Raw genomic sequence first — 55,777 nt, 5'->3', positions numbered from 1 at the left:
TCGACTGCTCGCAGGTAAAGACAAAATTGAAGTTGGTACGCAAGATTGCTGCAGAGTTTGGTGTGGACAGCAAGGGGAAGTATTCTGATGTGTATGAAGACCTGGTATATTACCTCCGTTCGATGGAAACCCCGCTTATCATCCTCGATGAAGCAGGCGACCTGCAGTATGAAGCTTTCCTGGAACTGAAGGCCTTATGGAATGCCACTGAGCGCTGCTGCGCCTGGTATATGATGGGGGCAGACGGATTGAAAGAGAAAATCAACCGGTCCATAGAATGTAAGAAGGTGGGCTATACCGAAATGTTGAGCCGTTATGGTGACCGGTACAGCAAGGTGACTCCGGATGATGGAAAGGAGCGCGAACAGTTCTTGAACAACCAGGCACGTATTGTAGCCAAGGTAAATGCTCCTGCGGGGGCTGATATAGCCCAGATTGTACGGAAGACATGCGGTGGTTTGAGAAGAGTCTATACCGAGATTGAGAAACTTAAAATGACAGCGGAATAATGAAGCGTGCGTACAGTCCGAAGGAAATAGCCGCCAAGAAATGGGTTACTCTGCCGTGGGATGAGAAATGGAGCAAACCTTTCGGGTTCCCGGCAGAGAACGCTTCGTGGTTCATCAGCGGTGCCAGTGCCAGTGGGAAAAGCAGCTTTGTGATGCAACTTGGAAAGGAACTGTGCAACTATGGGACGGTGCTGTACATGAGTTACGAAGAGAAAATCAACCAAAGCTTCCAACGGCGTATGGGTTATCTGAAGATGAATGAGGTGCAGGGTAAATTTCGTGTGGTGACAGAAGGCAGTCTGGAGGAAGTGATTGCCAGACTGAAAAAACCGAAAAGCCCGAAGTTTATCATCATCGATTCCTTTCAGGTGGCCGGATGGGATTATCCGCAGGCTGTGGAACTGATGGAAACCTTTCCGAAGAAATGTTTCATCTGGATCAGCCAGGAAAAGAAAAGCCAGCCGATGGGTGGCGGTGCAGTAAGATTGAAATATATCTGTGATATGAAGATTCGGGTGGTCGGTTATAAAGCTTATTGTCAAGGACGCGCCATTGGAGACCCGGGAAGCTATTATGTGGTATGGGAAGACGGAATCATTCAAACAAGTAATAATTTACCAAAATGATTATGGATAATAACGAGAAGGCTTTTGAAAGCTACACCGGAACTGAAGTGTTCCAGATACTGCTGGACGGAAATTCCAGCCGGTCCGTATTGGATGACTGGCTGGAGCGAAACATCCAAAGCGACTTAAAAGTGAGAAGAGCGAAAATGCCCGGTCATGTCGTAATAGAAACGGGTGATGTCTTGTTTGCACGTAATGTGCTGATATGGAATCCAAGTTGTAAAGTAAACATTAAAAAGATTTGAAGTGATGGAAAAGAAAGAAGAAAAGAAAGTGTGCTGCATCTGCGGCAAAGAGTATGAGGGCTACGGATACAATCCGTTCCCGGTGAAAGAAGAAGGCTGCTGCTGCCAATCGTGCAACTACAGTGTGGTCGTTCCGGAACGGTGGGAACGGCACAAGGCTTATCAGCGCGGTGAGGCGACCGGTGCCGGGAAGGTGTACATCAGCGGAGCTATCGCGCATTATGACATGGATGAGCGCAAGGAAGCCTTCAGCCGTGCCGAGGAGGAACTGAAGGCACAAGGCTATGACCCTGTAAACCCTTTCAGGAACGGATTGCCGGATGAAGCTCATTGGAGAGCCCACATGCGGGCCGACATTGCCCTGTTGCTGGCTTGTGACTATATCTATATGCTGAAGGACTGGGAACTGAGCAAGGGAGCCAAACTGGAACTTGACGTGGCCAGTTCGTGTGGCATTAAAGTGTTGTTTGAATAAAATTAGTCGATATGGGAAAAATAAAAATGGAAACCGGTGTTGTGGTGATGAAGTTGACCGCTACGGTATATAGAGGAACAATTCGTGAAATCCAATCCTCACGCATAGGTTTTTGCGGGGAGTACAATAAAGAAATACTTTCTAAAATGGGTGATGAGTTCAAAAAGATATTTGCTAAGCAAATTGAGGCTGAATACAAAGGTAAATCAGTGAAGCCGGATAAGATAATTTATCGTGTCAGTACCAAATCAACGGAATGTGAAATGATTCTTAATGGTAAATGACATGGCACAGGAAGTAACCAATTTCGCCCGGTTCTACACATTGTTCAACAAGCTTCCCTGTACAGGAGACCGGGAAGAATTCAAGAAAAGCATTGTGCTGCAGTACACGTGGAACCGGACGGACAGTCTGAAGGAAATGACAGCCAAGGAGTATGAAGCCTGCTGTACGGCTCTGGAGAAGCTGAGCGGACAAGACGAATGGCGACAGAAGCTGCGTGAGGAGCTGCGGCGGAAACGGAGTCTCTGTCTGAACCTGATGCAGAAGCTGGGCATAGATACATCCGACTGGGCACGAATCAATGACTTCTGCAGTAATCCCCGAATAGTCGGCAAAGCGTTCAGACAGATTACGGTGGACGAACTGGATGAACTGGCGGTAAAGCTTCGGTCCATACAACGGAAAGGCGGCTTGAAGCCCAGGAAAGAAAAGCAAACGATTAACCCCGTGAGCATGGTATCACTCATTCAGATTGACCCTGATGCTCCGGCAAACTGATAGGATATGGAAAATAGAAACACAAAGATTTTAGAGAATCTGAAAAAGGAAATCAACCTGCTTGCCTCTGATATGGAGAAGCAAGATGCAGCCGAGTTTTATAGTGAATTGGCTGACTGGGCATACGCCAACGGAGAGGCTATGCTGATGGAAGACGAACCTGAAATGCAGGATTATGAAAACCAATAACCCCAAAAAACAAGAATCATGGAAGAAATGAAACAAACGACCGTGGTAATGACGGCAGAGGAAAAGGCGGAATTTGAAGCCTTCCAGAGAGAAAAAGCAAAGAAAGCGGCAGAGGAAAAAGCCAAGAATGACCGCGAAATGTACAAACAGATGGTGGATGAGGAGATAGCAAACTCCATTCCGGTACTGCTGGGCATCAGTGAGCAGATCAAGGCAAGCAAGCAGACTGTGATGGACAACTTCAAAACCATTCTGGAAATGAAGGCAGACCTTTTCAAGACCAAGGTGAAGGATGACCAGCGCAGCCATACCTTTACTAACAGTGAAGGCGACAAACGAATCACGCTGGGTGTGTATGTGACCGACGGTTACCGTGACACGGTGGAAGACGGTATAGCCATTGTGAAGGAATACATCGAAGGTCTGGCCAAAGATGAAAAGACCAAGGCACTGGTGAGCATGGTGCTTCGTCTGTTGGCCCGTGATGCCAAGGGAACGCTGAAGGCTTCACGCATCGTGCAGCTTCGCAAAGTGGCCATGGAAACCGGAGATGACCGTTTCATTGAAGGTGTGCGTATCATTGAGGAAGCCTACCAGCCGGAAGTGAGCAAACAGTTTATCCGTGCTGAAATCAAAAACGAAAACGGAATGTGGAAACCTATCCCTCTGGGAATGACAGAATCATAAATAATAGAACTATGATACAAGAAGTGGAGAAATCTCCGAAAGTAGCCCTGTGCCGTGCTTGCTACGGTACAGGTAAAGTAAAGAAAGTTGTAGAATATCCCTCTCGGATCTTTGGAAAGAAGCGAAGCGAAACCGTTGAGGAAGTCTGCAGACAGTGTGAAGGAAGTGGCCGGGTAACGGTAAGCGCAAAAATGACGCTTGACATCCGTCCCTATAAACCTAAAGTAGAACCGTCTATGAACGATTAAACCTATATGGGAAAGCGGCACGGAGTCAGTTATCAGAAGCGTGTAGTAGAAGTAAACAGGATATATGACCATTATGCCAGTCACGGTGTACCGAACCGTGAAATATGGCGGCGGTACATATATCCTGTGTATGCTATTAGTGAGCGTACATTCTACAATATGCTTAAAGCGTCCGCAGACCCTAAAAATGATTTGCCGGACGATACGGTACAATTGAAATTTAACTTTGACTGGGAATGAATGAAAACGTAAAAAAAGTAGTGGCCCGGATACTGAAAGACATTCAGGTGGAAATGAGTGATGAGTTTGACAAGAACTTTGAACGGCAGGCTTTTTTCAGTGAGAAATGGCAGCGACGGAAAAGCCCCATCCGGAATGAAGGTAGAGCCATACTAACAGATACCGGGGCGCTTCGGAAAAGTATCGGAAGTCGGACAACGGAAAACAGCATTACCTTCTTTACCTCTCTGCCCTATGCGGCCATTCATAATGATGGCGGTGAAATAGTGGTGACCAAGCGGATGAAGCGTTTCTTCTGGCATAAGTATTATGAGGCAACCGGAGCGTTCGGTAGAAGAAAAGACGGCAAACTTCGAAAAGACAAACGAAATGTCCGGCTTGATACAGAAGCCGATTTTTGGATGTTCATGGCTTTAAAGAAAGCAGGAAGCACCATCAGGATTCCCCGACGCCGTTTCCTCGGCACATCGCCTGAAGTGGAAAAAGCCGTCCGTGAGATTGTAGAAGAGAACCTAACAGAGTATTTTACCATTGAATATAATATCATAAGAAAATGAGAAAAGAACTTTACCGGATGCTTTGCCGGGAGCTGAAGGCCATTGACCTTATCAAGCACATAGACTTGTGGAACCATAATGTGGAATTCATCGAACAGGAAGAAAACTGGGAGCGTCCGGCTGTCTTTGTGGAATTCTGCCCTATACAGTGGAATGCGATTGTTCCCGGTGTGGAATACCGGGCAGAACCTTTGATTAAACTGCACATCGTGACGGACTGGGAAGGTTCGAGTGCTGAGGGCAGCGAGCTGCAGGAGGATGCGCTGAAGGTGTTTGACCTGTCCGGACTGCTTCATGCACAGCTTGCCGGATTGAGCGGGGAGACCTTTTTGGAGCTGGATCTGGTGGAGAGTGATACCAATCACAACCATGAGGATATTGTGGAAAGTATCGAGGTATATCAGTGTGTGGCCATCAAGCGGCTGCAATAGCCGTCTTTATTAGACAGAAAAAGCCGCGGACGTACAAATTACCGTCTGCGGCTTTTTTGTTCAATACAGGCAAAGTAAACGCAATCAGGCAGCCTCTTTCTTGTAAAGCATCATATCTGTGTAAGAAGAGTTGTAATTCATGTGAGCATTGAATTCCACCTTTGTGCAGTTTTCAAAAGGATTACCTAAATCCCTATTTTTACCTATCCATTCGCACAGCTCCAGAATTGAAGATTTGTTGGATGTGAAATATACGTATGAATGCCCCTTCAGTACATTCAGCACATCCAGATAGTCTGCCATATTCCAGTACATGTTATAGGTCCCTACGTCAGTGGACAGATAGGGCGGATCAACAAGAAATACTACTCCAGGAATATCTTTATACCGGTTGAATACTTCCTTGTAATCGCAAGATACGATTTCCAGCCCTTCGAGATAGTCCGTACATTCCGGGTAGCCGGTCTTGCGTATATTGTTGTATAAAGCTTCCTTCCGCATATCCTGAACAGACAGTTTGTATTTCATGGAAAACAAGATAGAGGAGGAGAGGGTAATGAAATCCACATATCCGGTGCTATTCTCTTCCTGCTCGATGCGGCTGAATATTCGTTCACGCAGTTCTCCTTTAATGATTTTATGACGTGGTACGGAATTCCCTACCATTTCGCGAATGTCAGCAAGCAGCTGATTCGTTTGCGGAATGTGCTTCATGCGGAAGCGGTAGTTATCAAAGTCATTATAGATAACAGTAGAGTGGGGCTTGAGGGATTTGGTAATGTGAGACAACAATCCGGAGCCACCGAACAGGTCAACAAACAATGTTCCATCCGGATATTGCTCCAGCACTTTCATGAATTCCTTGGCTAACATACGCTTTTGCCCGACAAATGGGAGAGGGGCTGACAGATACATCTTTCTCATACGTTCAATTCAAATTTTACATTTTCATTGCCGGCAAGCAGCTGTTCTGTTTTGTCGATGTTGTTTTCGTAAATATGCACATTCCCCAGATTCAGGGTGATGGATTTTAGTGGCAACTCAATCTGTCTTGATATTAGATACAAATGATAAATATCTGCCGGCAGTCCTAAATTCGCATCGCTGCTTCGCTGATAGGCGGTCATGACCAGTTCTCCTTGCTCTATCTGGAACTGAACAAGACTAAGGCATGGAGCCTGGTTGCTTTCTGTTCCTGTAGATCCGAGAAACAATATATAGTTTTTGCTGTTCCTTTTTTCCCTGTTTATGCGTTCGATGAGTGGCGGCAGTTTTTCAAAATAGGTTGGGTAGCTGTTCACAAGGATAGAGCCGCAGTAGTCCCACCAGTTGATTCCGGCCTCCCTGTATTTTTCCACGTTTCGTTCGCCCCTCATAAACAGTTGTAACTCGTTTTTTAACTTCTTCCGCGCTATGGTATGCCCCTCGAATATATCAAGAAGGTCGGCAGGGAGCAGCGTCAGCTGTTCATTCAGTAGGTAGCGGATATTCCCTTTTTTATTGCTTTGCATCTTTCCGGACGAAAGCACCTTGCCTAAGATTTGATAATACTTGTCCATGATATGAATGTTATTTATTGCGATACAAAGGTAGGGTAGGGGAGTTTGCCTTTAGTGGGAGGAAGTCCTGATTACACTGCACACAAATTGCAGTCGGTTTTAAAACGCTTGATCAGGTCATACACCTTTCGCTCACTGATGCCATATCGTAGGGAAAGCGTAGCTACGATATAAGACACTTTTTCACCATTGGTCTGCAACTTGTTATATTCATTATATAGTTCTATATATTGCACGTCATCGGGTCGTATGCCCATGTAATGGCACGTTTTTAAAAGCTCTCTGTTCAATTTTAGTATCTCAATTACTTTCATATCCAGTTAAATTTCGTACATTTGCATTGTCTCACTTATCATTGCGCAGAATAGCGCTTACATAAAAAAGCCTCTTACTGGCGAACGAGGGTATCTGCCCCCGGTCGTGCCGGTAAGAGGTGCTTTATGTTTAAATGGTAAGTGAGACGACTATTTAACAGGCCGGGGGCTTTTTTTTATCCTTCCCCCGAAGGGATTGTCAATCATTCAATCCGATATAAATCCAAGTTGAATACATCTTTCCTTTTCCATCCTTCAGCCAGTGTGTTTTGGATGTGTCTGACCGCTTGAATGTAGAAGTCCTTCAGATTATCCAACTTTTCAAAGGTATGGTATTCGGGCTGTTCATCCGAACCGAATTTGAATGTAACCGGAAGGGTCTCTCCGCCCGTCTGAACGGCCAAATCGTATGCTGCCTTATAGTTGTATTGGTTCTCCGTAGAAAGCCATACAGGGGCGCCATTATAGGCGAATCCGGATAGGATAGCTGCATCAGTCTGGCTGTTATACCATGACATAACCAATGTGCGGATTTCCTCATCAGTAGGCTTGTGTCCGAACTCCTCTTCCATGTAGGAGGCAGAGCCGTTCTCTTTTTCCTGCACATCCCAGCGGATGCGCCATTTGTCTTTAACCGGGTTCGTGCATTCCATCAGCGATACACCGGCACTTCCTTCAACTCTTCTCATGTAAACACGTATTTGGTTCTACCTTTGCCGAATGTCTCTGTCTTGATGGTCGTTTCAAACGGGAAACCATCCGGCATTTCCTTTACTTGTGCGAGAATATTCTTCATTTCCTCGCTGTTGGTGAAGAACTTCTTTGCTTCGCCGTTCACTTCGATGGCCACAATACAGCGGTCTTCTCCCTGCTCGGTCTTGATACCGGTCTCAAAGTCCTTCACTACAATCGGTAAGTTTACCAGTTCCCGGATGCTTACCACCACACCGGGAAATCGCTTCTTGCCGTCCTCCGGCTTGTAAGCGACATTCAAGTCTTTAAAACTTCTCATTTCTTTGCCTGTTAATTTTTTAAACAACTTATTACAGTCGGCGTGCTTCGTCATGCCGTAGAAACTGGCAATCAGTTCTCGCCGTCTTTTTCTCGATTTTACCTCGTGCATCTTCCGGGCAAACTTCTGCTTGATACGTTTCCGCAATCTTACATAGTCGGGACGGATAACATAGCCAAGGAAATCAATGCCTTCTTCTACAGGGAATACCCGTTCATTCGGCTTTATTTCCAAGTCTATTTTTCCCATTTGCCTGTGAATAACATCACGAATCTTCCACAATTCCGCTTTCGTTTTACCGAGTACCAGTCCGTCATCGCAATAGCGATAGTAATAACGAACCCCGTACTTATCCTTCAGATAGTGGTCTAAAAATACAGACAGAAGCAGATTTCCTGCCCCTTGTGAACTGCGCAGTCCGAAGCTTATACCTTCCGGCAGCAGCTTAACAAACCGCTCCAGTAGCACCAACAGCCTTTCGTCCTTGAACACCCTCCGGAAGCACCACATAACAAAGTCCTGCCGCGCATTGTCGTAAAACCTACGGATGTCAAACTTGTATGCGTAAAGTGTGCCTTCCGGGTCTTTTTGCAAATCGGTACGTATGCAGTTCATCAGATCATGAGTACCGCGCCTTTTGATGCTTGCACCGGTTGTCCGGATATAACGTTTTTGCAGGTGGCGGTCCACCACATTCATGATGGCAAACACAGCGATGCGGTCTTTCATGGACAGGATCTGCAAAATACGTTTTTTACCGTATTCTTCAATTTCCCTCTCATGGTAGCCGCCCAGCCGGAATGAACCGTCCGCAATGGAAGCCGTCAGTTCGGCGATAATCTTCTCCCTATGGGCAAGCAGGAATCGTCCCTGCCTTGACCTCTTACGACCGGTTCCGCGAAGTACCGAATCGAATGCCTCCGACATATTGGAGTATTCGATGATTTCCTCGATAATATATCCTTCCCTGCGCATAAGCTATTGGTTAATAAACATGAAAGATAAGGGCCTTCCTTTCCCCGGATCTGACTTCTTCGAACTGATAACAGCCTACCAAACTCCACCCGACGCGTGATTTTTCAGCTTTCCACCCTAATGGGTGCTGTTGCTGTGGCTTGCTTCCCTCGGCACCGCTTCGGGGACACGTCCCCGGTGCTGTACGCCGATTAATTAGATTTCCAGACGCGAGCCGATATTCGCATTCGTATTCGAAGCATCGTTATTCGCATTCGCATTCGACACACCGCCATTCGCGTTCGCATTGTTGTACCCGCGATAGACCACACGGACTATCGGGAAGCTCCACCGGGTACAAAGTTACTGATTTAACAGGCAAAATGAGCTAAAGCATTACACTATCCACCAAAATAGGGCCGACAATATGCCGCCTATGACGGTAAGAGACCAGTCTATCCAGTCCCAAAGTCCGCCTTTCAGTTTGTCTTTCAGTTCCAGACAGGAGGCTGCGACAGCTGCAGCATAGAGCGCTGTCCACGGGGTGAAGGCCAAAATGCCTACCAACAAACCGCCAATAAGGTGTTTGTAGCGGTTGCTTTGTTTGAGAAATTCGATAATTTTGTTCATAACGGGTTGTTTTTAAAAATTGTTTTGTATATTTGCAGTGAGGAATAGCGTTAGATGTTCAGAACGGGATTGTAGTTCCCGGAGCTTGCGTCTTTCGCTATTCTTTCTTTTTTATATGTTTGTATAATTCACCTCCTTCTGAAAGACTGTGCAGCGTGTATTCGTGCCAGTCGTATTCCCGAACTATTATCAGTGCTTTTTCACCTCTTACTTCTATCTCGAAAATGTGCGATTGTATGAGGTGTGGAATACCTTTGTGGTTATCTGCTGTTCCCAGGTATTTGGCTTTGGCAAATACATTCTTTATATCCAGAAGCATGAGGTTCTTTTCATGGTAGAACTTGTATGGCTGGTTGGTCCATTCTTGAAGCGTGCGTTTTGATATGTTTACCGGGAATGGGAATTCATTATTCGTGATAACTGTTCCCTGCAATGGCTTGGCTTGCTTCTTTATCTGTTTGGCATCTGCATTGGCCAATGTTCTTACCAGTTTGCATGCGGCGCACAATTCATTTTCCGGAACGAAGACCAGTTTCATATTTCCGTTGTTCATATCGCAATCCTTACAGCGCTTGATGGTGTATGGATTATAGTCGGGCATCGTCTTTTGTTCCATGCCTGCATTGAACCGGAACATTCCCTTTTTGTCAACTTCCAAAGCTGATTTCCCCCTTGCCATGGCCTCTTCGTGGTCTGTAGGCGGATACTTGGATTTGCGTACCTGGACCACGGAACAGCGGCAGCCCCATCCGTTAGGAGGATAGAATTCTGCCCAGAACGGGTCTGAAGCCGGGAGTGTGATGCCGGCCATTTCTGCATGGGTGGGACGTACCTTTGCATCCCCGGCCGTGCGGTACTGTAGATAATAGCGGTCGCCGTCCTGCATGAACCGTTCCCATTTGGCTGCCATTTCAGCCGAAGCCTGTACAAAGGTGAATTCAGCCCGTAGATAGTTTGAATTGTATGTTTCGTCGATCTTCCGGACATCATTCAAAAAGCGTTCGAACGTCTTTCTATTGCCGTTTTCATCCAACAGGGAGGGAAAGGCTTCATTCAGTTCATGGAAGGTCTTCAAGCCGGAGAATACATAGTTGGAACGCTCCAGCCGCTTGCGCATGGTCTCGGACATTTCCACCTTTCGGAATGAACCGTTCAAGACAGAAGAATGAGCTTCTATAAAATCCTGCGCTTCTTCGGATGCCAGGATACCTATTTCAAGGTTTGCCCCTTCTTGCCGGAACAGCACCTTCATCATGCGGTCAAAGCGTTCCGTGAGCTTGTCGCGCATGAGTTTTGCCTCGTCCTCCATGGAGAGGCATAGTTTCTGTTTGCCCAACAGGTGGGCATACCGCTGGTGCAGCCCCGAATAATCATCGGGGCTCAGTCGAAAAAACGGGACAGCGTTTCAGCCGGTTTGCCGTCTTTCTTTTTTTTCGGTTCTGTCGGGTCCGGCTCTTCTTTCGGTTCCTTCTCCTCGCACGGGATACCGTATTTTTCCTCAAAGTACTGAGGCTTTACCTTGTAGTGTTGCAGTACCATTTCCTCGTAAGCTTTCTGCTGTTCGGGCGTGTAGTCAATGGAGTAGTCCCAATCGAAGCGCAGCCCTTTAACAGGGAACCCGTGGCGCACCATGCGCGGAATGAGCTGGTTGTTCACTATATCCCGAAGCATATCACAGTCGCTTTCCACGAGGTTCTGGAACACTTCAAGGTGCGTTTCCGACTGTGATAGGCTGCTTCCGTCCTCGATGGTCATCGTCTGCCCGATGATAAGCTTTGACAGTTCGGAGTTGGCCCGATCGATACGCTTGTCATAGACATTGAATGCGTCCCCCTTGCCGCTTTCCACAAATTCGATTTCGGTTTCCATTCCTGCCACCATGGAGAGGGCGGTTCCGGCTTCACGCAACATCTTGTCGAGACGGTCAATCTCTTTCTGATCGCGCGAAGTGGTGCGTGCTATACGCATGGGCATTCCGAATATTTCCCCGAAGGTGTCCCAAAAGGCCAGCATGTTCTTTTTGGGAATAGTCTGTGAAGCAGCCTTGAGATACAGCCCGAGGTCGTCGGGCCTACCTGCCTCAATGAGCCAGTCGGAAAAAGGAGGCTGGCGGTAGTCTATACCTGTAGTCCAGTCCTGCCCGAGGTCGGTAATGACACGCCCATACTCAGGAATGACATGTTTGCGCGGAATAAGCTTCACATCCGAATAACAGATGCAGCCGTCGCCGTCAGTGCAAAGGTCGCCCAATTCGATGAGCGAATGTCCCCAGTAGATTGAATCAAGTGCATAGCGCATGAGCTGCTTGAACCAGGACTGGTCAAAGAAGTGAACCGCTTCCTCGTTCTCATCCCCTTTCATATCCACGATTTTGAAAGAACGTGCCATGACAAAACCTCTGCGCTGCTCCACACACCCGGAGAGGTGAAGGTCTATTTCCGCGTCCCGGTAGATGTCGTACAGGCGCTGGCGGCTGGGACTGTCCACATTGATGGCATACTGCCAGGCATCGCGCCAGTTCTTGATGTCCTTCCGGGTGAGTGCATCGGTGGTGCGTTGCAGGTCGATGACCATTTTCTGCACCCGCTTGATGTCTTTCCCCTTGGCCAGATTAAAATTGCCGTATGGCGTTTGCAGTACGTTTTTCGGTTTATTGGAAAACATACCGCTGAAAAAGTCTTTAATATCCATAATCCTACCAGTTATGATGAAGCTGCTTCTGACAGCTGTAAACAAATGAATTTCCGGACGGAAGCCCATCTTCTCCGACAGCCAAAGGCAAATCAGGGACAATTTTTCCGGCCTGTACGCCTTCAAGCCACTTGATGGCCCGTTCATACCGTTCCTTGCGTATCTCGCTTCCCATCTTTTGCGGCATGGCTGCACTCATGTGGTAAAGTGAAATGTCGCAGGTGTACATGACAATGAGGCGGTTCCGATGTTCATCCTGTGCAGAGAAAATGGCCGTACAGTCGTATTTCGGCCGTAGATAACCGGCAATTTCTTCCCGGGCTTCCGCTTCTGCATTGGTACGGTTTTCCGGGCTTACCTGCGAGATAACCTTTAATGCGTTGTCGCCGATGACAACTTTGTAATCTTCTTCTGTAATGAACATGACTTTACTTTCATTTAGTGATGAACAATGCCATTTTTTCTATATCCCGGATAGTGGTTCCCTTGCGGAAACGGTGGCGGTGAATCAGTTCACAGATGTTCCTTTTGGGGACAACTTTCAGTTTGCCACCCATATACAGGACGTAGTACTTTCTTCCGTAGAGCTTGGCGTACTTGCAAGCACGGGCAACGGCACGTTTATAGCGCCATGCAAAAATCATTCTTTTAATCAGCTGTATCATGTTACCATATATTTTTGGCGGTCGGCCTTTTACCGAACACCGGTTGAAAACTCTCCTGCCTTGAATTGCGCTGCAGCATCCAGATGGCTCCCTCGTCGGCATCCGGTGCATCATCGTGAATACGGCTGCCACGCTCCAGTGCCAAGGTCTGTTCGATTCCGGTCTGCATATCCGGCGATTCTTTCAACTTCTCATTGTAGAATACGAAACCGCGTTCCCATAATGGTGACACCGCTTCGATGCGCTGGAGCTTGTCCGGTTTCTTTCGTTTGTCCGGCATGATGGGCAGTTGGTATCCACGCAGATTCCCTTCTGCCTCAAACTCATCCAGAATGACATCCTGCATGAAGTTCGCTTCCATAAAGAACTGGACGGCTGCCGTATCACGTGTACGCTCGTAGAGGTCGTAAAGCCACCGTACCATTCCTGAAACGGTATCCTGCCGGACGTAACAGTCTATAAGGTGCAGTTCCTTCCCAATCTTGCCCCAAAGGCGGCAAGCCTTGTAGTCGTTGGAAGTGGTCGATTTGAAAGAGGGGTCGGTATAGCAGACCAGCATTTCATACTTGGATAGCCTGGGCAGTTTCTTGTAACGAATCCAGTCTGCCCGAAAAATAGTTCCGTCCACGATGGGGTTGTGCATCATCTCCTTTTCCCATGCCCGGTAGCCTACGAAATCCCTGTATTCCTGCGCCTCTTCTTTCGTCCATTTTTCGCGCCATACCGGTTCTCCGTTCTTGTCTATTGCCTTGATGACGGATACATGTACCCCTTTTGTCTTGGTGAGATTGGCCAGCACCGAGTTTTTAGAAATGAGGTTCCCGACCATGATAAAACGCCCCCGGCCCACATCCAGTGCACCAAAAAGGGCTTCTTTCACCCAGTCTGTAATGTCATGCACCCGTTTCTCATTGCGGCACAGTTCGTCGTCATCCAAGTCATCGATGACGATGTAGTCCGGACGTGCTTCCCGGTCTCGCAAACCACGTGGAGACTGTCCGCGTCCGCAAGCCAGGAATTTCACCCCGTTGGCCGCCTTGAACTCCCCATCCTGCCAGGAGGCATTCCCCTGCTGCTTGCCGAAGTCGGCAATGATGCGCTGGTTATGTTCCAGTTCTGCCTGAATATCTCCCAGCAGACGTGTGGCTGAGTCCTCACTTTTGCCGACCACCACCATGAAGTTGATGAGACGTTTGGGCTGGAACATCAGCCACAGCGGAACAAAAATGTCCATGTGTGTGGACTTGGCATGGCCACGCGGCCACATGAATACCGCTTTCAGGTTGGGTGTGCCTTTTACTTTAGCCGCTGCCGCATTGTGGAACGGTGCATTGTGGATGGTGCGTATGACTTCCCCGGTGGTTTTGTCACGCAAGGTGAGAAAGTGGGGGAAGTAATATTCACAGAACGCGGCATAGTTACCCTGCAGACGCAGAATACGCCTGTCCTTTTGTGCCGGTGTCTCGCCCGCGAGCAAAGCCGTATCCGTGATGGACTGCACTCTTTTACAGTGTTCCTTCCACTGTTCGTATGCCTGTTTCTTTTCCGCTGCTGTTGCCATAGCCGTTTTATTTTATGCCCATCTGTTCGGTGATATACAGATCCTGGTACTTGTTGATTGCCCTGACCAGTTCCGGAGTCACTTCCGGGTCGATGGTTGAACGGTATTCAATCCATTTGGAGAATGCCATGAACACTTCAATGACATCCACTACGTTGGCCTTCTTGTCTAACTTTTCAATCACCGCCGAAAGTTTGGCCAGTTTGTCCCCGAGACCAGCTACAAGTGCAGGGTCGTTCGATTCGTTGACTTGAGTAATGAGTGTATCAATGGTGAGCAGGAGTTTGTTCACCAGTTCCGGCCGGGTGACGTTCTTTGCCGCCCTTGCCTCTTTCCATCCGTCAGCCGTGCACCATTTTGAGATGGTGACGCGTGACACGTCCACTTTCTCCGCAATTTCAGTCTGTTCCATGCCGGAAAGGAACAGTGAGCGTGCAAGAGATTTTTTCTTTTCGATTTCTGCCTTTGTCATATAATAAAGAATATAGGGTTAAAGGCAGGCTTCGGAGTCCCTTGCACCTGCCCGATTTATTCGCAAAGTTGTCCGCTTATCAGCTTGCAGCCAAAATAATGTGCAACGGTTTCATAGAAGTGTGCAACCATTGCACACTTTTTTGGCTTCCCGGTAAGTGCTCTGTAATATTGCAGCGCCAATGCATAAAGGCGTGGCATGAGAAAATGAGTAAACGTGTAAGAATTTCAAACGACAGCCTGAACAGCTACGGAAGCCGTGTGTTGACATCGGGCATGAGTGTGGAGCAGTATTGCCGAAACCCGGTACTGCTGTACATGCACCAACGCGGAAACGTGATTGGTTATGTGAAGGACCTTCGGGTAGAGGATGGTGAAGTAACCGGGGAACTGGTGTTTGACGAAGCGACCGACCTCAGTAAAAGATGCAAGAAACAGTTTGAATTCGGCAGTCTGAGAATGGTGAGTGCCGGAATAGACATTCTGGAACTGAGTGACCAGCCCGAACATTTGCTGCAGGGGCAGACCAGCCCGACAATAACCAAAAGCAAGCTGTATGAGGTATCACTGGTGGATGTAGGTTCCAATGATGATGCCATCGTACTGATGAAGGATGGAAAACAAATCACATTGGGAAAGGATGGTGATTGTCCTTTGCCACTAATCAATAACCAAAAAACAACAGAAGAAATGGAACTGAAACTTTTGGCCCTTCAATTGGGGCTGCCGGAAACGGCAACGGAGGCTGATGTTAATCAAGCCTTAAATGAACTGAAAGCAGCCAAGGCAGAGAATGATTCCCTGAAGCAAGAAAACGGGAAGCTGACTTTGGCCCGTATCACTGGTCTTGTAGAAAAGGCAGTGGTGGAAAAGCGTCTGGGAGAAGACAAGAAGATACAGTTTATCGAACTTGGCAAGAAGGTTGGTGTCGATGAACTGAAGAATGTGCTTGATGCCATGCAACCACAGGTGAAGATTTCCACTGTATTGAGCTATCAGGGCGGCAAGCAGCAGGCACAGCCGTCCACCTATGCCAAACTGAGCGATGTCCCGAGTGATGCGCTGCTTGAAATGCGCGAGCATAACCCGGAGGAGTACAAGCGCCTGTACAAGGCTGAATACGGCATGACCTGTGAAATTTGAAAACCTTTAAAATGAAGAAAATGGGAAAAATTGTAATGCTTTTGACGGCACTTCTGTTCAATACGCTGACAGGTGTCGTGTGTGCTTCGGTATTGGGATTCTCTCCGGTGGCCGGAGCTGTGGGAATGAATGCGGTGGCAGCCTTTATGGGAATGGTCCCGCAAAGTACTTCAATACTCCGTGAAGGGGTTTATACGGAAATCTGGACAGGGGAACTTGTTAAGGTGCTCCGTGCCGGACTGGAAGGAACCTGGCTGTCAGGAATCCCCGACCAAAGCAGTATCGTGAATAACGATGTGATTCACCTGGTAGAAGTTGGTGTAGATCCGGATGTCTTGATAAACAATAAAACCTATCCGATTGATGTGCAGGCTTTGGAAGACAAGGATATTGCCATCAAGCTGGACAAATTCCAGACCAAGGCTACGCCGATTACAGACGATGAGCTTTATGCCATCAGCTATGACAAGACCGCCCGTGTGAAAGAGGGACATGCCAACAGTATCAATGATGCGAAGTTTACCAAGGCGGCCCATGCGCTTTGTGCGAACAAAAATACGGAAACTACTCCGGTGCTTAAGACTACCGGCGAGAAAGATCCGGCTACAAACCGTCTGCGCCTTACCGTGAATGACCTTGTGGAAATGAAGCGTGCCCTTGACAACCTGCGCGTACCGTCAGACGGCCGCAGACTGGTGCTTTGCCCCGACCATGTGAATGACCTGCTGCTGACCAGCCAGGCATTCCGTGAACAGTACAATATTGACCGCAACAGCGGCAAGGTAGGTAACCTTTACGGCTTTGAAATCTACGAGTATGGCAACAACCCGCTTTATACTACAGCCGGAGTGAAGAAGGCATTGGGTACAACGGCAGAAGCCGGTGAATTTCCGTGTTCATTTGCCTTCTACAAACAGAGGGTTTTCAAGGCAACAGGTTCTACCAAGATGTATTATTCCGAGTCAAAGAATGACCCGTTGAACCAGCGTAACCTGATTAACTTCCGCCATTACTTCATCTGCATGCCCAAGAAAGAGGATGCCGGAGTGGTAATGATGAGCGGCTATCAAGCATGATGATTATGGCAAAGTTGAAATATCTGGTAATACACTGTACGGCAACCCCGGAGGGGCGTGAGGTATCATCGGCGGACATCCGCAAATGGCATACTTCTCCGGTTGCCCAGGGAGGAAGAGGATGGAAGCAGGTTGGCTATACCGACCTGTTCCACCTGAACGGAGGCGTGGAACGTCTGGTAGAAAACAATGAGGATGCACAGGTGGACCCTTGGGAAGTGACCAACGGAGCCAAAGGATATAACAGTGTAAGCCGTCACATCGTGTATGCCGGAGGCGTGGAAAAAGACGGTAAGACCCCGAAAGACACCCGCACTGGCTGCCAGAAAAAGGCACTGGAGAAGTATGTGAAGGATTTTCATCGGAAATTCCCTGATGTACGCATTATAGGACACAACGAACTGGCAGCGAAAGCCTGTCCGAGCTTCGATGTGCAGGAATGGTTGAAAGAAATAGGTATTAATCAATAATAAAACCGGGTGGTATGGACTTGAGCGAATTTATGAACATTATCCTTGGCGGCGGCCTGGTTGGTACGGTGGCGACCATTGGCTCCTTGCGGGCTACTGTGAGAAAAGCGAAAGCGGAAGCGATGAAGGCCGAGGCCGGTGCAGAGGCCATGCGCATAGATAACGCCGAACATGCCACCCGCATTTTGATGGAAAATATTGTAAAACCTCTAAAAGATGAATTTTGTGAAACAAAGAAAGAACTGGCCCGCAATACGCGCGAGATGGCCCGTCTTAGAAAAGCTATTGATACAGCCGGAAACTGTCCTCATCGTGACGATTGCCCTGTGCTTGACAGGTTGCGCGAGTCACCGAAAGAGCATGAACCGGGAAGTCCGGACGGAATCGGCAAGCGCCGACAGCGCGAGCGGAAGCCGACGGGCGGGACTGGTGATGGCGGGTATACCGGCGAGTTCGGTGAAGCTGTCTATACCTGCGGACAGCCTCCGTAAACTTCCTGAAGGTGCCGTGTACCGTGGCAAGAGCGGACAGGCGAATCTGACCGTAGGCAGCGACGACAGCGGGAACATCGTGGCCGAAGCCTCGTGTGACAGTCTGCAGCAGCTGGTGCTATGGTATGAAGAAGAGCTGGCGCGTATCCGTAGCGAAACCAAGAGCGAAATTTCAAATGACGTTCAAACGGTAGAAAAACGCCCTCCGAACCGGATGCGGACGTTTATCACAGGTGTATTGGCCGGCTTGCTTGTCGGTATGTTATTAACAATGAAACTGAAAAAAAGATGAACAAGAATTTCATGTACGGCATAGGAGCCGTAAAGTATAAGGATTTCACAATCGGGTATATTGAAAAGAACTCGTTTGACCTGGGCGGCAAGAAACCCGAGGCCGCGAAGATCGAGGCCGAACAGGTGCAGGGTGCCCCGGTGCTGGTCATCCCACAGAGTAACGGCGGCATCGCCCCGACGTTCAATGTGATCCAGATGAACTATTCGAACCTGCACAAACTGCTTGGCGGCAGCCTGCATTATAAGAAAGAAGATTTGGAAAAGAAAACTCCGATCGGTTGGACAGCCCCGTCGGAGGTGCTTGTCATGCAGGGACCATGGGAACTCTCCCTCGTGTCCGGACAGAGCGTACTGATTCCCAACGCCACGCTACTTTCCAATCCTGCAGGCAAGCTGACCCTTACAGAAACCTCCAAGATAGAGGTTACGCTCGAAGTGGCGATGCCGGAGGACGGTTCGCAGCCTTACGGCGTGTTCGATACGGAAGCAATACCGGACGAGTGGGGGCAGTACAAGCTGCCGCCGGCGGAAGCCGCGGCTGCAGCATCGCTCCAAAGTGAGGAGGGCTAACGTATGGCTGACCGGCTGGAACAACTGATAGAGATGGAGTGTGCGGATGCGCTGCTGGACAGCGGCGTGTCCGTTCCTCTTAAAAGGTGGAAGCTTCCGTGGCTGAAACGCCCGGTGGAGGTGCGTGTGACGATGAAGCGTCCGAGGCTGTGGGGTCAGATTCTGCTGGCGAGGGAATACCTGAAGATGGGCGTTGCGCCCGGGTGGCAAGCAAAGGACAAGGTCGAGGAACTGGCCTTTGTAGCGGAACATGGTAAGGCTGTGAGCCGTCTGCTGGCCTATACGGTATGCCGGGGATACGTGTCGCGGCACGTGGGCATCGGGGTGACAGCGTGGGTACTGCGGAACTTTGTGGAGTGGCGTTATCTGACGGCCATGTTCCGGACATTCGAGCGTCTGATGGGCACGAAGGATTTTATGCGTATTATCAGCTCGACAGCGCGGGCGAACCCGATGACTCCGAGACTGAGCCAGGCAAGGAAGGGGAGTTAAGAACCCGGTATGAGGGTTCCCATAGCCCTTTCGGCTTCGTGTGGCAGATTGCATCGGCGACCGGCTGGAGCGTGGATTACATCCTTGATGGGGTGAACTACCAGACGCTGATCATGATGCTGAGCGACGCGCCGCGGTATGTGCGGAAAAAGCAAGGCGGCGGAAATGGTGCTCCCAGACCGGAACACAGCGCCGAGGATGAAGCGAACGATATAGTAGGATTTTTTCAAAGCAAACTGGAATGAGCAAACCTGTAGAAGTTGAATTTTTGATGAAGGACAAACTCACGCCCGGCATGAACAAGGCCGAGCGTGAGGCGCTGGAACTGCGTAATACCGTCAGGCTGCTGGAGGCTGAACTGGAAAGGCTGCGCCTTGCCGGGGAGACGGCTGCCCCCAATCTGGACCAGAGTGCCAATATCGCGCAGATCCATGCACTGGAGAAGCAGCTTGAGGAATTGCGCGGCAAACTGAAACTGCTGCAGGAGGAATCGGAATCCGTGCAGGTCACCCCTGCAGATGTACCCAACGCGCAGCGCCAGTTGGGCGGGCTTCACAACAGTATCCAGCAGATCGCCCGTGAAATGCCTTCTTTGGCCATGGGACCGCAGATGTTCTTCCTGGCAATCAGCAACAACCTGCCGATTTTTACGGACGAACTGGCCCGTGCCCGCAAGGAATACGATGAGCTGCAGAAGTCCGGCAAGAAGGGCACACCGGTATGGAAGCAGGTCCTGTCCTCACTTTTTTCCTGGCAGACGGCCATGACCACCGGCATCATGCTGCTGGTAATGTACGGTGATGAAATCTGGGATTGGACGAAAAACCTGTTCAGTGCCAAAAAAGGCGTGGATGAATTCAACATATCACTCAAGGAAATGACCGAGATAGAGAAGGACGGCCGTGCCCAGATGGTGCGTACCCGCTTCGAACTGAAATCGGTCATCGATGAAATAAAGAACTTCACCGGCAGCAAGGAACAGGAAAAGGCGAAGGTGGAGGAACTGAACCGCAAGTACGGGGAATCTTTCGGGTATTATAAAACACTTTCCGAATGGTATGATACCCTTATCCAAAAGAGCGAGGACTATGTACAGGTTCTGCTGCACCAGACCAATGTCCAGAACCTTGTAAAAAAAGCTGCAGAAGCCGATGAAGAGGTGAATAAAATCAAGGCGCAGAAACCGGAAGAGGCGGAAAGCGCCATGGGTTTTTTCGGGAAATGGGGACAATATATCATGCAGTCAAGCATGGCAGAATCCGGGCAGTTCTATGACGCACAGGCTGCCATCAAGAAACATGATCAGGAAGCTTATGACGTACTGTTGAAAAATGCCGAAAACAAACGTGACGGTTATCTGAAAAAAGCGGAGGAAGAGGTAAAGAAAGCCGCAGAAGCAGCCAAAAAAGGAAATATCGGTGGGCATATCGACCCCAAGCAGTCCGGGAAGAATCCGGAAGCGGAAGCCAAGCAACGGCTTGCCACAGAGCGCAGGCTGGCGCAGGATCTTGCCGCCCTGCAGGCTGAAAACCGGAAGGAAGAGATAGACCGCATGCAAGCCGGTACCGAGAAGAAACTGGCACAAATCGAATATGACTATAACGCCCGGAAAGAAGAGATAAACCGGCAGGAAGCCGACTGGAAGCGTGAGAACAAGGAAGCCGGTCTTTCTACCGGAGATAACGGACTTACCCGGGAGCAACAGGATGAACTTGAAAAAGCCCGTGCCTCAAACACCGAGTCAAGGAAAAAAGCGGAGGCGGACGTGTACAGGGAAGAGGCGGAAGCCATGCGTGACTATCTGAAGGAATACGGGACCTTCCAGCAGCAGAAACTGGCCATCGCTGAAGAATATGCCGAGAAAATCCGCAAGGCACAGTCCCAGGGCGAAAGACTGACTTTGGAAAAGCAGCGTGATGCGGCTGTGCACAAAGTGGACATGGAATCCCTTACCCAGAAGATAGACTGGGGAGCAGCGTTCGGGGATTTAACCGGCTTGCTTGCAGACCAGATGAAGAATCTGCTTGGCGAACTTAAGCAGTATGTCAAGACGGATGAGTTCAAAAAATCAGGAGCAGCGGATCAGCAGGTCGTTTACGATGCCATTGAACGTATTCAAAGCATGCTCCCCGGTGGCAACGGCACATTGGATTTTGCCCGGCTGCAAACGCAGATGCACGCTTTGGGGGATGCCGTAACACGTGTGCAAAATGCAGAACTGCAGCAGGAAGCGGCATTCATCCGGTTGAAAGCGGCGCAGGCCGATTACAACAAGGCTCTTGAAAGCGGTAACCAGGCAGAAATAGAACGTACCCAAATTGCTCTTCAAACGGCTCAATCGTCCAGCGTTTCAGCTGACGAAGAATACCTGAACGCCACCTCTGAAATGAAGGCGCTTGCCGGGGAGGTGAAAAGTGCCTCCCGGGACACGGTTGACGGATTGAACATGGTATCCAACGGGTTGCACGGCTTTGCGAGCGGAACCTTGCAGGGATCATTTGAAGGAATCCAGAACATGCTTACCGGTCTTTCAAAACTGAATATCGGAGGCAAGGTCGGCGATGCCATCAGCCGGATGTCCGAAACCCTGTCAAGTGCCGGAGTCATCGGGCAGATCATATCGGCCATTCTCTCCATACTGGATTTGCTGAAAGACGGTATTGGCCCGATTATCTCATCATTGATAGACACCATTTTCAATGCGATAACCGGAATACTCGACAATATCCTCAGCGGAGACCTGTTCAAACAGATAGGCGGTTCCCTTGTGAAAGGTATCGGGGGATTGCTGAACACGGTGTCTTTCGGAGGTTTCAACAAACTGTTCGGCATCGGCGGGAACGCCAAGGAAGTGCAGGCGGCTATAGACCGTCTTACAGACCGGAACGAGCTGCTGCAGACCTCGATAGAGGATCTGACCGACACCATCAAGCAGAGCCAGGGGACGAAGAGTGTGGCGGCTTACCGCGACGCGTACAAGATGCAGCAGGAAACGAATTCGAACTACCTGCAGATGGCTATGGCGCAAGCCGGCTACCACGGAAGTCACCACAGCTGGAACTACTACTGGGGCGGTTTCAACCAGGCACAGATAGACAAACTGAGCGGACAGATCGGCCGCCAGTGGGACGGGAACCTGTGGAGCCTGAGCCCGGAGGAAATGAAGGCACTGCGCAGCAACGTGGATATGTGGACGCAAATCCAGAATACCGGTAAGGGAGGCTATGGCGGGCGACTGACCGAGAAACTGGATGACTACATAGACCAGGCCGGCAAGCTGGAGGAACTGACCGACCAGCTGTATGAAGGGCTGACGGGCATTTCGTTCGACGGTATGTACAGCAGCTTCATCGACAACCTGATGAACATGAAGTACGGTGCCAAGGATGCGGCGGAGGATATATCCGAGTACTTCATGCGGGCGATGCTGAGCAACAAGATCGGTGAGATGTACAGCGACAAACTGAAAGGCTGGTGGGAGAAGTTTGGCAAGGCCATGGAGGACAACGAACTGACCGAGGCGGAACGGAACGCGCTGATGGAAGAGTACATGCAGTATATGGATGAAGCCCTTGCCCTGCGTGACAACCTGGCGGCAGCCACCGGTTATGACAAGACGCAGCAGGGCGGTACGAGCCAAAGTGCGAAAGCGGGCGGCTTTACGGCCATGACGCAGGACCAGGGCACGAAACTGGAGGGCATGTTCACCGGCGGGCTGCAGCACTGGAGCAGCATGGACGACCGGCTGGAAAGCGTGGTGGAGAAGATGGACACGGCTGAAGGGCATCTGGCCCGGATAGCCGAGAACACCGGTGTGAGCGCCGGACACCTGGGCGAACTGAAGGAAGTGATAAAGAAAATGATACGTGACGGACTAAAAGTGAAGTGATATGGGCAATATACTGAGCGGACTGGTGCTGGTGAACGGCACGGACATCTGGACGGAATACGGCGTGTTCCTGGTGGAAGACCGGCGCGGGGGCATGGAGAACCTGACGGCCATCCTGACCCCGAGCAAGGCCAAGAAGGATACGGCTGTGGACATACGGGAAGAGCACGGGGAAAAATACAGCCCCGTGCTGACCCCACGGAATGAAGCGCGTGACGTGACGCTGCATTTTGCGCTTTACAACAAGACCCAGGCAGGCTGGATGAAGCAGTACTTTGCCTTTGTGAATTTCCTGAAGCAAGGGAAGGACGGCTGGCTGGAGATCCGTTTCCCCCAGCTGGATCTGCAGCTGCGGGTGAAGTATGCCGACTGTACGAAGTTCACCCCGCTGACCTATCTGTGGACGGAAGGTGTGCATGCCGGAAAGTTCCGGGTAAAGTTCCGGGAACCGAAACCGATTATATAACCATTCAAACGCTATTAGAATATGCTTCTAACGATATATGATAAAGCCGGAACCAAGCGTGCGGATGTGGCCGTGAACGACAGCTCGACGCAAAGCAAGGAAGTGCAGGGAGACAATGTGCTTTCCCTGTCGTTCAGCTATTATGCCTTCCTGCCCCTGGACGTGAACGACTACACGGACTATCTGGGCGAACGGTACTGGCTGACAGAACGCTACACGCCGAAGCAGGTGAGCGATGGTGAATGGGAGTATAACCTGAAGCTGTACGGTATCGAGAGCCTAATCAAGCGGTTCCTGGTGCTGGAGACGACGGACGGGGACACCAACCCCCTGTTTACCCTGACGGCCACGCCCCGCGAGCATGTGGCGATGGTGGTGAAGGCTATCAATAACGGCATGGGCCACATTACTGACTGGAAGACGGGTACGGTGGAAGGTACGGAGCTGATCACGATAGACTACGAGGGGATGTACTGCGACGAAGCGCTGAAAGCCATCGCGGAAAAGGCAGGCGGCAAGGTGGAATGGTGGGTTGAGGGGCAGACTGTGAACGTGTGCCGCTGCGAACACGGGGAAGAAATCACCCTTGGCTATGGCAAGGGGCTGACCTCCCTGGAAAGAGATACGAGCAACACGGCCAAATTCTATACGCGCCTGTTCCCGGTAGGCTCGACCCGCAACATCGATGCGGAGAAATACGGCAGCCCGCGTCTGATGCTTCCCGGCGGCAGGAAGTACATCGAGCAGGGCGTGGAGGAATATGGCATCTATGACCATTACGAGCAGGATGCTTTCAGCGGCATCTTCCCCCGTCGGGTCGGTACGGTGAGCTCGGTTCGCAGCGAGGAGGTGGCAGACGATGAAGGAAACAAATTCACCGTCTATTATTTCCGGGACGGGGAACTGGACTTTGACCCTAACCTGTACGAGCTGGCCGGAGAAACCAAACGTGTGTCGTTCCAGACGGGCGACCTTGCCGGACTGGGAGAAAGCGATGACCACTACTTTGAGGTGAACTACGACAGCGCGGCACGTGAATTCGAACTGATCACCATCTGGCCCTACGATGACGACACCCAGCTGCCGGGCGGCAAGCTGGTGCCCCGAGCAGGCGACACCTATATCCTGTGGAATATCCGGATGCCGGATGAGTATTACCGGCTGGCCGAAGAGGAGTTTGCGGTTGCGGTGGACGAGTACAACCGGGACCACTGGCTGGACATTGCCGCCTACAAAGCCCCGACAGACCCGGTATACATCGAGGAGCACGGCATAGACCTGTTTGTGGGCAGACGGGTGAAGCTGGAGAGCCGGAAGTATTTCCCGGAAAAAGGCTACCGTCAGAGCCGTATCACCAAGATCAGCCGCAAGGTGAACGAACCCGGGCAGATGGACATCGAGATAAGCGATGCGCTGCAGGTGGGCAAGTTCGACAAGGTGACGGACAGCATCGGTGCGCTGAAAAGCTATACGAAATCAAAGACGGAAGGCGCTGCCCTTCCGGACATCATACGAAGCTGGGACAAGACGCTGCCCACGGACAACAACCTGTTTTCCGCCCGGCGCAGCCAGAAAGAGTTCCTGAGCAAGAACCAGCCGGACACAGCCAAAGAGTCCATCCGCTTCCTGAAGGGTGTGAGCTTTGGCGAGGCTGCTGGCGGCAAGCCCTGCGGCATCGTGGATGGTGAGGGCAATGCCGAATACTTGACTGCCGTGATCCGCGAACTGCTGCGCAGCACGGAGTTTGTGGACGGGCTGACCGGTGAGGGCTGGCAGCTGTGGATTGACCAGCTGACCGGACTGACAAACCTGACGGTGGACAAAGTGACTGCCCGGCAAAGCCTGGTGGCGCTGGAACTGCTGATCGAGAAGGTGCGCAGCGTGTGCGGCCAGCTGGTGGTGTCCGCTGCCAACGGCAAGATCAAGGACGTGGTGAAGCAGGGCGACAACTACCGCATCGTGTTTGAGCAGGAATCGGGCTTTGTGGCCCATGACCTGATGCGCTGTGCGGTTACGGGTGGTAAGAAACTAAAAGCATACTGGGTGGAGGTGGCTTCGGTGATAGCCGGCGGTGTACTGGTCCCGGTAAGCGAGTTTGGCGGGGTGAAGCCGGAGGCAGGCGATGAGTGCGTGCTGATGGGCAACACCGAAACCCCGCTCCGGCAGAACCTTATATCCATTGCGGCCACGGAGGACGGACAGCCCCGTATCGACATTCTGGACGGTGTGAAGGCCAAGAACTTCAACGGCTGCCTTCGTTGCCGGCTGGGTAAGCTGGACGGCATCAGGAGCAGCGCTTTCCCGGCAGACAAACAGCCGAAAGGAAACGGCCTGTATGCCGACAACGTGTGGCTGAAGGGTACGTTCGTGTTGATGACGGGCGAGGACATCCTGACGCGGTTTGAGATAACCGAGGGGAAAATCCATTCAGCCGTGGAAAGCTTGCGCAAGGAAATACGCGAAGAACAGAGTTATCTGGACAACAGCAGTTTTGCCGACGGCATGGACAAATGGAAGACGGGCAGCAAGGCTACGCTGTTCACCCTGGGCGGACGCTGGATCTGGGCGAACGGCGGTCCTTACGGTACGAAGCCGGACGGCCATGCCGAGATACGGACCGACGGCAAGGTGCCTTATGCCTATATCCGGAACAGCTATATCATGCAGAAACTGGAGGACTTCCGGCTGGTACCGGAGTACCGGCAGACGAACAGCCAGGGCGAACGGGTGCCCGGCGTGGTGTATCTGTCGTTCAGCTACCGGGTTATCAAGGCCGGAAGGTTGAAAATAGAATTTGTGAACGCTGATAAGACCGGGTTTGAGAACTTCAACATGTTCGGCCATGAAGAGGACCTGCCCGTTGGCGGTGAGAAGATGTTCACGTTGGACGGACTTTGGAACGGCACTGGCGACTTCAAGCTGTCGTTTACGGGCGTGATTTACATTTCGCTGCTGGTGTTCAGCACCAACAAGGCGGACGCACTGGCCTATAAGTACCGTACACTGTTCGAACAGAGCGACCGGCTGGTAAAGATTTCAGCGGCGGTCTTCGACAAGGACGGTAATGCGCTGAAAGAGACCGGGCTTGTCATAAAGCCTGAAGGTTCCGGTCTGTATGCGCAGGACAATACAGGAAAGATTGCCCTTATCGGGGTGAGCGTGGAGGAAGAGGACGAGTACGGAAATACCGTGAGCAAAATCAAGCTGACAGCCGACCATATACAGCTGGAGGGACTGGTAACGGCCAACGGCAACTTCAAGATACTGGAAGACGGCAGCATTGAAACGACCAACGGTAAGTTTACCGGAGAGATAGACAGCAGCAAAGGGAAAATCGGCGGCTTTGAGATAGGGAACGGCCGTATCGGTTCTGTGGCCGACTCTCACGGGAGCGGTGGCGGTCTTGCCATTTATGATGATTTTTTCCGTGTCGGCGGCAGCAAAGGATATGTGATGTTCGGTGATGATGTGATACCGTCTTCTGCAGGAGGAGCTTTTACCGCTGTCGGTCGTATCGTGAACTCAGCCCCCAATATATACGGGAATTACGGCTTCGACCAAGCGAACTATGGATTGTTTATAGATGTTACCGGCGGTACGAAGAACTACGGTATCAGCAGCAATGCGGCATTACTTGCCCCGGCGTTTATCAATACGAAAGCCAAGCTGCTTACCTTCGGAAGTGGAAACTACACGGTGGATTTCTCACAACACAATATCATTTTGATGTATTACAATGAACCCAACTACAGTAAGGTAGAGGTTACGCTGCCGTCGGAAAGTTCTGTGGCATACAAGTTCGGCATGAGTTACTTGCCTACCGATTTTGCAGCCATTGTCACGTTCAGGGTCAGACCCGGTTCAAAGAATATCATACTAAAAGGTATCTATAACCACAATGAAGATTTGCAAAACTACGAGATGGCATCCGGGGACTCCGTAACGGTACTTATTACAAAAGCGGACGGATTCCGTTACCAGATATTGAATCATTCATCCTAAAAAACAGATATATATGAAAAAGTTAGATTTCAGGAATTTCAGCGTTCCCACCGGAATAACCCGTCAGACGAGGGAGGTTTTCGATGCACGTGAGCAGATAGCCGATTTGCTGTATACGCGTGTCAGTGGCATCAAGGCCCATCGGCTTGCGTTCAAGATTTTCGAGAGTACCGGCGAGACCGAGTTCAGCGATGAGGAAACCGGGATGATACACATGGCGGTGGAACGCTATTGTCTTCCCAATGTGATAGATGCCCTGAACGAAATCCTGGGCGGGTCAGAAACCGATAAAAACGAATGAGTATGGCAGAAATGACACAAGAAGAACTGGTTCAGGAAGTGCTGGACCGTGTACTCCAGAGTTCTACCGGCGTGGAGGACTTGGAGACCGTCACCTCGCTGAGCGGTGTGAAATCACTGCCCGGGGAGAAGGACGGCAAGATGGTGAACGTCCCCCTGGAACTGATAGGGAAGCCTGCGAGCGATGCCGCCGCCCGTGCCGAGGCTGCCGCCAAGAAAGCGGAAGGAGCCGTAGCCGGACTGGAGGAAAAGACCCAGGCCGCCACGGAAGCGGCCACCAAGGCCAACGAAGCGGCAGCCAAGGCAGAAAACGCCGCTGCCAAGGTGGAACAGACTACGGCAGCAGCCATCGGCGGGGCTACCGCACGCTTTTCCTCATGGATGGAAACAGGCAACGTTTTACCTGACAAGAGTACCAAACCGGGCGGCAGCGTAGTGTATGTAGCGGATGCCGGGAAGTTCGCCTACCACATGGACTCCACCCTGTACGGGGACTGGGATGTGGCGGGTGTGCCTCCTGCCGGCATATTCATGAATGCGGACCGGACAGCCATCCTGCCGGACAAGCTCTACCTGCTGGGTGATGCCGTATATACCGGAACAGGCGGCAGCCTGAGACTGCTGGCCTACCGGCATGAGGTGATGAGCGGGGAAGCTTACGAGGCGCTGCAGGACAAGGATGCGAATACGCTGTATCTGATTTATGAGGAGGATTGACGATGATAACCATAGGCGGTAAGGAAATAACGGCTGCGTATGTGGGGAAACGTGCCCTGTCGGCAGTCTATGCCGGGGCAAGACTGGTGTGGTCTGCGATAAGCAGCTGTTTCGGACTTGGATACTGGAAAGGCGACGAGCCGTGGAACGGATCGGACGCATGGAACGGTAGCAGTAAAACTGATAAATGAATGATTATTATAAAAGGACAGTATTATGGCAAAAAGGAAAATAAGCGGAATCATCAACGCGACTGAACATCCGATGAATCTTGAAACACCATGGAATCAGAAACAGCCGGACGGCACCTATCATGCCTATGCAGGCGATGACATCGAAGCGTTCCTGAAGAAGGAACTGTCAAACCGTACCCCTACCGAGGAACTGGTGAGCGGCGAGACGAAACCTCCTACATCCGGAACGGTGTTCGATGCGATGGTGGGTACGGTGACGGACGTGGATGTGCAGGACAGCGAGGACGGCACCCAGTACGTGATGACCGTCAAGCAGAAGGACAACCAGGGCGGCGAGAGCTCGAAGGAAGTGCGCTTTTCCAAGTACACGGACGATGACAAGGTGGTGGTGAACATCGACCTGACGGACAGCGGCGGTGCGGGACTTCCCGCCTCGCAGTATCTGGCACTGGGCAGCGGCTTTGTGGTGAAATACTCCGTAGGTGTGGGCACTGCCGGTGGCGGTACGGTGGACGGCTACAGCGACCTGAAAGCCCGCGTGATCGTGAAACGCGGTTCGACCGTCATCAGTGAGTTCCGGGATGCGGAGTTTGTGGGCGTTACAGCCGGACAGAGCTATACCTTTGACGCTTCGCCCTACCTGAAGGATGCCACTGCCTATACCGTACAGGTGGAAGCGCAGGCAACTTACCAGGACGGCACGCTGATGAAGACGGCCACGGCCAAGGTGACCATGGTGGCCATGGAGCTGGAGACCACCTACTCGGCGGGCAACGGGCTGGCCGACGGGGGATATAAAAATGACGTGAACATCCCCTTTACTGCCAAGGGCACGAGCGGTGAGAAGAACATCTACTACCGCGTGAACGGCGGACAGGCCTTTACCCTCGGTCTTTCGGCCGGCAGCGGTGTGCAGCAGAAGAACGTGACCATCCCCCTGACACAGATGCAGGAGGGTACGAACGTGGTGGAAGCCTACGCGCAGCATGAGAACTCCGGTGTGGTGAGCCGGGTGCATTACATTACGCTGCTGAAGGCAGGCGGAGGTGTGACAGCGTATGCCGGCCTGATGTTCAGCCACCGGGCAGCGGGGTTCCAGCGTGACTGGAAACACCCGGTGCTGGAGGCAGAGCAGTTCACGGCATGGAACTTCACGTATGCCGGCTATGACCGCGATGCGTATACGGCCCGTGTGAAAGTGACCGACCGGGGCAGCGTGGTGAAGGAAGACCTGCTGCAACGCGGTGAGACCGGCAGCTACGGACGGACGAACGTGAACGTGGAACCGTTGGACTACCGTGTGTCATGCGGCGATGCCGTGCTTGAGGTGCAGGTGAACACCACATCGCACCCGGACATTGAAGCCACGCTGGCACCGGATGCCGTGTGTACGTTTGACGCCTTCGGGCGAAGCAACACGGAAAACAACCCGGCAAGCTGGGTGAGCGGTGACAAGCGTATGGAGTTCCGGGACGTGCTGTGGAGCGTGAACGAATATGGTGCCGGTAGCGGCTGGCACAAGGACCGCCTGCTGCTGGCCGGTGGTGCAGGTATGACCCTGACCGCTGACGGCGGTTACCGCCCCTTCAACGAGGCGGACAAGCCCGAGGGATTTGCCATCCGTGACGTGGGCATGACGCTGGAGATAGAATACAGCACGACCAACGTGACGGATACGGATGCCGAGCTGATCACCTGCCTGGGGCAGCTGGACAACGGCAACCGGTACGGGCTGATTGTGACTCCGGAAGAGGCCAAGTTCCTGACCGGTGTGGTGACCGAGGCGATGGATGCCGGACAGGTGCTGCGCTATGAAGACTCGGTGGGTACCAAGTTCCAGCCGGGTACGAATATCCGCATTACCTACGTGTTCTATCCGAACGTGCAGACCAACGAACAGCGCACGCTGATCGGTTTCTATGTGAACGGTGAAGAGTCGGCTGCTTCCAAGTGGCTCGACAAGGTGAATTTTGACATTCAGAGCCAGTTGGAATTTAAGTCGGCAGGTGCCGACTTGAACGTGAAGAGCGTGCGTATCTATAACAAGGCGCTGACCTCGGACGAGGTGCTGAACAACTACATCGTGGACCGCAACCACCTGGAGGATGCCGACGGGGAACCGGGCGTGCGCTCACTGGATGAGGACAACCGCGTGCTGAATGAAGGAGATACGGTGAGCATGGAGAAGCTGATGGGGCTGATGAAGAAGCGCCGGAACTCGATCCTGGTACTGATAGGCACGGGCAGCGTGGGCAGTGAGGTTCCGAGCGAGAGCGACACGCTGAACGTGGTGGATGCACTGGCCCAGCTGAACGACAAGAAGGCCAATAAACTGGTAAGGGAGGTCCGTTTCTATAACGGAGAGGACAGGACGCTTGACTTTATCCTTACCAACGTATATGTCCGTATTCAGGGTACTTCTTCCGTGAACTATGCCAGAAAGAACTTCCGTTTCTACTTCCAGAAGACGGCAAGCGGCTGGACGGTTACATTGAGCTACGGGGAGATTGACGGAAACGGCAGGCAGAAGAATCCGGTGGTAACTACCGGCAAAAAAAATCTCTTCAAGTTACGCAGGAACTCGGTAGGCGCGAAGCTGGCATGTTCCAAATGCGACTTCTCGGACTCGTCCATGACCACCAATACCGGAGGTGCGAAGCTTATCAATGACGGACTGAAAGAGATGGGGCTGCTTACGCCTGCCCAGCGTTACGCCAAAGACCATGGGCTGGAGGATGATTACCGTTCGGCCATCGACGGCCTGCCGTGCGACCTGTTCGTAGCGAAGAGTGCCGACGAAGACCTGACCTATTACGGCCAGTACAACATGAACAACGAGAAGAGCGACAGCTACCCCATCTTCGGGCAGGATGAGACCATCGGCGGCGAGAAATGGGGCGAGGGCGACACGCTGAACTACCTGGAAGCCGACGAGGAAGGACACAAGCAGTACCTGCCCGTCTGCTTCGAGACGCTGAACAACTCCAATCCGCTGTGCCTGTTCCACTGGTTGCCGAGTACCGAACCGGAGCATAAGGATTTCATGGACTACAACTTTGACGGAGGACTGGAATTTAATCATCCGAAAGATACCTTCTGGTCGGACGGAGGCGGTGACGCGGAGGAAGAACCGAACCTGAAAGACCACCTCGGTACCGGTGACAAGTACGACAAGATGTACAAGGCCACCGACCGCATGATGAGTTTCGTCTACCGGTGCGTAAAGGAAACGCCTGCGGGCAGGAACATGGTTTACAGCACGGAATCCCATTCGTTCGAGGGGGTGGACTATGAGGACGACGGCGACAAGTTCCCTACCGCCAAGTGGCAGAGCGATACGTTCAGGAAAGAGGCCGGGAAGTATTTCGACCTTCCCCACCTGATTGCCTACTATCTGTACGTGCAGTTCAACCTCGGCGTGGACCAGCTTGCGAAGAACATGCTTATCCGCACATGGGACGGTGTGAAATGGTCGATTGACTATTATGACGGCGACTGCCAGCTCGGTTCTGACAACAAGTCGTTCCTGACCGGGAAGTATGACGACAACCGCCAGACGAAGCGCGACGGGGCTTATGTGATGCAGGGTCATAACTCGTGGCTGTGGAACCTCATCGTGGCCAATTGCTGGGACATGATTGTGGAGATTATGGTGAGCGGATGGAACGGGGGCGCAAGCTTCATGAGTGCCTTCAGTATCCAGAAAGCCATTGACCATTTCGATACCGAACAGATGAAGAAGTGGTGCTCACGCCTCTATAACAAGTCCGGCATCTTCAAATACATCTACCCGTTCCTGAACGAAATGCCGGTGGGTGCTGACGGTGCCAAACAGACCTATCCGCAAATCTACGGTCTGAAGGGTTCGTTGAAAGCACACCGGAACTACTTCATCCAACGCCGGTATGACCTGAAGCAGGTGGAGTACGGCTATGTATCCACGCTGGGTGCCCAGTTCTACCAGAGTACGGCATCGCTGGACAAGGCTTATAAACTGAAACCGATGCAGTACCGGCTGACCATCCCGTACCGTGTGCAGCTCTCCACCAGCAACGGCGTGCAGGCCGACAGCGGCGTGGTGGATGCGGACGTGCTCCATTCCCTGCAGCTGACCCGTGCCTTCGGTGAGAACGACCCGCTGAAGATTATCGGTGCAGCCAAAATCAAGGAGCTGGTATGGCACGAGGATGCGTTCGCAATCGGCTTCAACTTCGGTCTGCTGACCTCACTGGTAAAACTCGACATGAGCGTGGAGAAAGCCAGCGGTTACCGGAACGGCTCGTTCATGGCTTCGACCAATGGTATGCTGCTTCTGGAAGAAGTGAACATGCGGAACAACCGGCTGGCCCGGAACGGGGACAACGGGAATGTGGCCACTTTGGACTTGAGCTGGCAGGGCCGCCTGAAGAAACTGGACGTGAGGGGTACGGGGCTGACCCGTGTGAAACTGGCCACCGGTGCGCCCGTTGTGCAGTTATGCCTGCCGGACACGATTGAGGAACTGTTCCTGGAATATCTGACCAAGCTGTCCGATAGTGGCCTGATACTGGAAGGGATCAATAATGTGCGGGGCTACCGCTACACCAACTGCCCCGGCATCGACGGGTTCGCTATGCTGGAACGCCTGCACCAGGCCAGACTGAACGGCAGCGGCAAGCTGGAGCGCTTCGTGCTGGAGATAGACCGGGAAGACGACGGAACCCTGCTGAAGAAGTATTACGACTACGGAACGTATACACAGACGGGTGCCGTGGATGACCGGCATTCGGGACTGAGGGGCAAGCTGACCCTGACGAAGTATCTGGCCGATGAGGAACTGGAGAAGTATGCCGCCCGTTATCCGGAACTGACCATCAAGCAGCCGCCCTATACGATGATCGAGTTTGACGACAGCGTGGCCGACGATGCCAATGTTTCGAACCTGGACAACAAGACGGGGTACAAATTCGGCAATACGTACAAAATGAGCGGGCATGTGAATGCCATCCTGTCCAAGCGCCACCGCGTATTGGCCAAGGTGACGAAGATGCCCACGAGCCGGAAGGTGGAGATAGCCGGGCAGCAGGTGGAAGTGAACAACCCGGACGGGGAGATGACCTATTTCCCCCTGCATGACGAAAGCTCGAACTTCTATGCCGATGCGGAGGATATGAACGACTGTACGGTGGCGAAGCTGGACGGCAGCGAGGGAGACTGGATGATGTATGAGCCGTTTTACTGGAGCAAAGGCATCAACGATTATTTGAACAACAAGAAGTACGCCTGCTACAGCAGTTATCCGGAGGACGAAATGCCCCCGGTGCCTGAGGCGACGGTACTGACACTGGATGCCATCAAGGAGACACAGGGCGGCTGGCTGGGTGAACGCAAGATCATGAGCGGCAAGCCCACGCTGATGGAATCCTATACGACGGACAAGGCTTATTCCGTGTGCAAAGTGGACGTGTCGGGTTACAGACGTGTCCGCTTCCCGAGCGTTCCAGGAACAGGGCTTATCGGCAGTGTGTTTGCTGATGCGGAGGGAAACATCCTGAAGAGTATTGTGGTGCCGACCATCGGCTTGAAATTTGAAGCCGGCATGTATCTGATAGCAGACGTTCCGGAACGTGCTACAGCCCTGCATTTCTCCATTCTGAACACGGCAGAGTTTGACTGCGTGGTACTGAGCCACAGCGACAAGATAGAGGACATGGAACCGGATTGGGTGGCCAATGAGGAGCATCTGTGTGCCGTTGTGGGCAGTTCGGTGGTGGGCAGTAAACTGCGTGCCTGCATCACCGGAGCTTCGACCACGGCAAGTATGACCTGGACGGACTTCCACTACTACAGCCAGCAGCGGGGTATGCAGCAGATAGATGCGCTGATGCACAGCCGCATCGCGAACCTGAGCTATGCAAAGTACGGGCGCAGGGATATGCAGGAACAATGCGGTGCCGGTCAGCATAACAATAACCGCACAACAGGCGGAACGGCCGAACACGGGATGACAGACACCATCGGCTACGATGAAGCGTATGTCATTAACAACAAAATCACGAATTCGCTGATTGACGGCCTGGTGCACCAGTATGCCTGGTATAAGAGTCGGGACGAATACGGACAGGCGACTGTGGTGCAGGTGAACAATATCTGCTGCCTGGGCTATGAGGACATCTACGGCAACAAGTATGACATGATGGACGGCGTGGATCTGCCGAACGACAGCGGTAACGTGGGCAAATGGCGCATCTGGATGCCTGACGGCAGTATCCGTATGGTACAGGGCAAGAAGGACAGCGGTCAGTGGATTACAGGCGTGGCGCACGGCAAGTATATGGACATGATTCCGGTGGGTAATCTGAACGGATCATCTTCTACTTACTATACCGACATGTACTGGATAAGCACCGCTACGGTCCGTGTGGTCTATCGCGGGTGCTACAGTGCGCACGCGTATGGCGGTGTGTCGAATGCGAGTGCGTATTACGATGCTTCGTATTCGTATGCGAATATCGGCTCGCGTCTGGCCTTCCGCGGCAAAATCGTCCGGGCGCAAAGCGTGGCAGCGTACAAGGCGATACGCGAGGTGGCGTAAGCGCAAAGCGCCAAAGCGTGGAGCGAAGCGACTAAAACGAAAGAACGGGATTCGGATGGTTTCCGAATTCCATTTAAAAGGTATTCAAATACCGGCGAAGCCGGCCGAATTTTTTTAGAATATTGATAGGGTAGGGGAATACAAAACTGAACTGATTTGAGGGTAAACGACCTCAATTTAACTATGTAAAGATAGTGATTTTTGTTGATATTTGCAAGTTATTTTTCTGTTATTTTTAGCTTAGAATTGACCAGTTCAAATGGAATAAAGAGTGCTTTAAATTATACGCTTCGTTTTGTGAAATGAACTTTTCATTTTGAAACGCGCGAACATTTCGATTTGCGGATTATATATTTTTGAAGTTTGCATTGACAAGGTCTTATCTACCTCCTTATTTGCAACCTCCCTTCGGGCACTAATATATTTAAAACTAACAATATCCTTTATGCTAATCATTTCCTTGTCTAAATCAATAAAATTAGCTTCATTAACCATTAATGTTTTTTTATTAATTTCAATGGTTTTCCGATACAATCTAAAATAATCAGAATGTTTTTGGCACAGAAAATCATATATACTTTTTGGTTTATAAAGTTGATTTTCAACTTGTTTTTTGAGTTCATGAGTAATAAATTCACGCCAATCTTTCCAAATTTGAATATATTTATCAAATGACAATACATATTCAAATCCTAAAACAATAAAATTGTTATCCGGGTCCAAATCCATCATAATCCGGCTAACATTTTCTAAATTACAATTTTCTGTATACTGAATAAATAGCTTCAGTTTAATACCCTTCTCTACATATGCGTCCTCAATAATAGTTTTTTCATTCATTATCATATCATTGAGTTCTTTCTTAAAATCAATATTAAAGTCATCAAAATGGAATTTAGTCTTTTCTGATTGATTTAAGAATTTGTCTAAGACAGACAATATTGAGGTTTTACCAGTATTATTTTTACCTATTACTAATGAAAGTTCATCTTCTAAATCAAGAGAAAATTTTTTCAGTAGTCTAAAGTTCTCAACCTGAATCTTAAATATTTTCATACTGTTAAATTATTTTTGTTGGCACCAGAAATCTCTTACATCAACATTTAACACCTCTGATATTTTTATTAAAGTATCAAGAGATGGCTGTGATTCATTCGTACACCACCGAGAAACCGTAGCCTCATTTTTATTCAATTGTTCAGCAAGCCATTTCCCTGTTCTATTTTGCTCAACAAGCACTATTTTAATTCTATTTATCATTCTCATAGGTCAAATTATTGATATTATTTGCAAAGATAGGAATTGTTCATCTATTTTAATTCATTATGATATAATTTTAGTTACTTATTCACCTTTAATCAGATAACGTAGCTCCGGGTCGTTCTTGATACGGGTTATCTCGTCCTCGACTATCTGCCGGACTTCCTGACGGATGCGGTCGTAGTTGGCTTGTATCTCTTCCTGCATCCGGTCGTTTCCGTCCTTGTCGGTGAAGTCGATTATTTGCGGAAGTTTCACGTAGCGGGCGGTTTCCCGCTTCACCTTTTCATTATCCACCACGATTTCACAGTGGAAAATCTTCTGCTCTATCCGTTCATCGAAATTATCTGCCACCGCACCCACGAACATACCTTGTGTGAGGTTGGATATTTTGCTGGCAGGTATCAGGCTGTCCATTTGGGTGCTTATCGAGGTGGACTTCTCCCGCTGGTTTATCGTCATGCTCTGCCGCTTCTGCAACACCTTTCCGAAGCGTTCAGAAAGGATTTTCGCCGTTTCGCCCACTACCTGACCGCTGAACACGTTACCCACGGTATTTTGTATCACCCGGCTCTCCTTGTCCCCGTAGTCACGGGTAAGCTGGCTGTAATCCTGAAAACCTAACAGAACCGCAACCTTGTTGCTTCGGGCAGTGGCAATCAAATTGTCAAGCCCACGAAAATAAATCGTTGGTAACTCGTCTATTACCACCGAACTTTTAAGCTGACCTTTCTTGTTTATCAGCTTCACTATTCTACTGTTATACAATCCCAGTGCCGCCGAATAGATGTTCTGACGGTCGGGATTGTTGCCGACAACAAGTATTTTAGGCTCTTGCGGGTTGTTTATATCCAGTGAAAAATCATCACCCGTCATTACCCAATACAGTGCCGGGCTTATCATGCGGGAAAGCGGGATTTTGGCACTCGCTATCTGCCCCTGCAACTGTTCGTTAGCTTCTGATTCCCAAGCATCTACGAATGGGGAAAGATAATTCTCCAGTTCGGGATAGCTGCGCAAAATCGTGAACACATCAGCGTATTTCTTGTTCAGCAGTTCAATGGCATGGGGGAACGTGCAATACCTGCCACCCTGATAGATACGCAAATACCAAATAATGGCTGCAAGCAGGATAATCGGACTTTCCACAAAGAAGTCGCCCTGCTTGCTTATCCAACTGCGATTGAGGTTGAGCATTATCGTGTAGCTGGCTTCGTAAGCATCCGCAATGTCCGACATGAAGCTGGCGTTTATCGGGTTGCATCGGTGGCTCTTGCGGGGGTCGTCAAAATTGATAATGTAGAATTTGGGCTTTACCTTGTACCCACCCAAATGGTTAAGTAGATGATTGTAAGCGATTTCAGACAAATCGGGAAACTTGTAGTCATAACAATAGAGTGCAAAACCTTTCTCGATTTGCTGTTTTATGTAGCTATTTACTACGGCATACGACTTGCCGCTGCCCGGTGTTCCCAACACAAGGCTGGCACGGAACGGATTTACAACGTTTATCCAGCCATTATTCCATTTCTTTTTATAGTAGAACCGGGTCGGCAAATTTACCGAATACTCGTTCTCGATAAGCCTTGTTTCCTGCATGAAACTTTCATTTTCGGTATTAAAGACATCATCCATTAAATTGTTCTTCAACAGGCGGGACATCCACGTACCCGCCATGAGCATACAGATATAGCCCGCCGACAGCGTGGCGATATAAAATAGCGTACCTGCCGTGTGTGGCAGGGGAAGTTCCAGCAGCCACCAGTTCAGGAAGAACAGCACGACACCCGCCGCAAGGCTGCAATGTATCTTCGTCCATGTTATCTTTTCCTCTTTCACGCCCTTAGTGCCGATACACGACAGGGCGAGGAACACCACCGAAAATAGTTTTGTCCATAAGATAGACGAGAACAGCCCGGTAGTGCGCTGGAAGTTCCACAGTATCTTGTCTATCACCTCAAAGGTCACTCCCCACTCTTTCAGGGTGGAGTAACAGAACCAGTATACGTTTATTCCCACGAATAAAATGCTGACAGCCCGCATAAAGTCCATGACCCTTGCAAGCCCCCTCAAATCATCTTCTTGTTGCATAATCGTATGTTTTTAAGTTAGTCGATACGCCTTGTACGTTTCTTTTTCTTCTTCTTTCTCTTTTGGTGGACGGTGTCTTGCGGCTCGCCACCAGCGGATGAACCACTGCCCAGCAAGCCGCCGAAAGCACCCAGCACGGAAGCCACGCCCGAAACAATGTCGGCTTTCGGCGTGAAGCCCGGCTGTTCCTGATGTGCGGATTGTTCCCGCTGTATATCCGTTTTTCTTTTATCGGAATACAGGTCGTTGAACACGTTCGCCGAATACTCCTTGCCCAAGCGTGAACCGTTCAGCACCACCCGGCTGTCGTGGTCGATGAACGTAACGCCATAGATGCGCCCGCTGTCGTTCTGACGGAATACCACATCAATGCCCTGCTTCTTTAGCTGCTGTTCCAGTTCCTTGCGGCTGCGGGCGGTCTGCATGGTGGCGGCTACAATCTTCCGGGTGCGTTCTTTCAGTTTCTTGTCCTTAATCACCTCGCCCGATTTCTCCATTCTGCGCTGTACCGCTTCATAGCCCACCGATTTGCCGATGCGGGAAGCCTTTACCGGGTTGCCCACCTTTTCGCCCTTGTCATTCATGGCGGAATAGACTATGCCCTGATAGGGCTTGCCGTTTATCTCCCCCTTGACTTCTTCGGCACATATATTATAGGTAGCAAGCAAAACCTTGTACTCCCCGAACGACTGGAAGCGGTAGCCGTAACAAGCCGCTTTCACGGCATTGCCGATTTGGTGCTTCACGTCCCCGGCGGTGTAGTCCACCTTTTTAAGTTCCGGGCGTTCGGCGCGTTCCTTTCGTTCTGCCGGGTGAAGCCCGTATTTCTTTTCCAGTTCACGGGTTATCTGCTTGCTGCGCCGATGCTCGAACCTGTCGTTCAGCGGTCTGCCGTTCTCGTCCACCCGCAACCCTACGATGTGGATATGGTGGCGGTCGATGTCTGTATGCTTGTACACCAAATAAGGCTGGTCGCCATAACCCAACTTCCGCATATACTCCCGTGCGATGTCGGAAAGCTGCTGGTCGGTCAGCACGTCTTCCGGGTGCGGGTTTATGGAAATATGAAGTATCGGCTTCTTGGTGGATAGCTGGACGGGCATCTGCATTTCAAAGCTGCGCATACACTCGCTGATAGAGAAATTCCCGTCCTCACTTAACAGCATCCGGTTGGAAAAAAGCACCTTTGCTTCTTCGCTATCCACCTTGTTTTGGTTGTATGCCAGTGCGCCGAACATATTACCGCCCGTGCTTATTTTGGCAACCATAGTTCCTTACATTCATTGGTTAATGCAATGACTTGGCGGTTCAGTGCCGCCAGTTCGGTGGTCGCTTTCTCCAGTTTATAGAGGAATGCCAGTGCCTTTTTCTCCGAAAAGTTGCTGTGCAACGCCTTTACCACTTGGTTGTAATTGACCGCTACGGCTCTGAATTGTGCATAAAATTCAGTCAGCCGGGCGCAGTATTCTACCGCTGACTTCTCCACTTTCACCACCCGGAACGGCTCGCCGAACAGCCGGGCGGCGATGAAACGGGATTTGCTCGTAACGCCCGACTGCTCCCACTGCGAGAGGAAGCGGGCGTTCTCCCGGTCGTTCAGGTAAAGGACATGGCGGTGCTTCGCCGGGTCTGCGAGGGCGGGACGACCGCCCTTGTTGGTTCTTCTTGTTTCCATACTTCTTTTGAATTAATAAATTACGACTTCGGAGTGATTTTTACCCCCCCCCACAAGGGGCAAGGCGTTTTCAGGCACGGAAAACGGTTTTGTAGCATACAAAACACACCTTGCTATTTTCTGACGAAAATCGAAATCCGTCACGGACGGATTGGGGTTAGCGTGAAACGGAAAGCCCAGCCATTAACCTGCCCGTTTTTACATCCCCGCCTCCTGCGGTTCGTTACTCTGCTGCAAAGTAACGGTGATTTATAATGCTGTAAAATAGGTGGTTGGTGGACAAAATGGGACATCGCAGGACAAATCGGGACACATCTAAAAACGGACGTTTTTTCTCCTTTTATTTGCAGAAGATTTCAAGATTGAAAGAAATATTTCAGTCAGGAAAGAATGATTGAAAACTTGATTTCAAGAAAACAAGATTGCAGGATTTCAGTATTTCAAGAAAGAATGAAAGCAAGAAAACAATATTGAAATAAAACAATCTTTCAATATTTCAAGAAAGCTATATGGCTGGATTGATTGAAAGCAATAAACAAATCTATCAACCAATAATGAAAGAAAGCAATATGGAAAACGAGAAAACACCCCTGTATGTCGCCTTTTCCACCCAAAAGGGCGGGGTCGGCAAAACCACCTTTACCGTGCTGGCGGCGAGTTACCTCTACTACCTCAAAGGCTACGATGTGGCGGTGGTGGATTGCGACTACCCCCAACACTCCATTGCCGGGATGCGAAAGCGGGATGCCGAACAGGTCGGGGCGGATGAAGATTACAAGCGCATGGCGTATGAACAGTTTACCCGGCTGGGGAAGAAAGCCTACCCGGTGCTATGCAGTTCGCCCGAAAAGGCGATAGTCACGGCTGACGAATATATAGCCGCCGGACATGTGCCGGATATTGTCTTTTTCGACCTGCCCGGCACGGTGAACAGCGAGGGCGTGATAAACTCCCTTGCGGGCATGGACTACATCTTCACCCCGATTTCAGCCGATAAGGTGGTGCTGGAAAGCAGCCTGTCGTTTGCGGTGGCTATCCAAAAGCTGCTGGTGAAGAACGATGCCTGCCGCCTTGCCGGGCTGTACCTCTTTTGGAACATGGTGGACGGACGGGAGAAAACAGACCTCTACACCGCCTACGACAAGACCATAAAGGAACTGGAACTGCCGCTGATGAAAACCTTTATCCCCGACACCAAACGCTACAAAAAGGAACTGGTAGCGGATAAAAAGGCGGTGTTCCGCTCCACGCTCTTTCCCGCCAGCCGCCCGCTGGTAAGGGGAAGCAACTTGGAAGAACTGATAACTGAAATAGTGTACTACATCAAATTACAATGATATGGCAAAGCAAAGCGGCGGGATGCCGAAGATAGACGAGGATTTCATGAAAGAACTTATCTCGCAGGGTGTACCCGCCAAGCGGGAGAACCAGCCGGATGATGCACCGCAGCCCGGCGGCGAAACGGAAACCGCCCACGAGGGACGGCAGACTGAAACGGTGCGGGTGGAGAAAACGACAAACCGCAAGCGCAAGGGCGGTTCGGGTGACTACCGGGAAACCTACTTTCAGAAAGTGGAACTGGCAGACCGACAGCCCTTGTACGTGAGCCGTACCACGCACGAGAAGCTGATACGTATCGTGACGGTGATAGGCGGGCGCAAGGTAACGGTAAGCAGCTACGTGGAGAACATTCTACTGCGCCACTTCGAGCAGTACCAAGACGAGATAAACACCCTGTACGAAAGCCACTTCCAAAAGCCTGTCTGACTATGGTAATCCATTGCATACTTACCGGGCTTTTGGTGTACTATATCGCCCTGTGGCTATGGTATCGCTACACGGACAGCCGGACATCACCGGGCAAAACGGATGATGAACCACTTCCTCCAAATGAGGTTTCAGGCTACACGCTGATAGGTGAAAGCCGATACAAGGGTGGACAAATCGGGACAGCGCAGGACAAATCGGGACAGCTCCCGCAAACGGCTGAAAATGATACTATTTTTGAGCCGCAGACGAACGAACAGCCGGAAGAAAGCATTTCGGATGCAACACCCGAAGCGGACGAAACGCCCGGTTACGAGAATGACGAACCCGACTACGAGGACGAGGAAATAGCCGGGTACATGGACGGTGACAATGATACCGGGCGGGCTACGGGCGTGAGCTTCGATGAACTGGGCGAAGCGGTGCGAACGGCGAACGCCGACAATCCCACCGAAGCGGAGAAACGGCAAGCCGCCGGGACACTGGCGGGTATCGAGGGGACGAACCTCTACGATGCGGTGGTGGAGAACATCAACGGCGGGCTGGCAAAGGTGGCGGAACTGCTGGGGCGCAACGAAGCGGAACGGGCTGCGGCTACCCCTGCCGGAAACGGCAGCACAAGCGAGGAATACGAAGCGTTCGACATGAACGACTTCCTATAATGTAATAATGTATAAGTATGACAACATGAAACAGCGTGACTACGGTTGATTGGTAACTCTAAAACCAACAGGCGGCATCCGTGCCGCAACCACTAAAATTTCAAGTTATTCATCCGCCGGTTGACAGCGGACTATCCACCCGCTGCCCCGGCATTAAAATTCAAATCACAATGAGAAAGAAAATCTTCTTGTCGGCGGCTCTCCTTGCCGCCGTGGCAAGTACCTACGCACAAGGAAACGGGCAGGCGGGCATCACCGAAGCCACAAACCTAATCACCGGGTATTTCGACCCTGGAACAAAACTGGTGTACGCAATCGGGGCGGTCTGCGGCTTGATTGGCGGGGTAAAAGTATATAACAAATTTAGTTCCGGAGACCCCGACACTTCAAAGACTGCCGCCAGTTGGTTCGGGGCGTGTATCTTCCTGATTGTCGCCGCCACTATCCTGCGGTCGTTCTTCCTCTAAAACGGCGGCTATGTCTGAATATCAAGTAAATAGGGGTATCGGAAAGCCCGTGGAGTTCAAGGGTCTGAAAAGCCAGTACCTTTTCATTTTTGCAGGCGGCTTACTCGCCGTGTTCGTGGTGTTCATCATCCTGTTCATGGCAGGCGTGAACCAATGGCTATGTATCGGTTTCATCGTGTCGGCTTCGCTGCTGCTCGTATGGCAGACGTTCCGGCTGAATGCCCGGTACGGTACGCACGGATTAATGAAAGCAGCCGCACGCAAACGGCATCCACGCTTCATTATCAACCGCAAGGCGATACCCCGGTTATTCACCTACAAAAAAAGAAAGGAGAACGAAACATGAGGAATACATTAAAAGCTACCACGCTGGAAAGGAAATTTCCTCTTTTGGCGGTGGAGAACGGCTGCATCATTTCAAAGGATGCCGACATAACGGTGGCTTTCCGGGTGGAACTGCCCGAACTGTTCACCGTCACCAGCGCCGAATATGAAGCCATACATTCGGCATGGTACAAGGCAATCAAGGTGCTGCCCGACTACTCCATAGTACACAAGCAGGACTTCTTCATCAAGGAAAACTACCAGCCCGACACCGAAAGGGACGAACTTAGCTTCCTGTCCCGGAGTTTTGAACGGCATTTCAATGAACGTCCGTTCCTGAACCATTACTGCTACCTGTTCCTGACGAAAACGACAAGGGAGAGAAGCCGCCGACAGAGCGACTTCTCCACCCTCTGCCGGGGCAGGATTGTACCGCAGGAGATAGCGGACAGGGAAGCGGCGGCAAAGTTCATCGAAGCGATCGGGCAGTTTGAAAGAATTATGAACGACAGCGGTTTTGTCACGCTCACCCGGCTGGCAGCATCGGAAATCACCGGGCAGGGCGGAAAGGTGGGTATCATCGAGAAATACTTCTCGCTATCGCAGACCGACACCACCTGCCTGAAAGACATCGGACTGTACCCGGAAGAAATGCGTGTCGGGGACGATATACTGTGCCTGCACACGCTCTCGGACGTGGAAGATTTGCCCGGAAAGGTCGGGACGGACACACGCTTTGAAAAGTTGTCCACTGATAGAAGCGATTGCAGGTTGAGTTTTGCCGCCCCGGTCGGGGTACTGTTGTCGTGTAACCACGTCTATAACCAGTACATCTTCATAGACGACCACGCCGAGAACCTGAAAAATTTTGAGCAGACCGCCCGGAACATGCAATCGCTCTCCCGCTACTCCCGTGCCAACCAAGTGAACAAGGAATGGATAGACGAGTACCTGAACGAAGCCCACAGCAGGGGGCTTGTATCGGTGCGCTGCCACTGTAACGTCATGGCTTGGTCGGATGACAGGGAAGAACTCAAACGCATACGCAACGATGTGGGAAGCCAGCTTGCCTTAATGGAGTGCAAGCCCCGACACAACACAGTCGATACGCCCACACTCTTTTGGGCGGGCATACCCGGCAACGAAGCAGACTTCCCGGCAGAGGAAAGTTTCTACACATTCTTGGGGCAGGCTCTATGCCTGTTCGTGGAAGAAACGAACTACAAGAGTTCGCTTTCACCGTTCGGCATCAAAATGGTGGACAGGGTAAGCGGTCGCCCGCTGCACATCGACATTTCAGACCTGCCCATGAAGAAAGGCATCACGACCAACCGCAACAAGTTCATACTTGGGCCGAGCGGGTCGGGCAAGTCTTTCTTCACCAACCACATGGTACGCCAGTATTACGAACAGGGAGCACATGTGCTACTGGTCGATACGGGTAACAGCTACTTGGGGCTGTCCCAGCTTATCCACAACCGGACACACGGAGAGGACGGGATTTATTTCACCTACACCACCGAAAACCCGATAGCGTTTAACCCGTTCTATGTCGAGGACGGGGTATTTGACATCGAGAAGAAAGAGAGTATCAAGACCCTTATACTCACCCTGTGGAAGCGGGACGATGAAGCCCCGAAGCGGTCGGAAGAAGTGGCGTTGTCCAATGCGGTAAGTGCCTATATCGAACGTATCACGTGCGACAGGTCGGTAACGCCTTGCTTCAACACGTTCTACGAGTTTGTCCGGGATGAATACCGACTGCGGCTTGCAGAAAAGAACGTCAGGGAAAAGGATTTTGACATCGACAACTTCCTGAACGTGCTTGAACCCTACTATCGTGGCGGTGAATACGACTACCTGCTGAACTCCAACAAGGAACTGGATTTGTTGCATAAACGCTTCATAGTCTTTGAGTTGGATAACATCAAAGACCACAAGATTTTATTCCCGATAACGACTATCATCATCATGGAAGCCTTTATCAACAAGATGCGCAAGTTAAAAGGAATAAGGAAGTTAATACTAATTGAGGAAGCGTGGAAAGCGATTGCAAGTGCGAATATGGCAGATTACATAAAATATTTGTACAAGACCGTCAGAAAGTATTTCGGGGAAGCGATTGTAGTCACGCAGGAAGTGGAAGATATTATTTCTTCCCCTATCGTGAAAGAAAGTATCATCAACAACTCGGACTGCAAAATCCTGTTAGACCAAAGAAAATATCTCAACAAGTTCGACAGCATACAAAACCTGCTCGGACTGACCGACAAGGAGCGTTCGCAAATATTGTCCATCAACATGGCGAACCACCCCGGACGGAAGTACAAGGAAGTTTTCTTTTCGCTGGGCGGTACACAGTCGGCGGTGTACGCAACGGAAGTTTCGCTGGAAGAATACTACACGTACACGACCGAAGAAAGCGAGAAAATGGAACTGTTCGCCCTTGCCGACAAGCTGGGCGGCAACCTCGAACTGGCTATCAAGCGGCTTGCGGAAAGCAAGAGAAATCCCCAATTATCAATAACTTAAAGTAAAGAAACATGAAACGGATAAACAAACTGTTTCCCTTGCTGCTATGCGCTTGCCTGTCATTGGCAAGCTGCACTGGCAGCGGGGACAAACAACCGGAAAAGATGTGTGGTGAATGGGTACACGTCAAGGGAAGCCCCTCTTTCACCCTTTCGGAAACGGACGGCAAATATAGTGTTACCCGAAAATCAAATGTCAGGGGCAAGGTGCTGGAAACCACCTATCAAGTGACAGAGCGGGACGGAAACCTGTTCATCGAAACTGGCTTTGCCATATTGCTGTCGTATGACAAGGAACGTGACCGGATAACCCTTTCACCCGGCGGCGAATACAAGCGAGTTACAAATCCAAAAAACAAAACAAGATGAAGAAAACAATTCTCCTTATGGCGGTGTGCCTTTGCTTCATCGGCAAGGCATCCGCCCAGTGGGTGGTGTCAGACCCCGGCAACTTGGCACAGGGTATCATCAACACCACCAAGCAGATAGTGCAGACCTCCACCACCGCCAAGAACACGCTGGACGGCTTCATGGAAGCGCAGAAGATTTTCCAACAGGGTAAAAAATATTACGATGCGCTCAAAGCGGTGCATGACGTGGTTAAGGGCGGTGTCAAGGTGAAGAAGTCCATTGAACTGGTGGCGGAAATATCCGAAATCTACGTGCGCAACTATCAGAACATGCTGGCAGACCCTAACTACACACCGGATGAACTCACTGCCATTTCAGCCGGATACGCCAAGCTGCTATCCGAAAGTGCGGACGTGTTGCAGGACTTGAAAAATGTCGTGAACATCACGGGCATGTCGCTGACGGATGCCGAACGTCTGGCAATCATCGACAACGCCTATAAAAGCCTGCTCAACTACCGCAACCTTGTGAACTACTATACCCGCAAGAACATATCCGTGTCCTATCTGCGGGCGAAGAAGAAGAACGACACCGACCGGGTGCTGGCTCTCTACGGCTCGGCGGATGAACGCTACTGGTAACATTATACGACCACTTAATTAGTATGCCTATGTTATTAGCAGCGGTGGATTTTGACAACCTGCACCAAGTGTTGCGGGTGTTGTACGATGAAATGATGCCCTTGTGCAGTAATATGACAGGGGTAGCCAAAGGGATAGCCGGACTGGGGGCTTTGTTCTACGTAGCCGCCAAAGTGTGGCAGTCGCTCGCACGTGCCGAACCCATAGACGTGTACCCGCTCCTGCGTCCCTTTGCGCTGGGGCTGTGTATCATGTTTTTTCCAACTTTCGTGTTGGGGACTATCAACACGGTATTGTCGCCAGTGGTAAAAGGGTGCAACCAGCTTATGGAAACGCAGACTTTCGACATGAACGAGTACCGGGCGCAGAAAGACCGACTGGAATATGAAGCCCTGATGCGAAGCCCCGAAACGGCTTACCTCGCATCGGACGAGGAATTTGACAGACAACTGGAAGAACTGGGCTGGTCGCCCTCCGACATGGTGACAATGACCGGAATGTACATGGACAGGGCGGCTTACAACATCAAGAAGTCCGTCCGGGACTGGTTCAGGGAACTGCTGGAAATGCTGTTTCAGGCGGCGGGGCTGATTATAGACACGCTGCGGACTTTCTTCTTAATCGTGTTAAGCATACTGGGTCCGCTGGCGTTCGCGATTTCCGTCTATGACGGTTTCCAAAGCACGCTGACCCAGTGGATTTCACGCTATATCTCCATTTACCTGTGGCTACCCGTGTCGGACTTGTTCAGCAGTGTGCTGGCTCGCATACAGACGCTGATGCTCCAAAAGGACATCGAACAGCTTTCAGACCCGAACTTCATCCCGGACGGGAGCAGCACCGTGTATGTAATCTTTATGATTATCGGCATCGTGGGCTACTTCACCATTCCGACAGTAGCAAGCTGGATAGTGTCGGCTGGCGGCACGTCTGCCTATAACCGCAACGTGGCACGGGCTGGGTCAATCGCCGGGGCTGCGGTCGGTGCGGCAAGCGGGAAAGTAACCGGGAAACTACTCAAACAACCAACATCAAAATTTAGTATATGGAATTTAAGTCATTAACGAACATTGAAACGAGTTTCCGGCAAATAAGGCTGTTCGCACTGGTATTCATCTGCCTGTGCGCACTGGTGACGGGCTTCGCCGTGTGGAACTCGTACAGCTTCGCCGAGAAGCAGCGGCAGAAGATATACGTCCTCGACAACGGCAAGAGCCTGATGCTGGCACTCTCGCAGGACATGGCACAGAACAGACCCGTGGAAGCGAAGTCGCACGTGCGGCGTTTCCACGAACTTTTCTTCACGTTATCGCCCGACAAGGGGGCTATCGAAAGTAATATCAGACGCTCGCTGTTCCTCGCCGACAAGACCGCTTTCAACTATTACAAGGACTTGGCGGAAAAGGGCTACTACAACCGGGTAATTTCGGGAAACGTCACGCAGACGGTGGAGATTGACAGCGTGAAATGCGACTTCGACCAGTACCCCTACAAGGTGAACACCTATGCCCGCCAGTTGATTGTCCGGGAAAGCAGCCTGACGGTGCGAAGCCTCGTGACCTCGTGCCGCCTGCTCAACGCCACACGCAGCGACAACAACCCGCACGGTTTCATCATCGAAGCGTTCACCATTACCGAGAACAAGGATTTACAGACCATTAAACGATAGGCGTATGGAAACAAGAAAGAAAAAAGGCTGCATCGAAAAGGTGCAGGACTGGGCGGACGACCGCCTGCGCCGGATGTGCGGACGGATTACGCCGGGCAAAAGGCTGGCGGTTATCCTCGTGATGTTCTTCTTCTTTGGCGGCTTGTCCGTCTATATCACCGTTTCATCAATATACAACATCGGGAAGCGGGACGGCAGGCGGCTGCAAATAGAACACATCAAACAATACCCGCTACATGATAGCGACAGTATCAACCCCTTAAACAGACCGGAATATGGACGAAGTACAGAAGAATGAGAACGGCACGACCGTACCACAAGCGGACAGAAAGCCTGAAAAGGAAAAGAAAACCAAAAAGGAACTGACACCCCAACAGGTACAGCAGCGCAGGAAAATGATAGTCTTCCCGCTGATGTTCCTTGCCTTTTCAGGGTGCATGTATCTGATATTCGCACCTGCTGATAAAGAGGACGTGAATGTGGAGAGCGTGGGCGGCTTCAACGCCGACATACCCCTGCCCGCAGAGGACGGGATTATAGCCGACAAGCAGGCAGCCTACGAGCAGGCGATGATGAACCGCAAACGGAAAGAGAAAATACAGTCGTTGCAGGACTTCGGTTTCACCACGGAAGAAGAATCCGGAGAAACGAAGCCCGAAATCGACCTGATGCCGGACGAAGAAGATGTGCAACCCCGGCGGGCTGGCGCTGCTTCCTCGGCAAACGCCTACCGGGACATCAACCGCCAGTTAAGCACGTTTTACGAAACGCCAGCGGTGGACGAGGAAAAAGAGGACTTGAAGCGGCAGGTGGCGGAACTGACCGACAGGCTGCAACAACAGCAGAACGCCACGCCTACCGCTGACGACCAAATGGCTCTTTTGGAAAAGTCCTATGAACTGGCGGCAAGATACATGAACGGCGGGCAAGTGGCGCAAGTACCCGTAACTGGCAGCATTGAACGCAAGCCGGATGCGGTAGCGGTGCAGGCTGTCAGGGAAACGACCGTATCGGGATTGCAGCAGCCCATGAGCGATGCCGACTTCATCCGGGCGTACAGCCAGCCACGAAACTACGGTTTCAACACGGCGGTGGGCACGGGCTATGCTATGGGAAAGAACACGGTAGCCGCCTGCATCCACCAAGACCAAACACTGACGGACGGGCAGGCGGTGAAACTCCGGCTGCTCGAACCCATGCAGGCGGGGAACATCGTTGTGCCGAAGAATACCCTTGTAGCAGGAACGGCAAAAGTGCAGGGCGAACGGCTTGACATACTGGTGTCCTCGATTGAACATGCGGGCAACATCATCCCGGTGGAACTCGCCGTGTTCGACACGGACGGGCAAAAGGGGCTGTCCGTCCCGTCCTCAATGGAGCAGGAAGCGTTCAACGAGGCTATGGCGAATATCGGCAGCGGGCTGGGTACAAGCATTTCCTTTGCCCAAAGTGCCGGGCAGCAGGTGGCTATGGACGTGACAAGAGGCTTGCTGCAAGGAACGTCCGGCTACCTCGCCAAGAAGTTCCGAACCGTGAAAGTGAAGCTGAAAGCCGGGTACAAGGTGATGCTTTATGCAAAACAACAATAATTATTTAACCACTAAAATTTCAATTGACAATGAAACAGATTTTTGCAATGTTCGCCCTCTTGCTGGGCGTGTGTGCGGCAAACGCACAAACTACTGACACCGTGAAGTATGTAGCGGGCAACGATTTGTACCGGGGCATTACCCGGAAACTGCCTTACCGCCAAATGGTAACGCCCTATGGCGTGGAAGTGACATTTGCCAAGACCGTGCATATCATCTTTCCTGCCGCCGTGCGATACGTGGACTTGGGAAGCAACCACATCATAGCGGGAAAGGCTGACGGGGCGGAAAACGTGATACGTGTGAAAGCCACGACAGAGGGCTTTCCGGGCGAAACGAATTTTTCTGTCATTTGCGAGGACGGCAGTTTCTTTTCGTTCAACGCCAAGTACGCCCGTGAACCGGAAATGCTCAACATCGAAATGAAAGACTTCTTGGAAAATGAAGATACGTCCGATTTCTCGCATACCCGCATGAACATCCATTTCCGGGAACTGGGTAACGAAAGCCCGCTACTGGTGAAGCTGATAATGCAGAGCATCTACAAGAATAATGACCGGAAAGTGCGCCACTTGGGTAGCAAGCGTTTCGGCATACAGTTCTTAATCAAGGGGATTTATACCTATAACGGGATGCTCTATGTACACACGCAGACGAAGAACAGTTCCAACGTGCCTTTCGACACGGACTTCATCAAGTTTAAGATAGTCGATAAGAAAGTACCGAAACGCACGGCTATTCAGGAAACGGTGCTGGATGCGGTACGCAGCTACAACGAGGTGATAGAGATTGCCGGAAAATCGACCGTGCGCACGGTGTACGCCCTGCCGAAGTTCACCATTCCTGACGACAAACTGCTGCTGGTGGAGCTTTACGAGAAGAACGGCGGGCGGCATCAGACCATACGGGTGGAAAATTCCGACATCGTGAATGCGGAAGTGATTGACGAACTCAAAATCAAATAGGGAATGAAGAAACACATCTTTATAATGATGCTCTTTGCGCTGTGCCTGACCTCGTTTCAGGCACACGCACAAAGATACCTGCCGGGCATGAAAGGCTTGCAGGTCACGGCGGGCATGGCGGACGGGGTACATTGGAACGCTGGCAGCAATTTCGCCTACCACTTCGGGGCGGCGTACAGCGTTTACACCAAGAACGCAAACCGCTGGGTGATTGGCGGAGAATACTTGCACAAGAAGTATGACTACAAGGATATGCGTATTCCAGTCGAACAGTTCACCGCAGAGGGCGGCTATTACCTGAAATTCCTATCAGACAGGCGAAAGACATTTTTTCTTTCGCTGGGGCTGTCGGCTCTCGCCGGGTATGAGGTGAGCAACAAAAGCGAAAAGTTACTGCCGGACGGCTCTACACTGCTGGATAAGGACTGCTTTATTTACGGCGGTGCGCTCACGCTGGAACTGGAAGCCTACCTGACAGACCGGATAGCCTTGCTTGTCAATGCAAGGGAACGGATGCTGTTCGGTTCGGACATCGGGAAGTTCCATACGCAGGTAGGCATCGGGGTAAAATTCATCATCAACTAACCGTTATATATAATAATGTATATGAAAAACGTAATGTATAAAATCATCATGGGCTGCTACATCGTGGCCGCCCTTGTGCTTGTCACCGCCTGTAATGACAGCTTGGATATTCAGCAGGCGTACCCGTTCAGCATCGAAACGCTGCCAGTACCCAAGAAACTGAAAGTCGGGGAAACCGCCGAAATACGCTGCCAGTTGGTACGTGGCGGCTATTACCTGCCGACCACCTATCAGATACGCTATTTCCAGCCGGACGGCAAAGGGAAGCTGGAAATGGATAACGGCACGGTGTTCCTGCCCAATGACCTTTACCCGCTGGAGAAAGAAAAGTTCCGGCTCTACTACACCTCCGCATCGACCGACCAACAGACGATTGACATTTATATCATCGACAGCTTCGGACAGATGCAGCAGCTTACACTATCATTTAATAATGACAACAGCGAAGAAGAAACGGAAACAATAACCCCCTAACAATAAAATGACATGGTAAAAATAGAATTGGATATAAAAGGTATCTCGTGGTACATAGAAACCACGCTGGAAACAGATACGGTTCCGGCAGTAGGTGACATCATTATCGTGGATAAGGACTGCATTTCTGAACGTGATAGTGCTACACTGTGGAAAACGCCGTCCAATCAGGTTTTCAAATGGGCGGATGAAGAAGATGATGCGCCCGTAATGGTATGGTTCGATTGCGACACGGAAATGCTTGTCACCAAGCGGACTTGGAAATACGACATCGAGGAAGAAGAAACCGTGTGCATACTTAGTGTAAAATTTATGCATTGTGAGGATTTGTAGTTGTGATATTCGTTTAATGATACGCAAAGCGTAAATGCCAGCAGACAGCCCGCCGGGAAGCATCGGCGGGCTGTTTCCATGATAGGGAAGCGAAAGGCTTCTTTGTTACTTTCTTCACCCGCTGGCAGGCTCACGGAAGAAAGTAACGGCGGCAAACAGCCGCCGTTCTCTATCAACTGATTTTAAGGCTCTTTATGGACGTGTATTTCTCTAACCACACCTTTACCTGTTCCATGTTATATTCGCCCGTTATGACCGCCGTATGGTCGTTTATGGCTACAAACCGGACACTTTCATAGCTGTTTACCCAGCCTTGCAGGGAACAGACACCCCACGCCGCCGCATCTTCAAAAACACTGCGGTCTATTTGGCTGATTGGCTCACCGAAAACTACCGTCATTGTCTGAAAGTCCGGTTTGTCCTCCAGCAGTTGCAAATGGCGCAACGTGCCGAACTCGTCAATTTTACGCCCCCACGCCCACACATCATTATATAAATCATCGCCCCACTGGTGCGGGCGGTCGAAACGAACTTTTACCTCTATGGTGTGTTCGTTTTCTTCTGTGTCCTCGATAACGCCCGTTACCATTAAGCCCGTAAAAATACACTCGCAACGCTTGCCGATAAGCTCCTTGTTTACTTCTGTCGTTTTCATATCCCTAAAATTTACTTATTACTCTGTTCTTTTTTCGCTATCCACCCGTCACGCCTGCGGCGGCACTCTGCCAGCGTTTTGGCTACCGTGCTGAATAGTTCGCCGTCAAAGTGGCGGTAGTCATATTGAAAATAAATCTGTCCCCTGAATGCGCCTAAGCAACATTTCACGTATTTTTCTTCTCCCGGTGTTTGGGTGATGCTTACCCCGTTTTTGTTAAGTGACTGCATGATGTCTCATTTTTTTATGGTTATAAACTTGGTTGTTTTTAGCGGGCAGGGCTTTGACACCCCGCCCGGATTGGTTGTTATGCCGCACGGAACACAAAGCCATCATCAAACCAGTAATCGCACATGAACAGGTCACGGGCAAACTTTTCATAATCGAAATAGGTCTTTGCGAACTCCGGCAGGTCGTAACATTCTTCTATAATTTCATAGGCGAAATCTTCTTCATCGTCATATTCCCCTTGATATTCATCCCGGAAATCACGTACAAGGTCGTCCGCATCTTCCTCGCCTAAATCATGGCTTTTATAGTTGCACCACACGAAAAAGGCTTCCTGCTCGGTGTCGCTCAAATCCTCCACCGCATCACGCAGGGAAAAGAAATTTTCAGAAATCCAGCTTTCGCCGATTAAGCCCTCCGGCACGTTCTCCCAGTCCTGAAACATATATTCCGCATCTTCCTCGTCCTTGTGAAGTTCCCGGCAGGCTTCGTAAAATTCTTCCTTGTCCGAATAATCCGAAAGGTCGAGCCATGCGCCGGACAATGAACCGTTGTTGTACTTGGCGTAAGTGCCTACATAAACGCTTGCTGCTGATAATGTCGTTGCTTCCATATTGCTGTAATTTTTAAGTTTTTAATTTTATGCGGATTCGAGAGGTGAGGGAGTTGAAGTTTCACTGAACTTTTTTCCTGTTTCCCGTAAATCCGACTTTTTTTTTATGCGTCTTCCGGTCGGGTCGGTCGTTTTCGTTTCACATAGGCTCAAAAGGGTAGTGTTTAGAGTTTGCAAGGTTTTGGGCAAAAAATACCTCGCAAGGCAGGGAAGATTTTTTCGCCAAACCGGAACGGCTCGACCTTGCAAAGTCGTGAAGAACACGTAACTACCTTTGCCTATTGAAATGATTAAAACGACTGTCCCGGCTGGGGGACTGCGTAAGAGGAAGATTTACAGATAGGGAAACAGGGGAAAAGTGCCTGTTCTCTTTCGTCTTTTAGGGAACACTCCATGCGGGCGGGAAAGGCAAGGGTATGGCAAGTTTACCTTGCGGTACGCTTGTGCGGGTTTCCAACGGCTCTTTTCACGAAATACAGTCAGCCATGCCACGCACGGCTGGCGTTTCGGGGAATGTGCCAATTGGAAAAGGATATAAAAAATGCGGGTAGTCGGTGGACTGCCCGCAAGGTGGAAGAATGTACAATATTGGGACATAACTTATGAGATGGTATTTCGTTACCGAAATCGTTACCTATTCGTTTTTGTCACGGTTATAGGTAACGAAACCTACCGGACGGCGTTCTTTCTGTTGTTTCGACTGGCTCAAAAGCTGGGTAAGGGCTTGGTACAGTTCGTTGAACTGCGCATCGGTGCTTACCTCCAGTTCCTCGATGCGCTTTAACAGTTCCTCGTAACCGATTACCATTTGGCGCATGAGGACGAAAGCCCGCATGATGGAAATGTTTACTTCTATGGCTACTTTGGAGCGGAGAACCGAAGAAAGCATGGCTACGCCCTGCTCCGTAAAAGCCATAGGCATAGCAATGCCGAAGTTGTAAGCAGGGGGTATCACATTTTGTGACACCCCTATGGATAACAGTAAGTTAGCTTCCTCTTGGGTGAGAACAAACATAAAGTCACCCGGAAAACGCTCGATATTGCGCTTGACCGCCTGCTTCAAGGCTCGTGTTTCCACTTGGTAGAGTTCTGCCAAATGATAATCGAGCATCACCCGGCAACCTCTGACTTCAAAAATCTTGTTTTGGATAATCTGCAAGTCCATAATCGTATATTTTAGGGTATTAAGTAATGTTGGAACAACAGTAAGGACTGGTCACAAATTGTGACCAGTTCCCAATAATCAAGATTACATGGCGACTTCCTTGTAAATTTTCTCGATGCCGACAAACTTCTTGTCAAGACCCTGCATATCACTGCCTATCTTGCTGTTGGTGATGCGTAGGCTCGGCAAACAACGCCTTTCCGCTTTACA

The 55,777-nt window shown here is 50.8% G+C and carries 64 protein-coding genes (1 of these 64 cut by a window edge); 43 read left to right on the top strand and 21 right to left on the bottom strand.

Annotation, left to right across the window (positions count from 1 at the left end; translation table 11 throughout):
* The 12 genes in view from HMPREF9441_RS10380 to HMPREF9441_RS10330 are tightly spaced (at most 18 nt apart) and all read left to right on the top strand, a layout consistent with a single transcriptional unit that may run on beyond the window.
* A protein-coding gene (locus HMPREF9441_RS10380) for an AAA family ATPase (RefSeq protein ID WP_005798313.1) crosses the window boundary here: on the top strand, positions 1-509 show its 3' portion. 370 nt of this gene lie to the left of the window's left edge; the window shows 509 of its 879 coding nt (coding positions 371-879); the start codon falls outside the window, past its left edge; the stop codon is at positions 507-509.
* Positions 509-1,135, top strand: coding sequence for a P-loop NTPase family protein (locus HMPREF9441_RS10375; RefSeq protein ID WP_008620887.1), 627 nt, complete (start codon positions 509-511; stop codon positions 1,133-1,135). The genes HMPREF9441_RS10380 and HMPREF9441_RS10375 overlap by 1 nt, the downstream gene beginning before the upstream one ends.
* Positions 1,132-1,380 (top strand): hypothetical protein, encoded by a 249-nt coding sequence (locus HMPREF9441_RS10370; RefSeq protein ID WP_008620886.1) that lies wholly within the window; start codon positions 1,132-1,134, stop codon positions 1,378-1,380. Before HMPREF9441_RS10375 ends, HMPREF9441_RS10370 begins: the two co-directional genes overlap by 4 nt.
* A 4-nt stretch (positions 1,381-1,384) precedes the next feature.
* Positions 1,385-1,855, top strand: a complete 471-nt coding sequence (locus tag HMPREF9441_RS10365) for a DUF4406 domain-containing protein (RefSeq protein ID WP_008620884.1) — start codon at positions 1,385-1,387, stop codon at positions 1,853-1,855.
* 11 nt (positions 1,856-1,866) lie between these two features.
* On the top strand, positions 1,867-2,139 hold the full coding sequence (locus HMPREF9441_RS10360) for a hypothetical protein (protein WP_008620883.1): 273 nt from the start codon (positions 1,867-1,869) through the stop codon (positions 2,137-2,139).
* 1 nt (position 2,140) lies between these two features.
* Positions 2,141-2,635, top strand: coding sequence for a hypothetical protein (locus tag HMPREF9441_RS10355; RefSeq protein WP_008668365.1), 495 nt, complete (start codon positions 2,141-2,143; stop codon positions 2,633-2,635).
* 6 nt (positions 2,636-2,641) lie between these two features.
* A complete protein-coding gene (locus tag HMPREF9441_RS10350; RefSeq protein ID WP_005798303.1) occupies positions 2,642-2,824 on the top strand; it encodes a hypothetical protein in 183 nt (60 codons plus the stop codon).
* Between the two features lie 18 nt (positions 2,825-2,842).
* The gene (locus HMPREF9441_RS10345) at positions 2,843-3,511 is read left to right on the top strand and encodes a DUF3164 family protein (protein ID WP_005798301.1); all 669 of its coding nucleotides are present in this window, start codon (positions 2,843-2,845) and stop codon (positions 3,509-3,511) included.
* A gap of 11 nt (positions 3,512-3,522) precedes the next feature.
* Positions 3,523-3,759 (top strand): hypothetical protein, encoded by a 237-nt coding sequence (locus tag HMPREF9441_RS17850; RefSeq protein ID WP_005798297.1) that lies wholly within the window; start codon positions 3,523-3,525, stop codon positions 3,757-3,759.
* Between the two features lie 6 nt (positions 3,760-3,765).
* Complete coding sequence (locus tag HMPREF9441_RS10340) at positions 3,766-3,999, top strand: hypothetical protein (RefSeq protein ID WP_005798295.1); 234 nt, start codon at positions 3,766-3,768, stop codon at positions 3,997-3,999.
* Complete coding sequence (locus HMPREF9441_RS10335) at positions 3,996-4,556, top strand: phage virion morphogenesis protein (RefSeq protein ID WP_005798293.1); 561 nt, start codon at positions 3,996-3,998, stop codon at positions 4,554-4,556. Before HMPREF9441_RS10340 ends, HMPREF9441_RS10335 begins: the two co-directional genes overlap by 4 nt.
* Positions 4,553-4,987: a hypothetical protein gene (locus HMPREF9441_RS10330; RefSeq protein ID WP_005798290.1), complete on the top strand. Its 435-nt coding sequence runs from the start codon at positions 4,553-4,555 to the stop codon at positions 4,985-4,987. Before HMPREF9441_RS10335 ends, HMPREF9441_RS10330 begins: the two co-directional genes overlap by 4 nt.
* A gap of 84 nt (positions 4,988-5,071) precedes the next feature.
* Here the strand turns inward: HMPREF9441_RS10330 and HMPREF9441_RS10325 are convergent, their stop codons facing one another.
* The 12 genes from HMPREF9441_RS10325 to HMPREF9441_RS10270 form a co-directional block, all read right to left on the bottom strand.
* Positions 5,072-5,911: a DNA adenine methylase gene (locus HMPREF9441_RS10325; RefSeq protein ID WP_005798287.1), complete on the bottom strand. Its 840-nt coding sequence runs from the start codon at positions 5,909-5,911 to the stop codon at positions 5,072-5,074.
* Positions 5,908-6,546 (bottom strand): thymidylate synthase, encoded by a 639-nt coding sequence (locus HMPREF9441_RS10320; RefSeq protein WP_005798286.1) that lies wholly within the window; start codon positions 6,544-6,546, stop codon positions 5,908-5,910. The genes HMPREF9441_RS10325 and HMPREF9441_RS10320 overlap by 4 nt, the downstream gene beginning before the upstream one ends.
* Before the next feature lie 71 nt (positions 6,547-6,617).
* Positions 6,618-6,860 carry a hypothetical protein gene (locus HMPREF9441_RS10315; protein ID WP_008620879.1) on the bottom strand — a complete coding sequence of 81 codons (243 nt, stop codon included), beginning with the start codon at positions 6,858-6,860 and terminating at the stop codon, positions 6,618-6,620.
* Between the two features lie 203 nt (positions 6,861-7,063).
* Complete coding sequence (locus HMPREF9441_RS10310) at positions 7,064-7,549, bottom strand: hypothetical protein (RefSeq protein ID WP_005798284.1); 486 nt, start codon at positions 7,547-7,549, stop codon at positions 7,064-7,066.
* Entirely contained in the window at positions 7,546-8,847 is a 1,302-nt protein-coding gene (locus HMPREF9441_RS10305) for a reverse transcriptase domain-containing protein (RefSeq protein ID WP_008620877.1), read from the bottom strand. The genes HMPREF9441_RS10310 and HMPREF9441_RS10305 overlap by 4 nt, the downstream gene beginning before the upstream one ends.
* A 375-nt stretch (positions 8,848-9,222) precedes the next feature.
* Complete coding sequence (locus HMPREF9441_RS10300) at positions 9,223-9,456, bottom strand: hypothetical protein (RefSeq protein WP_005798281.1); 234 nt, start codon at positions 9,454-9,456, stop codon at positions 9,223-9,225.
* A 97-nt stretch (positions 9,457-9,553) separates the two neighbouring features.
* On the bottom strand, positions 9,554-10,765 hold the full coding sequence (locus HMPREF9441_RS10295) for a phage minor head protein (protein WP_005798279.1): 1,212 nt from the start codon (positions 10,763-10,765) through the stop codon (positions 9,554-9,556).
* Positions 10,766-10,836: 71 nt separating this feature from the next.
* Positions 10,837-12,147, bottom strand: a complete 1,311-nt coding sequence (locus HMPREF9441_RS10290; protein ID WP_005798277.1) for a phage portal protein family protein — start codon at positions 12,145-12,147, stop codon at positions 10,837-10,839.
* Between the two features lie 4 nt (positions 12,148-12,151).
* Positions 12,152-12,571, bottom strand: coding sequence for a phage protein Gp36 family protein (locus tag HMPREF9441_RS10285; protein ID WP_005798274.1), 420 nt, complete (start codon positions 12,569-12,571; stop codon positions 12,152-12,154).
* Between the two features lie 10 nt (positions 12,572-12,581).
* Positions 12,582-12,812, bottom strand: a complete 231-nt coding sequence (locus HMPREF9441_RS10280) for a hypothetical protein (RefSeq protein ID WP_005798272.1) — start codon at positions 12,810-12,812, stop codon at positions 12,582-12,584.
* 1 nt (position 12,813) lies between these two features.
* Positions 12,814-14,373 (bottom strand): hypothetical protein, encoded by a 1,560-nt coding sequence (locus tag HMPREF9441_RS10275; protein ID WP_005798270.1) that lies wholly within the window; start codon positions 14,371-14,373, stop codon positions 12,814-12,816.
* A 7-nt stretch (positions 14,374-14,380) separates the two neighbouring features.
* Positions 14,381-14,845, bottom strand: a complete 465-nt coding sequence (locus HMPREF9441_RS10270) for a terminase gpP N-terminus-related DNA-binding protein (protein ID WP_005798268.1) — start codon at positions 14,843-14,845, stop codon at positions 14,381-14,383.
* 206 nt (positions 14,846-15,051) lie between these two features.
* On the opposite strand from HMPREF9441_RS10270, the gene HMPREF9441_RS10265 reads away from it, so the two are divergent.
* From HMPREF9441_RS10265 to HMPREF9441_RS10195, 15 genes are read left to right on the top strand one after another with little or no spacing between them, the layout of a single operon-like run.
* Positions 15,052-15,987, top strand: a complete 936-nt coding sequence (locus HMPREF9441_RS10265; protein ID WP_005798266.1) for an HK97 family phage prohead protease — start codon at positions 15,052-15,054, stop codon at positions 15,985-15,987.
* Between the two features lie 35 nt (positions 15,988-16,022).
* Complete coding sequence (locus HMPREF9441_RS10260) at positions 16,023-17,063, top strand: hypothetical protein (RefSeq protein WP_172634942.1); 1,041 nt, start codon at positions 16,023-16,025, stop codon at positions 17,061-17,063.
* 5 nt (positions 17,064-17,068) lie between these two features.
* On the top strand, positions 17,069-17,533 hold the full coding sequence (locus HMPREF9441_RS10255; RefSeq protein ID WP_008759683.1) for an N-acetylmuramoyl-L-alanine amidase: 465 nt from the start codon (positions 17,069-17,071) through the stop codon (positions 17,531-17,533).
* A 14-nt stretch (positions 17,534-17,547) separates the two neighbouring features.
* Entirely contained in the window at positions 17,548-18,024 is a 477-nt protein-coding gene (locus tag HMPREF9441_RS10250) for a hypothetical protein (RefSeq protein ID WP_005798262.1), read from the top strand.
* Positions 17,990-18,316, top strand: a complete 327-nt coding sequence (locus tag HMPREF9441_RS10245) for a hypothetical protein (protein ID WP_224202110.1) — start codon at positions 17,990-17,992, stop codon at positions 18,314-18,316. The genes HMPREF9441_RS10250 and HMPREF9441_RS10245 overlap by 35 nt, the downstream gene beginning before the upstream one ends.
* Positions 18,313-18,888, top strand: coding sequence for a hypothetical protein (locus HMPREF9441_RS10240; RefSeq protein WP_008620860.1), 576 nt, complete (start codon positions 18,313-18,315; stop codon positions 18,886-18,888). The genes HMPREF9441_RS10245 and HMPREF9441_RS10240 overlap by 4 nt, the downstream gene beginning before the upstream one ends.
* Before the next feature lie 3 nt (positions 18,889-18,891).
* Positions 18,892-19,380 carry a hypothetical protein gene (locus HMPREF9441_RS10235; protein WP_008620859.1) on the top strand — a complete coding sequence of 163 codons (489 nt, stop codon included), beginning with the start codon at positions 18,892-18,894 and terminating at the stop codon, positions 19,378-19,380.
* Positions 19,381-19,418: 38 nt separating this feature from the next.
* Positions 19,419-19,625 (top strand): hypothetical protein, encoded by a 207-nt coding sequence (locus HMPREF9441_RS10230; protein WP_007562496.1) that lies wholly within the window; start codon positions 19,419-19,421, stop codon positions 19,623-19,625.
* Complete coding sequence (locus tag HMPREF9441_RS10225) at positions 19,622-23,269, top strand: phage tail family protein (protein WP_008620858.1); 3,648 nt, start codon at positions 19,622-19,624, stop codon at positions 23,267-23,269. Before HMPREF9441_RS10230 ends, HMPREF9441_RS10225 begins: the two co-directional genes overlap by 4 nt.
* Before the next feature lies 1 nt (position 23,270).
* Positions 23,271-23,735 carry a hypothetical protein gene (locus HMPREF9441_RS10220; protein ID WP_005798248.1) on the top strand — a complete coding sequence of 155 codons (465 nt, stop codon included), beginning with the start codon at positions 23,271-23,273 and terminating at the stop codon, positions 23,733-23,735.
* Between the two features lie 21 nt (positions 23,736-23,756).
* Positions 23,757-27,737 (top strand): hypothetical protein, encoded by a 3,981-nt coding sequence (locus HMPREF9441_RS10215; RefSeq protein WP_007751559.1) that lies wholly within the window; start codon positions 23,757-23,759, stop codon positions 27,735-27,737.
* Positions 27,738-27,750: 13 nt separating this feature from the next.
* On the top strand, positions 27,751-28,038 hold the full coding sequence (locus HMPREF9441_RS10210; RefSeq protein ID WP_005798244.1) for a hypothetical protein: 288 nt from the start codon (positions 27,751-27,753) through the stop codon (positions 28,036-28,038).
* Positions 28,035-28,754, top strand: coding sequence for a hypothetical protein (locus tag HMPREF9441_RS10205; RefSeq protein ID WP_007571287.1), 720 nt, complete (start codon positions 28,035-28,037; stop codon positions 28,752-28,754). Before HMPREF9441_RS10210 ends, HMPREF9441_RS10205 begins: the two co-directional genes overlap by 4 nt.
* Before the next feature lie 2 nt (positions 28,755-28,756).
* Entirely contained in the window at positions 28,757-28,945 is a 189-nt protein-coding gene (locus HMPREF9441_RS10200) for a hypothetical protein (protein WP_007562482.1), read from the top strand.
* A gap of 25 nt (positions 28,946-28,970) precedes the next feature.
* Positions 28,971-35,522, top strand: a complete 6,552-nt coding sequence (locus HMPREF9441_RS10195) for a hypothetical protein (protein ID WP_008620836.1) — start codon at positions 28,971-28,973, stop codon at positions 35,520-35,522.
* Positions 35,523-35,798: 276 nt separating this feature from the next.
* On the opposite strand, the gene HMPREF9441_RS10190 is transcribed toward HMPREF9441_RS10195, so the two are convergent.
* The 5 genes from HMPREF9441_RS10190 to mobA all read right to left on the bottom strand — a co-directional run bounded on the left by HMPREF9441_RS10190 (position 35,799) and on the right by mobA (position 40,548).
* Complete coding sequence (locus tag HMPREF9441_RS10190; RefSeq protein ID WP_008620835.1) at positions 35,799-36,578, bottom strand: AAA family ATPase; 780 nt, start codon at positions 36,576-36,578, stop codon at positions 35,799-35,801.
* A gap of 9 nt (positions 36,579-36,587) precedes the next feature.
* Entirely contained in the window at positions 36,588-36,788 is a 201-nt protein-coding gene (locus HMPREF9441_RS10185) for a helix-turn-helix transcriptional regulator (RefSeq protein ID WP_008620833.1), read from the bottom strand.
* Between the two features lie 78 nt (positions 36,789-36,866).
* Complete coding sequence (mobC, locus tag HMPREF9441_RS10180; protein WP_008620832.1) at positions 36,867-38,873, bottom strand: conjugal transfer protein MobC; 2,007 nt, start codon at positions 38,871-38,873, stop codon at positions 36,867-36,869.
* A gap of 17 nt (positions 38,874-38,890) precedes the next feature.
* Positions 38,891-40,141 carry a conjugal transfer protein MobB gene (gene mobB / locus HMPREF9441_RS10175; protein WP_008620830.1) on the bottom strand — a complete coding sequence of 417 codons (1,251 nt, stop codon included), beginning with the start codon at positions 40,139-40,141 and terminating at the stop codon, positions 38,891-38,893.
* A complete protein-coding gene (gene mobA / locus HMPREF9441_RS10170) occupies positions 40,126-40,548 on the bottom strand; it encodes a conjugal transfer protein MobA (RefSeq protein WP_008620828.1) in 423 nt (140 codons plus the stop codon). The genes mobB and mobA overlap by 16 nt, the downstream gene beginning before the upstream one ends.
* A gap of 554 nt (positions 40,549-41,102) precedes the next feature.
* Here mobA and HMPREF9441_RS10165 point away from each other — a divergent pair.
* The 16 genes from HMPREF9441_RS10165 (at position 41,103) to HMPREF9441_RS10090 (ending at position 52,906) form a co-directional block, all read left to right on the top strand.
* Positions 41,103-41,885, top strand: a complete 783-nt coding sequence (locus HMPREF9441_RS10165; RefSeq protein ID WP_039865161.1) for a ParA family protein — start codon at positions 41,103-41,105, stop codon at positions 41,883-41,885.
* 1 nt (position 41,886) lies between these two features.
* A complete protein-coding gene (locus HMPREF9441_RS10160; protein ID WP_008620820.1) occupies positions 41,887-42,315 on the top strand; it encodes a DUF3408 domain-containing protein in 429 nt (142 codons plus the stop codon).
* 2 nt (positions 42,316-42,317) lie between these two features.
* On the top strand, positions 42,318-42,977 hold the full coding sequence (locus HMPREF9441_RS10155; protein WP_008620818.1) for a hypothetical protein: 660 nt from the start codon (positions 42,318-42,320) through the stop codon (positions 42,975-42,977).
* Positions 42,978-43,147: 170 nt separating this feature from the next.
* A complete protein-coding gene (locus HMPREF9441_RS10150) occupies positions 43,148-43,444 on the top strand; it encodes a DUF4134 domain-containing protein (protein WP_008620816.1) in 297 nt (98 codons plus the stop codon).
* 10 nt (positions 43,445-43,454) lie between these two features.
* Positions 43,455-43,790, top strand: a complete 336-nt coding sequence (locus tag HMPREF9441_RS10145) for a DUF4133 domain-containing protein (RefSeq protein ID WP_008620814.1) — start codon at positions 43,455-43,457, stop codon at positions 43,788-43,790.
* Positions 43,787-46,300 (top strand): TraG family conjugative transposon ATPase, encoded by a 2,514-nt coding sequence (locus tag HMPREF9441_RS10140; RefSeq protein ID WP_008620813.1) that lies wholly within the window; start codon positions 43,787-43,789, stop codon positions 46,298-46,300. The genes HMPREF9441_RS10145 and HMPREF9441_RS10140 overlap by 4 nt, the downstream gene beginning before the upstream one ends.
* 11 nt (positions 46,301-46,311) lie before the next feature.
* The gene (locus tag HMPREF9441_RS10135; protein ID WP_008620811.1) at positions 46,312-46,668 is read left to right on the top strand and encodes a DUF3876 domain-containing protein; all 357 of its coding nucleotides are present in this window, start codon (positions 46,312-46,314) and stop codon (positions 46,666-46,668) included.
* Positions 46,665-47,291 (top strand): DUF4141 domain-containing protein, encoded by a 627-nt coding sequence (locus HMPREF9441_RS10130; protein ID WP_008620809.1) that lies wholly within the window; start codon positions 46,665-46,667, stop codon positions 47,289-47,291. Before HMPREF9441_RS10135 ends, HMPREF9441_RS10130 begins: the two co-directional genes overlap by 4 nt.
* Positions 47,292-47,320: 29 nt before the next feature.
* Positions 47,321-48,355 carry a conjugative transposon protein TraJ gene (traJ, locus tag HMPREF9441_RS10125; protein WP_087943199.1) on the top strand — a complete coding sequence of 345 codons (1,035 nt, stop codon included), beginning with the start codon at positions 47,321-47,323 and terminating at the stop codon, positions 48,353-48,355.
* Positions 48,337-48,960: a conjugative transposon protein TraK gene (traK, locus tag HMPREF9441_RS10120; protein WP_008620804.1), complete on the top strand. Its 624-nt coding sequence runs from the start codon at positions 48,337-48,339 to the stop codon at positions 48,958-48,960. Before traJ ends, traK begins: the two co-directional genes overlap by 19 nt.
* A 4-nt stretch (positions 48,961-48,964) precedes the next feature.
* Positions 48,965-49,258: a TraL conjugative transposon family protein gene (locus HMPREF9441_RS10115; protein ID WP_008620802.1), complete on the top strand. Its 294-nt coding sequence runs from the start codon at positions 48,965-48,967 to the stop codon at positions 49,256-49,258.
* Positions 49,236-50,549 carry a conjugative transposon protein TraM gene (gene traM / locus HMPREF9441_RS10110; RefSeq protein WP_008620801.1) on the top strand — a complete coding sequence of 438 codons (1,314 nt, stop codon included), beginning with the start codon at positions 49,236-49,238 and terminating at the stop codon, positions 50,547-50,549. Before HMPREF9441_RS10115 ends, traM begins: the two co-directional genes overlap by 23 nt.
* Positions 50,550-50,578: 29 nt before the next feature.
* Complete coding sequence (gene traN / locus HMPREF9441_RS10105; protein ID WP_008620800.1) at positions 50,579-51,514, top strand: conjugative transposon protein TraN; 936 nt, start codon at positions 50,579-50,581, stop codon at positions 51,512-51,514.
* Positions 51,515-51,517: 3 nt separating this feature from the next.
* A complete protein-coding gene (locus HMPREF9441_RS10100; RefSeq protein ID WP_008620798.1) occupies positions 51,518-52,099 on the top strand; it encodes a conjugal transfer protein TraO in 582 nt (193 codons plus the stop codon).
* Positions 52,100-52,114: 15 nt separating this feature from the next.
* The gene (locus tag HMPREF9441_RS10095; protein ID WP_008620796.1) at positions 52,115-52,573 is read left to right on the top strand and encodes a DUF3872 domain-containing protein; all 459 of its coding nucleotides are present in this window, start codon (positions 52,115-52,117) and stop codon (positions 52,571-52,573) included.
* Positions 52,574-52,585: 12 nt separating this feature from the next.
* A complete protein-coding gene (locus HMPREF9441_RS10090) occupies positions 52,586-52,906 on the top strand; it encodes a hypothetical protein (RefSeq protein ID WP_008620795.1) in 321 nt (106 codons plus the stop codon).
* Positions 52,907-53,078: 172 nt separating this feature from the next.
* Here HMPREF9441_RS10090 and HMPREF9441_RS10085 read toward each other — a convergent pair whose 3' ends face one another.
* From HMPREF9441_RS10085 to HMPREF9441_RS10070, 4 genes are all read right to left on the bottom strand, one after another.
* Positions 53,079-53,561 carry a DUF7258 domain-containing protein gene (locus HMPREF9441_RS10085; RefSeq protein WP_008620794.1) on the bottom strand — a complete coding sequence of 161 codons (483 nt, stop codon included), beginning with the start codon at positions 53,559-53,561 and terminating at the stop codon, positions 53,079-53,081.
* 11 nt (positions 53,562-53,572) lie between these two features.
* Positions 53,573-53,791, bottom strand: coding sequence for a DUF3873 domain-containing protein (locus HMPREF9441_RS10080; RefSeq protein ID WP_005680371.1), 219 nt, complete (start codon positions 53,789-53,791; stop codon positions 53,573-53,575).
* A gap of 77 nt (positions 53,792-53,868) precedes the next feature.
* On the bottom strand, positions 53,869-54,402 hold the full coding sequence (locus tag HMPREF9441_RS10075) for an antirestriction protein ArdA (protein WP_008620792.1): 534 nt from the start codon (positions 54,400-54,402) through the stop codon (positions 53,869-53,871).
* Between the two features lie 634 nt (positions 54,403-55,036).
* Positions 55,037-55,567 carry an ORF6N domain-containing protein gene (locus tag HMPREF9441_RS10070; protein ID WP_008620789.1) on the bottom strand — a complete coding sequence of 177 codons (531 nt, stop codon included), beginning with the start codon at positions 55,565-55,567 and terminating at the stop codon, positions 55,037-55,039.
* Positions 55,568-55,777 lie beyond the last annotated feature (210 nt).

The sequence above is a fragment of the Paraprevotella clara YIT 11840 genome (assembly GCF_000233955.1).
Lineage (GTDB): Bacteria > Bacteroidota > Bacteroidia > Bacteroidales > Bacteroidaceae > Paraprevotella > Paraprevotella clara.
The sequence above is the reverse complement of the archived record's forward strand: the minus strand, read 5'-3'. Positions and strand labels throughout refer to the sequence as shown.

Excerpts from the sequence above, each read along its gene's own strand:
- HMPREF9441_RS10375 (WP_008620887.1), top strand. The coding sequence starts at position 509 with ATGAAGCGTGCGTACAGTCCGAAGGAAATAGCCGCCAAGAAATGGGTT.
- HMPREF9441_RS10370 (WP_008620886.1), top strand. The coding sequence starts at position 1,132 with ATGATTATGGATAATAACGAGAAGGCTTTTGAAAGCTACACCGGAACT.
- HMPREF9441_RS10365 (WP_008620884.1), top strand. The coding sequence starts at position 1,385 with ATGGAAAAGAAAGAAGAAAAGAAAGTGTGCTGCATCTGCGGCAAAGAG.
- HMPREF9441_RS10360 (WP_008620883.1), top strand. The coding sequence starts at position 1,867 with ATGGGAAAAATAAAAATGGAAACCGGTGTTGTGGTGATGAAGTTGACC.
- HMPREF9441_RS10355 (WP_008668365.1), top strand. The coding sequence starts at position 2,141 with ATGGCACAGGAAGTAACCAATTTCGCCCGGTTCTACACATTGTTCAAC.
- HMPREF9441_RS10350 (WP_005798303.1), top strand. The coding sequence starts at position 2,642 with ATGGAAAATAGAAACACAAAGATTTTAGAGAATCTGAAAAAGGAAATC.
- HMPREF9441_RS10345 (WP_005798301.1), top strand. The coding sequence starts at position 2,843 with ATGGAAGAAATGAAACAAACGACCGTGGTAATGACGGCAGAGGAAAAG.
- HMPREF9441_RS17850 (WP_005798297.1), top strand. The coding sequence starts at position 3,523 with ATGATACAAGAAGTGGAGAAATCTCCGAAAGTAGCCCTGTGCCGTGCT.
- HMPREF9441_RS10340 (WP_005798295.1), top strand. The coding sequence starts at position 3,766 with ATGGGAAAGCGGCACGGAGTCAGTTATCAGAAGCGTGTAGTAGAAGTA.
- HMPREF9441_RS10335 (WP_005798293.1), top strand. The coding sequence starts at position 3,996 with ATGAATGAAAACGTAAAAAAAGTAGTGGCCCGGATACTGAAAGACATT.
- HMPREF9441_RS10330 (WP_005798290.1), top strand. The coding sequence starts at position 4,553 with ATGAGAAAAGAACTTTACCGGATGCTTTGCCGGGAGCTGAAGGCCATT.
- HMPREF9441_RS10325 (WP_005798287.1), bottom strand. The coding sequence starts at position 5,911 with ATGAGAAAGATGTATCTGTCAGCCCCTCTCCCATTTGTCGGGCAAAAG.
- HMPREF9441_RS10320 (WP_005798286.1), bottom strand. The coding sequence starts at position 6,546 with ATGGACAAGTATTATCAAATCTTAGGCAAGGTGCTTTCGTCCGGAAAG.
- HMPREF9441_RS10315 (WP_008620879.1), bottom strand. The coding sequence starts at position 6,860 with ATGAAAGTAATTGAGATACTAAAATTGAACAGAGAGCTTTTAAAAACG.
- HMPREF9441_RS10310 (WP_005798284.1), bottom strand. The coding sequence starts at position 7,549 with ATGAGAAGAGTTGAAGGAAGTGCCGGTGTATCGCTGATGGAATGCACG.
- HMPREF9441_RS10305 (WP_008620877.1), bottom strand. The coding sequence starts at position 8,847 with ATGCGCAGGGAAGGATATATTATCGAGGAAATCATCGAATACTCCAAT.
- HMPREF9441_RS10300 (WP_005798281.1), bottom strand. The coding sequence starts at position 9,456 with ATGAACAAAATTATCGAATTTCTCAAACAAAGCAACCGCTACAAACAC.
- HMPREF9441_RS10295 (WP_005798279.1), bottom strand. The coding sequence starts at position 10,765 with ATGGAGGACGAGGCAAAACTCATGCGCGACAAGCTCACGGAACGCTTT.
- HMPREF9441_RS10290 (WP_005798277.1), bottom strand. The coding sequence starts at position 12,147 with ATGGATATTAAAGACTTTTTCAGCGGTATGTTTTCCAATAAACCGAAA.
- HMPREF9441_RS10285 (WP_005798274.1), bottom strand. The coding sequence starts at position 12,571 with ATGTTCATTACAGAAGAAGATTACAAAGTTGTCATCGGCGACAACGCA.
- HMPREF9441_RS10280 (WP_005798272.1), bottom strand. The coding sequence starts at position 12,812 with ATGATACAGCTGATTAAAAGAATGATTTTTGCATGGCGCTATAAACGT.
- HMPREF9441_RS10275 (WP_005798270.1), bottom strand. The coding sequence starts at position 14,373 with ATGGCAACAGCAGCGGAAAAGAAACAGGCATACGAACAGTGGAAGGAA.
- HMPREF9441_RS10270 (WP_005798268.1), bottom strand. The coding sequence starts at position 14,845 with ATGACAAAGGCAGAAATCGAAAAGAAAAAATCTCTTGCACGCTCACTG.
- HMPREF9441_RS10265 (WP_005798266.1), top strand. The coding sequence starts at position 15,052 with ATGAGTAAACGTGTAAGAATTTCAAACGACAGCCTGAACAGCTACGGA.
- HMPREF9441_RS10260 (WP_172634942.1), top strand. The coding sequence starts at position 16,023 with ATGCTTTTGACGGCACTTCTGTTCAATACGCTGACAGGTGTCGTGTGT.
- HMPREF9441_RS10255 (WP_008759683.1), top strand. The coding sequence starts at position 17,069 with ATGGCAAAGTTGAAATATCTGGTAATACACTGTACGGCAACCCCGGAG.
- HMPREF9441_RS10250 (WP_005798262.1), top strand. The coding sequence starts at position 17,548 with ATGGACTTGAGCGAATTTATGAACATTATCCTTGGCGGCGGCCTGGTT.
- HMPREF9441_RS10240 (WP_008620860.1), top strand. The coding sequence starts at position 18,313 with ATGAACAAGAATTTCATGTACGGCATAGGAGCCGTAAAGTATAAGGAT.
- HMPREF9441_RS10235 (WP_008620859.1), top strand. The coding sequence starts at position 18,892 with ATGGCTGACCGGCTGGAACAACTGATAGAGATGGAGTGTGCGGATGCG.
- HMPREF9441_RS10225 (WP_008620858.1), top strand. The coding sequence starts at position 19,622 with ATGAGCAAACCTGTAGAAGTTGAATTTTTGATGAAGGACAAACTCACG.
- HMPREF9441_RS10220 (WP_005798248.1), top strand. The coding sequence starts at position 23,271 with ATGGGCAATATACTGAGCGGACTGGTGCTGGTGAACGGCACGGACATC.
- HMPREF9441_RS10215 (WP_007751559.1), top strand. The coding sequence starts at position 23,757 with ATGCTTCTAACGATATATGATAAAGCCGGAACCAAGCGTGCGGATGTG.
- HMPREF9441_RS10210 (WP_005798244.1), top strand. The coding sequence starts at position 27,751 with ATGAAAAAGTTAGATTTCAGGAATTTCAGCGTTCCCACCGGAATAACC.
- HMPREF9441_RS10205 (WP_007571287.1), top strand. The coding sequence starts at position 28,035 with ATGAGTATGGCAGAAATGACACAAGAAGAACTGGTTCAGGAAGTGCTG.
- HMPREF9441_RS10200 (WP_007562482.1), top strand. The coding sequence starts at position 28,757 with ATGATAACCATAGGCGGTAAGGAAATAACGGCTGCGTATGTGGGGAAA.
- HMPREF9441_RS10195 (WP_008620836.1), top strand. The coding sequence starts at position 28,971 with ATGGCAAAAAGGAAAATAAGCGGAATCATCAACGCGACTGAACATCCG.
- HMPREF9441_RS10190 (WP_008620835.1), bottom strand. The coding sequence starts at position 36,578 with ATGAAAATATTTAAGATTCAGGTTGAGAACTTTAGACTACTGAAAAAA.
- HMPREF9441_RS10185 (WP_008620833.1), bottom strand. The coding sequence starts at position 36,788 with ATGAGAATGATAAATAGAATTAAAATAGTGCTTGTTGAGCAAAATAGA.
- mobC (WP_008620832.1), bottom strand. The coding sequence starts at position 38,873 with ATGCAACAAGAAGATGATTTGAGGGGGCTTGCAAGGGTCATGGACTTT.
- mobB (WP_008620830.1), bottom strand. The coding sequence starts at position 40,141 with ATGGTTGCCAAAATAAGCACGGGCGGTAATATGTTCGGCGCACTGGCA.
- mobA (WP_008620828.1), bottom strand. The coding sequence starts at position 40,548 with ATGGAAACAAGAAGAACCAACAAGGGCGGTCGTCCCGCCCTCGCAGAC.
- HMPREF9441_RS10165 (WP_039865161.1), top strand. The coding sequence starts at position 41,103 with ATGAAAGAAAGCAATATGGAAAACGAGAAAACACCCCTGTATGTCGCC.
- HMPREF9441_RS10160 (WP_008620820.1), top strand. The coding sequence starts at position 41,887 with ATGGCAAAGCAAAGCGGCGGGATGCCGAAGATAGACGAGGATTTCATG.
- HMPREF9441_RS10155 (WP_008620818.1), top strand. The coding sequence starts at position 42,318 with ATGGTAATCCATTGCATACTTACCGGGCTTTTGGTGTACTATATCGCC.
- HMPREF9441_RS10150 (WP_008620816.1), top strand. The coding sequence starts at position 43,148 with ATGAGAAAGAAAATCTTCTTGTCGGCGGCTCTCCTTGCCGCCGTGGCA.
- HMPREF9441_RS10145 (WP_008620814.1), top strand. The coding sequence starts at position 43,455 with ATGTCTGAATATCAAGTAAATAGGGGTATCGGAAAGCCCGTGGAGTTC.
- HMPREF9441_RS10140 (WP_008620813.1), top strand. The coding sequence starts at position 43,787 with ATGAGGAATACATTAAAAGCTACCACGCTGGAAAGGAAATTTCCTCTT.
- HMPREF9441_RS10135 (WP_008620811.1), top strand. The coding sequence starts at position 46,312 with ATGAAACGGATAAACAAACTGTTTCCCTTGCTGCTATGCGCTTGCCTG.
- HMPREF9441_RS10130 (WP_008620809.1), top strand. The coding sequence starts at position 46,665 with ATGAAGAAAACAATTCTCCTTATGGCGGTGTGCCTTTGCTTCATCGGC.
- traJ (WP_087943199.1), top strand. The coding sequence starts at position 47,321 with ATGTTATTAGCAGCGGTGGATTTTGACAACCTGCACCAAGTGTTGCGG.
- traK (WP_008620804.1), top strand. The coding sequence starts at position 48,337 with ATGGAATTTAAGTCATTAACGAACATTGAAACGAGTTTCCGGCAAATA.
- HMPREF9441_RS10115 (WP_008620802.1), top strand. The coding sequence starts at position 48,965 with ATGGAAACAAGAAAGAAAAAAGGCTGCATCGAAAAGGTGCAGGACTGG.
- traM (WP_008620801.1), top strand. The coding sequence starts at position 49,236 with ATGGACGAAGTACAGAAGAATGAGAACGGCACGACCGTACCACAAGCG.
- traN (WP_008620800.1), top strand. The coding sequence starts at position 50,579 with ATGAAACAGATTTTTGCAATGTTCGCCCTCTTGCTGGGCGTGTGTGCG.
- HMPREF9441_RS10100 (WP_008620798.1), top strand. The coding sequence starts at position 51,518 with ATGAAGAAACACATCTTTATAATGATGCTCTTTGCGCTGTGCCTGACC.
- HMPREF9441_RS10095 (WP_008620796.1), top strand. The coding sequence starts at position 52,115 with ATGTATATGAAAAACGTAATGTATAAAATCATCATGGGCTGCTACATC.
- HMPREF9441_RS10090 (WP_008620795.1), top strand. The coding sequence starts at position 52,586 with ATGGTAAAAATAGAATTGGATATAAAAGGTATCTCGTGGTACATAGAA.
- HMPREF9441_RS10085 (WP_008620794.1), bottom strand. The coding sequence starts at position 53,561 with ATGAAAACGACAGAAGTAAACAAGGAGCTTATCGGCAAGCGTTGCGAG.
- HMPREF9441_RS10080 (WP_005680371.1), bottom strand. The coding sequence starts at position 53,791 with ATGCAGTCACTTAACAAAAACGGGGTAAGCATCACCCAAACACCGGGA.
- HMPREF9441_RS10075 (WP_008620792.1), bottom strand. The coding sequence starts at position 54,402 with ATGGAAGCAACGACATTATCAGCAGCAAGCGTTTATGTAGGCACTTAC.
- HMPREF9441_RS10070 (WP_008620789.1), bottom strand. The coding sequence starts at position 55,567 with ATGGACTTGCAGATTATCCAAAACAAGATTTTTGAAGTCAGAGGTTGC.